The sequence below is a fragment of the Frateuria edaphi genome, from assembly GCF_021117405.1.
Taxonomy (GTDB): Bacteria; Pseudomonadota; Gammaproteobacteria; order Xanthomonadales; family Rhodanobacteraceae; genus Frateuria_A; species Frateuria_A edaphi.
In genome coordinates, this window is record NZ_CP088251.1 from 113,015 (window position 1) to 169,234 (window position 56,220).

The 56,220-nt window shown below is 68.4% G+C and carries 50 protein-coding genes (2 of these 50 only partly in view); 25 read left to right on the plus strand and 25 right to left on the minus strand.

The window, feature by feature from the left end:
- Positions 1–221, minus strand: partial view of an ABC transporter ATP-binding protein gene (locus LQ772_RS00565; RefSeq protein WP_231323012.1) — the 5' portion only. Its footprint begins 715 nt before the window's first position; the window shows 221 of its 936 coding nt (coding positions 1–221); it begins with the start codon at positions 219–221; its stop codon lies off the left edge, out of view.
- A 90-nt stretch (positions 222–311) separates the two neighbouring features.
- On the opposite strand from LQ772_RS00565, the gene LQ772_RS00570 reads away from it, so the two are divergent.
- The gene (locus LQ772_RS00570) at positions 312–1,058 is read left to right on the plus strand and encodes a ferredoxin--NADP reductase (protein ID WP_231323014.1); all 747 of its coding nucleotides are present in this window, start codon (positions 312–314) and stop codon (positions 1,056–1,058) included.
- A 336-nt stretch (positions 1,059–1,394) separates the two neighbouring features.
- Positions 1,395–1,745: a hypothetical protein gene (locus tag LQ772_RS00575; protein ID WP_231323015.1), complete on the plus strand. Its 351-nt coding sequence runs from the start codon at positions 1,395–1,397 to the stop codon at positions 1,743–1,745.
- A 161-nt stretch (positions 1,746–1,906) separates the two neighbouring features.
- On the opposite strand, the gene LQ772_RS00580 is transcribed toward LQ772_RS00575, so the two are convergent.
- From LQ772_RS00580 to LQ772_RS00595, 4 genes are all read right to left on the minus strand, one after another.
- Complete coding sequence (locus tag LQ772_RS00580; protein ID WP_231323017.1) at positions 1,907–3,061, minus strand: fimbrial protein; 1,155 nt, start codon at positions 3,059–3,061, stop codon at positions 1,907–1,909.
- A 141-nt stretch (positions 3,062–3,202) separates the two neighbouring features.
- Complete coding sequence (locus tag LQ772_RS00585; RefSeq protein ID WP_231323019.1) at positions 3,203–6,010, minus strand: fimbria/pilus outer membrane usher protein; 2,808 nt, start codon at positions 6,008–6,010, stop codon at positions 3,203–3,205.
- Entirely contained in the window at positions 6,007–6,750 is a 744-nt protein-coding gene (locus LQ772_RS00590) for a fimbrial biogenesis chaperone (RefSeq protein WP_231323021.1), read from the minus strand. The genes LQ772_RS00585 and LQ772_RS00590 overlap by 4 nt, the downstream gene beginning before the upstream one ends.
- A gap of 79 nt (positions 6,751–6,829) precedes the next feature.
- Positions 6,830–7,378, minus strand: coding sequence for a fimbrial protein (locus tag LQ772_RS00595; protein ID WP_231323023.1), 549 nt, complete (start codon positions 7,376–7,378; stop codon positions 6,830–6,832).
- A 456-nt stretch (positions 7,379–7,834) separates the two neighbouring features.
- On the opposite strand from LQ772_RS00595, the gene LQ772_RS00600 reads away from it, so the two are divergent.
- The 6 genes from LQ772_RS00600 to LQ772_RS00625 all read left to right on the plus strand — a co-directional run bounded on the left by LQ772_RS00600 (position 7,835) and on the right by LQ772_RS00625 (position 12,673).
- On the plus strand, positions 7,835–8,434 hold the full coding sequence (locus LQ772_RS00600) for a hypothetical protein (protein ID WP_231323025.1): 600 nt from the start codon (positions 7,835–7,837) through the stop codon (positions 8,432–8,434).
- Positions 8,435–8,443: 9 nt separating this feature from the next.
- Entirely contained in the window at positions 8,444–8,845 is a 402-nt protein-coding gene (locus tag LQ772_RS00605) for a hypothetical protein (RefSeq protein ID WP_231325828.1), read from the plus strand.
- Positions 8,842–9,033 (plus strand): helix-turn-helix transcriptional regulator, encoded by a 192-nt coding sequence (locus tag LQ772_RS00610; RefSeq protein WP_231323027.1) that lies wholly within the window; start codon positions 8,842–8,844, stop codon positions 9,031–9,033. The genes LQ772_RS00605 and LQ772_RS00610 overlap by 4 nt, the downstream gene beginning before the upstream one ends.
- Before the next feature lie 129 nt (positions 9,034–9,162).
- Complete coding sequence (locus LQ772_RS00615) at positions 9,163–10,737, plus strand: alpha/beta hydrolase (protein ID WP_231323029.1); 1,575 nt, start codon at positions 9,163–9,165, stop codon at positions 10,735–10,737.
- The gene (locus LQ772_RS00620; RefSeq protein WP_231323031.1) at positions 10,734–11,468 is read left to right on the plus strand and encodes an ABC transporter ATP-binding protein; all 735 of its coding nucleotides are present in this window, start codon (positions 10,734–10,736) and stop codon (positions 11,466–11,468) included. Before LQ772_RS00615 ends, LQ772_RS00620 begins: the two co-directional genes overlap by 4 nt.
- A complete protein-coding gene (locus tag LQ772_RS00625; RefSeq protein WP_425600815.1) occupies positions 11,465–12,673 on the plus strand; it encodes an ABC transporter permease in 1,209 nt (402 codons plus the stop codon). The genes LQ772_RS00620 and LQ772_RS00625 overlap by 4 nt, the downstream gene beginning before the upstream one ends.
- Before the next feature lie 185 nt (positions 12,674–12,858).
- Here LQ772_RS00625 and LQ772_RS00630 read toward each other — a convergent pair whose 3' ends face one another.
- The 3 genes from LQ772_RS00630 to LQ772_RS00640 form a co-directional block, all read right to left on the minus strand.
- Complete coding sequence (locus LQ772_RS00630; RefSeq protein WP_231323033.1) at positions 12,859–14,853, minus strand: LTA synthase family protein; 1,995 nt, start codon at positions 14,851–14,853, stop codon at positions 12,859–12,861.
- A 259-nt stretch (positions 14,854–15,112) separates the two neighbouring features.
- Positions 15,113–16,345, minus strand: a complete 1,233-nt coding sequence (locus LQ772_RS00635) for a multifunctional CCA addition/repair protein (protein WP_231323035.1) — start codon at positions 16,343–16,345, stop codon at positions 15,113–15,115.
- Position 16,346: 1 nt separating this feature from the next.
- Positions 16,347–18,392, minus strand: a complete 2,046-nt coding sequence (locus tag LQ772_RS00640) for a transglycosylase SLT domain-containing protein (protein ID WP_231323037.1) — start codon at positions 18,390–18,392, stop codon at positions 16,347–16,349.
- A 149-nt stretch (positions 18,393–18,541) separates the two neighbouring features.
- Between LQ772_RS00640 and LQ772_RS00645 the strand changes: the two genes are divergently transcribed.
- Positions 18,542–20,086 carry a glycoside hydrolase family 17 protein gene (locus LQ772_RS00645; protein ID WP_231323039.1) on the plus strand — a complete coding sequence of 515 codons (1,545 nt, stop codon included), beginning with the start codon at positions 18,542–18,544 and terminating at the stop codon, positions 20,084–20,086.
- Here the strand turns inward: LQ772_RS00645 and LQ772_RS00650 are convergent.
- From LQ772_RS00650 to LQ772_RS00675, 6 genes are all read right to left on the minus strand, one after another.
- Positions 20,000–20,413, minus strand: a complete 414-nt coding sequence (locus LQ772_RS00650; protein WP_231323041.1) for a hypothetical protein — start codon at positions 20,411–20,413, stop codon at positions 20,000–20,002. The genes LQ772_RS00645 and LQ772_RS00650 overlap by 87 nt on opposite strands.
- Positions 20,410–21,225, minus strand: a complete 816-nt coding sequence (locus tag LQ772_RS00655; RefSeq protein WP_231323043.1) for an endonuclease/exonuclease/phosphatase family protein — start codon at positions 21,223–21,225, stop codon at positions 20,410–20,412. The genes LQ772_RS00650 and LQ772_RS00655 overlap by 4 nt, the downstream gene beginning before the upstream one ends.
- Before the next feature lie 80 nt (positions 21,226–21,305).
- Positions 21,306–21,956, minus strand: coding sequence for a thiol:disulfide interchange protein DsbA/DsbL (locus LQ772_RS00660; RefSeq protein ID WP_231323045.1), 651 nt, complete (start codon positions 21,954–21,956; stop codon positions 21,306–21,308).
- Positions 21,953–22,477: a GNAT family N-acetyltransferase gene (locus LQ772_RS00665; protein ID WP_231323047.1), complete on the minus strand. Its 525-nt coding sequence runs from the start codon at positions 22,475–22,477 to the stop codon at positions 21,953–21,955. Before LQ772_RS00665 ends, LQ772_RS00660 begins: the two co-directional genes overlap by 4 nt.
- A gap of 21 nt (positions 22,478–22,498) precedes the next feature.
- Positions 22,499–23,380 carry a thiol:disulfide interchange protein DsbA/DsbL gene (locus LQ772_RS00670; RefSeq protein ID WP_231323049.1) on the minus strand — a complete coding sequence of 294 codons (882 nt, stop codon included), beginning with the start codon at positions 23,378–23,380 and terminating at the stop codon, positions 22,499–22,501.
- A gap of 90 nt (positions 23,381–23,470) precedes the next feature.
- Complete coding sequence (locus LQ772_RS00675; protein ID WP_231323050.1) at positions 23,471–24,298, minus strand: c-type cytochrome; 828 nt, start codon at positions 24,296–24,298, stop codon at positions 23,471–23,473.
- A gap of 116 nt (positions 24,299–24,414) precedes the next feature.
- Here LQ772_RS00675 and yihA point away from each other — a divergent pair, with 116 nt between their 5' ends.
- Positions 24,415–25,047, plus strand: coding sequence for a ribosome biogenesis GTP-binding protein YihA/YsxC (gene yihA / locus LQ772_RS00680; protein WP_231323052.1), 633 nt, complete (start codon positions 24,415–24,417; stop codon positions 25,045–25,047).
- Positions 25,048–25,078: 31 nt separating this feature from the next.
- Here yihA and LQ772_RS00685 read toward each other — a convergent pair whose 3' ends face one another.
- Positions 25,079–25,570 (minus strand): GAF domain-containing protein, encoded by a 492-nt coding sequence (locus LQ772_RS00685; RefSeq protein ID WP_231323054.1) that lies wholly within the window; start codon positions 25,568–25,570, stop codon positions 25,079–25,081.
- A 292-nt stretch (positions 25,571–25,862) separates the two neighbouring features.
- Between LQ772_RS00685 and bioD the strand changes: the two genes are divergently transcribed.
- From bioD to dcp, 3 genes are all read left to right on the plus strand, one after another.
- Positions 25,863–26,570: a dethiobiotin synthase gene (gene bioD / locus LQ772_RS00690; RefSeq protein ID WP_231323056.1), complete on the plus strand. Its 708-nt coding sequence runs from the start codon at positions 25,863–25,865 to the stop codon at positions 26,568–26,570.
- Positions 26,571–26,730: 160 nt separating this feature from the next.
- Entirely contained in the window at positions 26,731–27,081 is a 351-nt protein-coding gene (locus LQ772_RS00695; RefSeq protein WP_231323058.1) for a hypothetical protein, read from the plus strand.
- A 117-nt stretch (positions 27,082–27,198) separates the two neighbouring features.
- Positions 27,199–29,388: a peptidyl-dipeptidase Dcp gene (gene dcp, locus LQ772_RS00700; RefSeq protein ID WP_231323060.1), complete on the plus strand. Its 2,190-nt coding sequence runs from the start codon at positions 27,199–27,201 to the stop codon at positions 29,386–29,388.
- A gap of 76 nt (positions 29,389–29,464) precedes the next feature.
- Here the strand turns inward: dcp and LQ772_RS00705 are convergent, their stop codons facing one another.
- From LQ772_RS00705 to trxA, 3 genes are all read right to left on the minus strand, one after another.
- Entirely contained in the window at positions 29,465–30,832 is a 1,368-nt protein-coding gene (locus LQ772_RS00705; protein WP_231323062.1) for a glutamate--cysteine ligase, read from the minus strand.
- A gap of 265 nt (positions 30,833–31,097) precedes the next feature.
- A complete protein-coding gene (gene rho / locus LQ772_RS00710) occupies positions 31,098–32,915 on the minus strand; it encodes a transcription termination factor Rho (protein ID WP_231323064.1) in 1,818 nt (605 codons plus the stop codon).
- Positions 32,916–33,075: 160 nt separating this feature from the next.
- A complete protein-coding gene (gene trxA, locus LQ772_RS00715; RefSeq protein WP_231323066.1) occupies positions 33,076–33,402 on the minus strand; it encodes a thioredoxin TrxA in 327 nt (108 codons plus the stop codon).
- Between the two features lie 420 nt (positions 33,403–33,822).
- Between trxA and LQ772_RS00720 the strand changes: the two genes are divergently transcribed.
- From LQ772_RS00720 to rpoH, 7 genes are all read left to right on the plus strand, one after another.
- Positions 33,823–35,532, plus strand: a complete 1,710-nt coding sequence (locus LQ772_RS00720) for a DEAD/DEAH box helicase (RefSeq protein WP_231323068.1) — start codon at positions 33,823–33,825, stop codon at positions 35,530–35,532.
- A 151-nt stretch (positions 35,533–35,683) separates the two neighbouring features.
- Positions 35,684–36,361, plus strand: coding sequence for a cell division ATP-binding protein FtsE (gene ftsE, locus LQ772_RS00725; RefSeq protein WP_231323070.1), 678 nt, complete (start codon positions 35,684–35,686; stop codon positions 36,359–36,361).
- Complete coding sequence (gene ftsX / locus LQ772_RS00730) at positions 36,358–37,329, plus strand: permease-like cell division protein FtsX (RefSeq protein ID WP_231323072.1); 972 nt, start codon at positions 36,358–36,360, stop codon at positions 37,327–37,329. Before ftsE ends, ftsX begins: the two co-directional genes overlap by 4 nt.
- Positions 37,330–37,434: 105 nt before the next feature.
- The gene (locus LQ772_RS00735; RefSeq protein ID WP_231323074.1) at positions 37,435–38,271 is read left to right on the plus strand and encodes a response regulator; all 837 of its coding nucleotides are present in this window, start codon (positions 37,435–37,437) and stop codon (positions 38,269–38,271) included.
- On the plus strand, positions 38,268–38,984 hold the full coding sequence (gene ung, locus LQ772_RS00740) for a uracil-DNA glycosylase (RefSeq protein ID WP_231323076.1): 717 nt from the start codon (positions 38,268–38,270) through the stop codon (positions 38,982–38,984). Before LQ772_RS00735 ends, ung begins: the two co-directional genes overlap by 4 nt.
- Positions 38,985–39,039: 55 nt before the next feature.
- Positions 39,040–39,417, plus strand: a complete 378-nt coding sequence (locus LQ772_RS00745; protein WP_231323078.1) for an EF-hand domain-containing protein — start codon at positions 39,040–39,042, stop codon at positions 39,415–39,417.
- Positions 39,418–39,581: 164 nt separating this feature from the next.
- Positions 39,582–40,433, plus strand: coding sequence for an RNA polymerase sigma factor RpoH (gene rpoH, locus LQ772_RS00750; protein WP_231323080.1), 852 nt, complete (start codon positions 39,582–39,584; stop codon positions 40,431–40,433).
- A gap of 283 nt (positions 40,434–40,716) precedes the next feature.
- On the opposite strand, the gene tal is transcribed toward rpoH, so the two are convergent.
- The 4 genes from tal to LQ772_RS00770 all read right to left on the minus strand — a co-directional run bounded on the left by tal (position 40,717) and on the right by LQ772_RS00770 (position 46,781).
- Positions 40,717–41,670, minus strand: coding sequence for a transaldolase (gene tal / locus LQ772_RS00755; protein ID WP_231323082.1), 954 nt, complete (start codon positions 41,668–41,670; stop codon positions 40,717–40,719).
- Between the two features lie 15 nt (positions 41,671–41,685).
- Positions 41,686–42,987, minus strand: coding sequence for an NAD(P)/FAD-dependent oxidoreductase (locus tag LQ772_RS00760; RefSeq protein WP_231323084.1), 1,302 nt, complete (start codon positions 42,985–42,987; stop codon positions 41,686–41,688).
- Positions 42,988–43,116: 129 nt separating this feature from the next.
- Entirely contained in the window at positions 43,117–45,282 is a 2,166-nt protein-coding gene (locus tag LQ772_RS00765; RefSeq protein ID WP_231323086.1) for a primosomal protein N', read from the minus strand.
- A 368-nt stretch (positions 45,283–45,650) separates the two neighbouring features.
- Positions 45,651–46,781 (minus strand): DUF3667 domain-containing protein, encoded by a 1,131-nt coding sequence (locus LQ772_RS00770; protein ID WP_231323088.1) that lies wholly within the window; start codon positions 46,779–46,781, stop codon positions 45,651–45,653.
- A gap of 105 nt (positions 46,782–46,886) precedes the next feature.
- Here LQ772_RS00770 and LQ772_RS00775 point away from each other — a divergent pair, with 105 nt between their 5' ends.
- Complete coding sequence (locus tag LQ772_RS00775) at positions 46,887–48,302, plus strand: MATE family efflux transporter (protein ID WP_231323090.1); 1,416 nt, start codon at positions 46,887–46,889, stop codon at positions 48,300–48,302.
- Between the two features lie 18 nt (positions 48,303–48,320).
- Positions 48,321–50,195 carry a signal peptide peptidase SppA gene (gene sppA, locus LQ772_RS00780; protein ID WP_231323092.1) on the plus strand — a complete coding sequence of 625 codons (1,875 nt, stop codon included), beginning with the start codon at positions 48,321–48,323 and terminating at the stop codon, positions 50,193–50,195.
- Positions 50,196–50,326: 131 nt separating this feature from the next.
- Here the strand turns inward: sppA and LQ772_RS00785 are convergent, their stop codons facing one another.
- On the minus strand, positions 50,327–50,536 hold the full coding sequence (locus tag LQ772_RS00785) for a hypothetical protein (protein WP_231323094.1): 210 nt from the start codon (positions 50,534–50,536) through the stop codon (positions 50,327–50,329).
- Between the two features lie 80 nt (positions 50,537–50,616).
- Between LQ772_RS00785 and LQ772_RS00790 the strand changes: the two genes are divergently transcribed.
- The gene (locus LQ772_RS00790; protein ID WP_231323096.1) at positions 50,617–51,399 is read left to right on the plus strand and encodes an SDR family oxidoreductase; all 783 of its coding nucleotides are present in this window, start codon (positions 50,617–50,619) and stop codon (positions 51,397–51,399) included.
- Positions 51,400–51,477: 78 nt separating this feature from the next.
- Here LQ772_RS00790 and LQ772_RS00795 read toward each other — a convergent pair whose 3' ends face one another.
- The gene (locus LQ772_RS00795; protein ID WP_231323098.1) at positions 51,478–52,140 is read right to left on the minus strand and encodes a DUF4124 domain-containing protein; all 663 of its coding nucleotides are present in this window, start codon (positions 52,138–52,140) and stop codon (positions 51,478–51,480) included.
- Between the two features lie 176 nt (positions 52,141–52,316).
- Positions 52,317–53,258, minus strand: coding sequence for a DegV family protein (locus LQ772_RS00800; protein WP_231323100.1), 942 nt, complete (start codon positions 53,256–53,258; stop codon positions 52,317–52,319).
- Between the two features lie 226 nt (positions 53,259–53,484).
- Here LQ772_RS00800 and LQ772_RS00805 point away from each other — a divergent pair, with 226 nt between their 5' ends.
- Positions 53,485–54,276 carry an AMP nucleosidase gene (locus tag LQ772_RS00805; RefSeq protein WP_231323102.1) on the plus strand — a complete coding sequence of 264 codons (792 nt, stop codon included), beginning with the start codon at positions 53,485–53,487 and terminating at the stop codon, positions 54,274–54,276.
- A gap of 272 nt (positions 54,277–54,548) precedes the next feature.
- Positions 54,549–56,220 carry the 5' portion of a thiamine pyrophosphate-requiring protein gene (locus tag LQ772_RS00810; RefSeq protein ID WP_231323104.1) on the plus strand. The gene runs 119 nt beyond the window's last position, so 1,672 of the gene's 1,791 nt are visible here — the first part of the coding sequence; the start codon lies at positions 54,549–54,551; the stop codon falls past the right edge of the window.

Sequence of the window (56,220 nt, forward strand, 5' to 3'; positions counted from 1 at the left end):
TGCTGGTTGACCGATACGCCGAAGATGCGCGCATCGCCGCCGGTGGAGTTGACCAGCGAGGAAAGGATGCCGATCAGCGTCGACTTGCCGGCGCCGTTGGGACCGAGCAACGCGAAGAAATCGCCCTGCTGTACGGTCAGCGAGACGCCCTTGAGGGCTTCGACGCCGTTGCCGTAGGTCTTGCGCAGGTTGTCGACGACGAGTGCGGGAACAGGGGACATGGGCTGCACCGTGGGGGCCAGCCCTTTATTATACGGGGTCGTTTACCTGCACCCCGCTCACGCCGGGCGTGCCTACCGCTCCGGAATCCCATGGCCGACCACTTCACCCTCCGTCTCGTCGACAGCTTCATGCTCGCGCCCAGCGTGCGCCACCTGGTGTTCGAGCGCGCCGACGGACAGCCGCTGGCCTTCCAGCCCGGGCAGTTCCTGCAGGTGCACTTCCACTACGAGGACGGCACGGCGACCAAGCGCAGCTATTCGGTGGCGACCGTGGGCGACGGCAGTTCGCCGACCATGCGCATCGAGATCGCGGTGAGCTACGTCGAGGGTGGCGCCGCCACCCGGCTGCTGGGCAATCTGCAGCCGGGCGAGACCATCGAGGCCAGCGGCCCCTACGGCCGCTTCTGCCTGCACCCGGGCGACGCCCACCCGCGCTACCTGCTGCTGGCCACCGGTACCGGCGTCACGCCCTACCGCGCCATGCTGCCGCAGATCCGGCAGTTGCTCGCCAGGGGCGATCGCGAGGTGGTGCTGCTCTACGGCGCCCGCAACGAGGAAGAACTGCTCTACGGCGAGGAATTCGAGGCCTTCGCCAAGGAAAACCCCGGTTTCACCTTCCACGGCTGCCTGAGCCGCCAGCCCCGCGCCGTGCCGCGCCCGCACGACCGCAGCGGCCACGTGCAGGGCGTCCTGGCCGAACTGGCGCCGCACGCGGACCGCGACATCGCCTACCTGTGCGGCAACCCCAACATGGTCGATGCCGCCTTCACCGCGTTGAAGGAATACGGCCTGCCCGTCGCGCAGATCCGCCGCGAGAAGTACATCTCGTCGCGCTGAGCCCGCTGCCGCACCCTCGTTAGGAGCCCACTGTGGGCGATGCTCTCTTTTTCCACCCTGTGACAAGAGCATCGCCCACAAGTGGGCTTCTACAAAAAGCTCGCCAGCCGCCCCCTTTTTCAAGTTTGTTGCGCCCGCGTCGATAACTACCCCGCCAGCGCAGGCGTCCTGCTCACCACCAGTCCGCTAAACCTTCCCCCGAGCCCGGGCCCGTCAATAATGTGACGGGGTTCGCGCTTTCGGAGGGAGGCCCCGTCGCGTGCCATAAAGGGCGGGAGGGTCATGCCGAAAGCGTCTTCAGGTACGCGTGTTCACGTGTGCCCGGAGGATTTGCTTATGTGTGGTCGAAACCGCTGGTTGGCATGCGTTCTGGGCACCTTCGCGGCTCTCGTGGCCACCGGCGCACACGCCGATGGTGGGCGGGTCAATTTCAGCGGACGTATCGTCGAGGACACGTGTCCGGTCGGCCCCGATATCCAGACTGGCGCGGGCAATGGCGGTGCGGGCGGCGGTGCGGGCGGCAGGGTCGCCTGCGGGACCCCGGGTAGCCATAACCGCAGTTATGACGTTACCCGAACGGTCCTCACGGGCAACGAGCCTGATCGCGTGCTCAGGTATTTCAGTGATTACGTCCACGCCAGCTACGCCGACGCGCAACCGACCCTGGTGGTCCGCGTCTACGAATAAGCCGGCCGCGCCGCAGTCTTACATGGTAAATCGAGCGTCAGAGCGTCGTCTGGCTCCGAGCGCCGTGAAGCTCCCATCGCAGGCCAGGCTGCCGATGGCTCGAGCCGTTCCGTGCTTGCTTACGTCACGCCCCCATCGTGGGCTGGCCGGGCTCATCGTCGCTACTGGTACGTCAACGTGTAGGTTGCCGCGGCTTGAACCTGGCCAGGCGTTATCGTCGCCGCGGTCTGGTAATACCGGGCATAGAGATTGATCGTGTAATTGGAGTTGGCGCCGTTCGTGGTTCCCGTCGGAAACGCGGTGTCGAACGTTACCGGCGTGGCGCCGTCGGGTCGAAGGATCTGGACCCCTACGCCACTGGCGTAGCCCGCGCCGGTGGTAGCGTCGATGACGCCACTGGCGGCGTTGGGACTGCTGGTACTCAGCGTCGCACTTACGTCCAGGTTGGTTGAGCAGCCGGTGAGGTTGATCGCGAAGCGCGTCGTGCCCGCCGTGGCGCCGACAGCACCAAAGGCATTTGCAGCCACGGACGGCAGGGTAACGGTTACGTTTTTGCTGCCCGTGGACACATTGCAGGTGGAGGCAGTGAACGTGACGCCGCCTGATTGAAAGATGATGACGGTTTTAACGGCTGCGTTCGTGTCGCAGCCGTTGTAGTCACCGTTCGACTTGACTCGGGGCTTAGTACAGATGTTGTCGAACTGCCATTCGCCAAGGACCGTCCCGGCTGGAATGTTGCTTCCATTGCTTGGCAGCACGCCGGTCGAAATCAACTGGAACGTCGTGGTGTTGGTGAAGCTTGTCGTAAGCCCGCCGCTCAATGAATCGCCTGGATATAACGGTATCGCGTTGCCCGAGCGCAAGATTTGAAATGCTACCCCCGGTGTGGGGCTGTAAATCGTGTTGTTGGCAGGGTTATAGGTGCCGTAAGACGGCTGCAGTCCGCCGTCGGTGCCACCATTTTGGCAGGCTATGTAGATGGTGCCACTGCTGGCTGTGGCAGCCCTCGGGGGGCCGATGGCGCTACCGCCGGGAGCGGGTGGATTGGAGAGCGGAATCGTGATGCTGTCGAAGGTGACGATTTGCACCGGCGGGGCATCTATCGCGTTGCTGTTGTTGCCGCTGCCGTCCCGGAAATAACATTGCGCTTGCGCTGCTTCCACAGTCGCCGGCCAGACAAGCAGGCCCGACAGAAATGCCAATAGGCACAACCCCGCCCAAACCGGGCGCGATGGGCTGATCCAGGCGCGATGTGCCTGGGCTCGTACAGTCGCAATGGGTGAATGGTGCATATCGGTCTCGACGGTTTCAGGCACGAAGTGCAGCGTTTGAGAGAAACGGAAAATACCTGGATGGAATGCCGCAATTTCGCGTCGAATTGTTCAGGGCATTTGATTCACCATGCGCTGAAGCGCGCTGATGCCAAAGTGCCCGGGTAGTGAGCTTGGCCTATTGCGTCAGGTGTTGCTGCTCGTGGGAGTTGGCGTACATGTCGCGCTAACTTCCTGGTATTTGTCCAGGCGGGCTTCGTTGCCGCGCGGCTCGATGTGATAGCTGAACGAGCACGATTTGGTCGCTCCGTGATCGTCCTGCCAGCGTGCGGTCAGTGTGCCGGCTTGATCGACACCGCGAACGAGGATCTGTCCCGCCTGTCCGACCACGCCGACCGGGATATCCGAGGTACCGAAGACCTGCGCACCGAAGGGGAGCGCTTGCCCGCTGGCGAGGCGCGCGCGCACGATGGCGGGGCGGCCGGTCTGCGTTTTGAATTTCAGCAACACCACCGCACCGGCGTGCGGCGCAACCTGGGCGCTGGTGGCATCGAGCTGGACATCCAGCGGCAGGCCCTTGGGATCGATCTCGATGGTGTTTAGGTTGTACGGGGTCAGGTAGGGCACCAGCGCATAGCCGAAGCGGTCGATGCGCGTGCCGGTGGCGCTGTTCAGGCGTGCGCCCGTGGCGCCCGGCACGTACACGATGCCGACCGTGTCGCCCATCGGCTGCCCGAATGTGACGCCGCCCGGATGCGCGACCACCGCCCCGCTCACGCCCAGCGAGGTCTGCGAATAACCGCTGCCGCTGCCGGCGCTGGCGTTGAACACCGCGTACGGGCTGCGGTAGCCGCCGTTGAGGCTGCCTGCGTTGCCGCTGTCGCCATGCGACACGGTTGCACCGTAGTTGAACTGGTTGTCCACGCCGGCCGAGCCGTTTAGCATGGCCTGCTCCTGCATGCTGCCCAGCTGATCGCGGGACAGGTTGAGGCTCAGGCTCGGCGCATGCCCGCTATCGCCCAGCGGCAAGCTGAAGCTCGCGAAATACTCGTTGTCGTAGTGGCCGGACGGATCGCGCGTGCGCGTGGCCGAAATGCCGTAGCTCAGCCGACCGAACGAATTGTTGTAGCCGAGCTGGAACTGGGTGTCGGTGCCGCCGCGGTCCCAGTAATCGCTCGCCGACACATTGGTATAGAACGAACCGCCCTGGTCGCCCAGGCGCTGGCTCAATGTCAGGTCGAAGCGGTTGCGCTGGCGCTGCAAGCGGGCCGTATTGACCGGGTCGATCGCGGTGCCGGACAGCGCGGCCTGTTGACCCGGCGTCAGCGCGGTCTGCAGCGGCACCCCGTCGATGAGGGTGACGGCCGCCGGCGGCACGTAGCCAAACGCATCAAGACCACGCCGGGCGTAGTCGCGCGCCAGCGCAGCGTCGGTCAGGTCGAGGTAGCCGCTGGTCGAATAGCGATAGGCGGCCACCGACAGCGAAGTGTTCGTTTCCGGCAGGATCTTGCTGTAGCTCACCCGCATGCTGCGACCCGAGCGGCTCGAGTCAGCCTCATCGGCGCCGCCCGGAATGCGCGCATGCGCCTCGGTCACGTCGAACGCCAGCGCGCCATAGCGCGTGTTGAGCGCCGCACCAAGCACAACAGCCGCGTACGCCTGCGCGCCCTCGACGCCGGCGTAGCCGGTGACCAGGTTGTTGAAGCCGTGCTGCACGGTGCCTTGCACCACGGTGGGCCGGTCCAGCAGCGACCGATTGCGCAGCTCGCCCGCTGCGAAACCGAAACGGGTGGTTCCGGGCCGCAGCAGTTGCGCCAGCGACGCATACGGCACCGCGAAGGTGCGCGTGCGGCCGTCCGCCTCGGTCACCGTTACATCGAGGTTGCCGCCGTAGCCGGTCGGGTAGAGGTCGCTGATGGTGAACGGGCCGGGCGCCACCGTGGCCTGGTAGATCTGCACCCCGTTCTGGCTTACGGTGACCTTGGCGTTGCTGTTGGCCACACCGCGAACCACAGGGGCATACCCGCGCAGCGAGTCCGGCAACATGCGGTCGTCGGTTGCCAATTGCACGCCGCGCAGGCCGAAACTGTCGAAGACACCGCCGTCGGTATAGCTGTCACCGATGGTCAGCTGGGCGCGCAGCGAGGGCAGGTCGCGGCGCAGGTAGCTGTCGATGGTCTGCCAGTGCTTTTGCGCCCGCGCGCCTGCGGTGGCCGACTGCCAGTTGACGGCGGAATCCTGCCGCAAATGCCAGGGCCCGATATTGAAACCCGCATTCAGGCCCAGGTACGAGCTGGTCTGACTCAGGCCACGGCTGCTGCTGTGATAGCTGTTGAAATTGTAGTTGAGCAGCGCCGCCGGTACGCCGGCATCCCAGTATTCAGGGCTGACGTAACCGCGCGGCATCTGCCCCAGGTAGGCTTGCGGCACGCTGGTGTCCAGCCGCAAGTCGGCCATGTCGACGCTCATCGTGGCGTCGGGGATCAGCTCGCCGACGCTTACGCAGGCGGCCGGATCCTGCAGCTGGTCCTGCAGCTCTACGGAGTGTTTGGCCGGATGCAGGCCCAACTGATCGAGCAGCTTGCGATCCACGCACGGGGTCGCGCTGTCCTGCATCGATGCGGCCTCGAAACGCACGTCGCGGCGTCCGACCCAGACCGTATTGAGATAGATGTCCAGGTTGTAGTTGCCCGGCAACACCGGGTTGCCGTGTTCGAAGCGCGACAGGTCGGTCGTGTTGCTGCCGGCGCCTGATAGCAGGTTGCGATCGAAGCTGGCGTCCGCGCGGCTCGCATCGATCCCGCTGGCATCGGCCGCGGCAAAGCCCCCGGTTGCGACCGGCGCGGCAGCCATGGCGTCGGCAAGCGCAGCCGCCCGCGTGACGTCCACTGGTGCGCCCAATGCGATGGCAACGCACGAGCACAGCAACGCCCGACGGTACGCGCCATGCCGACGCGGGCGACCCGCGTGGCGCATGGCATGCCGCCGATTCATGGCGCTATGGAGCCTTGGTACGGTGCCGCGGCGCCGTAATCGTTGACGATGTCATACGCCACCGGCGTGCCCGTGGCCGGTGCCTTCGTCAGCCCCGTGACGGGCAACCGCAGCGTACCAAGGGGATCGACCATGCCCGTGTCGGCCGAATACGGTTTACCGGCGATATCCAGCGACGCCTTGATGACGGTGATGTGGTAGGCGGTCGGGTTGTGCACTTCCAGCGCATAGCCCGCGCCATCGGGCACAGCCTTCCAGGTCAGCTCGGCTGGCGCCTTGGCCAGGTCACCCGGCAAGTTGGCCGGACGATAGAAAAACTTGAGCCGCGAGCGAATCGCGAACTGCAGCAGGTTCTTGCCCGCAAACTCCGCGCCCTTGGGCTTGGGGGGAATTTCGAGCACGTTGAGCCAGAACAGCGACTCGCGATCCGCCGGCAAGTTGGCCTGGGTGGCGATGATGCGCAGGCTCTGGTCCTTGTGCGGCTCCATGCGGAAAAGCGGCGGCGTGATCAGGAACGGCACGTCGACCTTGTCCGGGGTCGAATGGGGATCGCCGCGATCGATCCACGCCTCGACCAGCGCCGGTTGGGCGCTGTCGTTGCTCAAGCGCACCGTCACCTCTCCATCCCGCGCGGGGAACACCACGCGCGTGCCGCCGATCACCACGCTGGCATGCGCAGGCAGCGCACATAGGCATAGCGCAGCCACTACCCCGCGAATGGCACGTACCAGGCTTTTCATCGAAGGCTTCCGCCGCAAAAAACAATTTCACGTGGAGCATGCGGCGGCCGGGACGTGCCGGCCGCACGCATGGTTACGCTTACTGGTAGATCACCGAGAACTGCACGCTGCTCGCGACTGCGCCCGAACCGGCGGCGCCGGTGGCGTAGTAGCGGGCGAAGTAGTTCAAGGTGGCGGTCTTGCTGGCGGAGATCGTGGCAACACCCGCACCGCTGGTCGGCGCGGCGGAACCGGCCGTGATCACGCTGTTGTCGCTGTTCACCAGCTGCACTTCGACGTTGCTGGCCGGGCTGACGGCAGTATTCACCAGACGGCCGCTGGCATTCACGTTGGGGCCGTTCTCGAAATACGTCGACGCTTTGGTCGCCGCGCCGCTGCAAGCGGACAGGTTGATCGCGAACGCGGTCTGACCGGCGGTGTTACCGGCCGCGCTCAGCGCAGCGGTGGAAACCGTCGGCAGGGTGACCGTGGCCGGGCCGGCGGCGCCGTTGACCTGCACGGTGCAGGTCGAGCCGGAGATGGTGCCGCTGAAGTTGATGGTGCCATCGACGGCATGGGCGGCGTTAGGTGCAAAGGCGGCGACGCCCAGGGTGGCAATCAATGCGGCGGAAAGAAGAGTCTTGGGCATGCTGGTTCCCTTTAGAGGTGGTGTGGTGCGGCTGACTACAAAAGGTCGGTGCGGCGCAGGCACTGCAGAAAGCTTCCAGACTGCCGTCCGCGCATTTCCAACAAGCCTGGGCATTTCCAACGCTTGTTTGTGACCTACATCGCAAATCCTGTGCCAACAGGGGCGGGGGTGGCCAAACCATTGACGCGTATGGGTTGGGTCAAAACGCCGTCTCCCTTGCGGAAAGCGGGTCGTTAGCTCCTGAGTGGACGCCCCTGTACTGCACTGGCCCCTGTGCGTCACATCTTTCACATTGTGATCACAATCACAGTTTGATCAGTCAAGTCGCGCGAGGCAAGGCCGATATGCGGTTCGTGTAAAGGGTGCTTGACACGCTGGGCGGTGACCGCCTAGCCTGTGTGTCAAGTTTGCTTGACAGGCCGCCGAGGTGGCGCGCCGTCGGCAGGGGAGCCGGACATGCCGCGTTTCAACGAGAGCCGTTACCGCAGCCAGCTGTCGGTCGCGATGGTGGCGTACATGGCCGCCATGCTGCTGGTTTGGCCGCTCAGCCGTACCGCCGCCAGCGTGCCGCTGAAGGTGGTGCTGGCGGTGGTCCCGGTGCTGCCGATGCTTTTCGTGATCGGCCTGATGGCGCGGCGGATCGGCACCAGCGACGAGTTCGAGCAGCGCGTGCACCTGGTGGCGCTGGGCGCTTCGACCGCCTTGCTCGGCGCGCTCAGCCTCGTCGGGGGGTTCCTGGCGGCAGCCGGCGTGCTGCGGCTCGACGGCAGCATCCTGATCTGGGTGTTCCCGGTGACGATGATCGGTTACGGCATCGCCCGCTGGTGGCTGCTGGTTCGCCATTACGGTGGCAGCGCCACTTGCGAGGGGGGCTCGATGGGCTGGCGGCTCGTGTTGCTGGCCGTATTGGTGCTGATGGTGTTGGGCGTGGCCTGGTGGCGGGGGCGACTGGACGATTTCGAGGCGGGCCTGCTGGTCGGCCTGCTTCCCGGTGTGCTGATCGTGCTTGCGGTCCTGTTATGGCGCCGCCTGCGTCGTCGGCCCGGCGAGGATTGAGCCGTGGCCATGCGCTTGGTGCACAGGCGATACCTCGCGCGGTTCGTGCCCGCCATGGCCGGCTACTGTGCGCTGATCGGCCTGTACGGCTGGCTTGTGCCGCGTACCGGAAGCGTTGGCCTGCGCACGCTGCTGGCGTTGCTGCCCATGCTGCCGGTGTTGATGGCGATGCGTGCCGTGGCGCTGGTCATCCGCGAACAGGACGAGCTGGAGCGGCAGCTCGACCTGCAGGCGCTGGCCGCGGCAGCCGTGTTGACCTCGTGCGGCTTCCTGAGCTTCGGGCTGTTGCTCAGCGCCGGCGTGCTGCAAGGCGTGCCGGCCGCACTGGTCGCCCTGCTGGTGCTGCCTTGCTTCTTCTGGATCTTCGGGTTGGCCAAGCTGGTGCTGGTGGTAAGGCTGCGCCGCCGATGAAGAACCAGGTGCGCGACCTGCGCGGCGGGCAGGGATGGTCGCAGGCGGACCTGGCCGAGCGGCTGGACGTTTCGCGCCAGACCGTCAATGCCATCGAGACCGGCAAATACGACCCCAGCCTGCCGCTCGCCTTCAAGATCGCGCGTCTCTTCGGGCGACCGATCGAGAACATCTTCGAGCCGGATTGAACGGAACAAGCGTCACGACGAAAAGGCAATCGCGCGACGGACGCATCGGCCTGCACGTCGAATGGGAGCCCGCGCCGATCCAGTGGTGCGGCTGGGAATCATCTGTGGGATGGGAAGGGAGTTGAGGACATGGCTTTGAAATCGCGCACGGTGTTGCGCATCGTGGTGATCGCCGGCGGGCTCGGCCTGCTCGCGTGGAAGCAGTTCCATCCGCATGCACCGGCGACGGACGCCGCCGATGCGGTCGCCGAGACGGCGCCAGCCAAATCGCAGGCCGCGGCCAAGCCGGCGACCTGGAAGCGGGGTCGGCTCACGCTGACGGCCTGCGAACTGGGCCGCCCCGACAGCGGGCTGACCACGGCCGCGTGGTGCGCGTCGTTCGAGGTGCCGGAGAACCGCGACGATCCGCACAGCCGCAAGATCAAGTTGAACCTGGCGGTGATCCGCTCCGACGCGCAGGTGCCGGCCAAGGACATGCTGGTGTTCCTCGCCGGCGGCCCCGGCCAGGCAGCGACCGAAACCTGGCCGATGATCGCGCCGGCATTCGAGCCGCTGCTGGCGCACCGCGACGTGCTGCTGATCGATCAACGCGGCACCGGCCAGTCCAACCCGCTGGACTGCAAGGCGGCTGACAAGAACGACAAGACCGGTGCGGTCGCCGGGTTCGACGCCGAGCGCCTGCGCGCCCAGGTCGTCACCTGCCTGAAGGAAGTACAGGCCAAGGCCGACCCGCGCTTCTACACCACCACCGCCGCGGTGGCCGACCTGGAGGACGCCCGCCAGGCGCTGGGCGCGCCGAGCTTCGACCTGGTCGGCGTGTCCTATGGCACGCGCGTGGCGCAGCAGTACGCCATGCATCACCCTGACACCGTGCGCAGCATCCTGCTCGACGGCGTGGTGCCCAACCAGCTGGTACTGGGCGAGGACTTCGCACGCAACCTGGAGGACGCGCTCAAGGCGCAGTTTGCCCGCTGCACCGCCGAACCTTCGTGCAAGGCACGCTTCGGCGACTCGTACCAGACGCTCTACCAGCTGCGCGATGCGTTGCGCGCCAACCCGCACAAGGTCAGCTTCCGCGACCCGCAGAACTACCAGACGGTCGAGCGCACGCTGAGCGACGACGCGCTCGCCAGCGTGGTGCGCCTGTTCGCCTATTCGCCGGTCACCACGGCGCTGCTGCCGCTGTCGATCGATGCGGCCGCCCACGGCGACGTCGGTCCGCTGCTGGGCCAGGCCAAGCTGATCAGCGGCGACATGGCCGACAGCATGAACGGCGGCATGCAGTCATCGGTGATCTGCAGCGAGGATGCCGACCTGCTCAAGCCGCGCCCGCAGGACGCCAACACGATCCTGGGTACGCGCATGATCGACACCTTGCAGGCGGTCTGCTCGGTGTGGCCGCGCGGCACGCGCCCGGCCGACTTCCACCAGCCGCTGAAGACCGCGATCCCCACGCTGCTCCTGTCGGGCCAGTTCGACCCGGTGACGCCGCCGCGCTACGGCGAGGAGGTGCTCGAGGGCCTCTCCAACGGTCGCCACCTGGTACTCAACGGCCAGGGCCATAACGTGATCGCCGCTGGCTGCATGCCCACGCTGGTGAAGAACTTCGTCGAGAAGCTCGATCCGAAGAAGCTCGATGCGAGCTGCCTGGACCGCCTGCAACCGACCCCGCTGTTCATCGATTTCAACGGAGCGACCCCATGATCGAGGTCAAGGACCTGCACAAGGCGTTCGGCTCGGTGAAAGCCGTCGACGGCGTCAGCTTCACCGCCCGCGACGGCGAGATCACCGGCCTGCTCGGCCCCAACGGCGCCGGCAAGACCACCACGCTGCGCATGCTCTACACGCTGATGAAGCCCGACCGCGGCCAGGTGCTGGTCGACGGCGCGGACGCGGCCACCGACGCGCTCACCGTGCGCCGCCACCTGGGCGTGCTGCCCGATGCACGCGGCCTGTACAAGCGCCTGACCGCGCGCGAGAACATCGACTACTTCGCGCATCTGCAGGGCTTGCCGGACGAGGAGGTGCGCAGCCGCCGCGAAGCATTGATCGAGGCGCTGGACATGGCCGACATCGCCGACCGCCGCACCGAGGGCTTCTCGCAGGGCCAGCGGGTGAAGACCGCGATCGCGCGCGCGCTGGTGCACGACCCGCGCAACGTGATCCTGGACGAACCGACCAACGGCCTGGACGTGATGGCCACCCGCGCACTGCGCCAGTTCATGCTGAAGCTCAAGGCCGAGGGGCGTTGCGTGCTGTTTTCCAGCCACATCATGCAGGAGGTGGCCGCGCTCTGCGATCGCATCGTGGTGATCGCGCACGGCCGCGTGGTGGCGGACGAGACCCCCGACGCGCTGCGCGCGCAGACCGGCGAGGCGAACCTGGAAGAAGCCTTCGTGAAACTGATCGGCACCGATGAGGGACTGGCCGCATGAACAAGATGGAGACCCACCCGCTGCGCCGCAGCCGCGCGTTCGTCACGGTGTTCCTCAAAGAAGTGCGCGAGAACCTGCGCGACCGGCGCACGCTCACCAGCGCCTTCCTCACCGGTCCGCTGCTGACGCCCCTGCTGTTCACGATGCTGATCAGCTTCACGGTCAACCGCGAACTGGACAAGGCCGAACAGCCGCTCAACGTGCCGGTGATCGGCGCGCAGTACGCACCCAACCTGGTCGGCGCGCTGAAGGCCGGCGGCGTGCTGCCGCAACCGGCGCTGGCCAACCCCGAGCAGGCCGTGCGCGACCAGCAGGCCGACCTGGTGCTGCGCATCTCGCCGGACTATGCGAAAGCCTGGCGCAAGGGCGAACCGGTGCAGGTGGAGGTGATCTACGACTCCTCCCAGCGCGATGCCAACACGCCGGTCGAGCGCGTGACCAAGCTGGTGGAGGGCTATTCCCGGCAACAGGGCGCCATGCGCCTGGTGGCGCGGGGCCTCTCGCCGGCGCTGGCCTCGCCGGTCATCGTGGCCAAGCGCGACCAGGCCACGGCGCAGTCGCGCGCGGTGCTGATGTTCAACATGCTGCCGTACCTGTTCGTGCTGACCATCTTCATCGGCGGCATGTATCTGGCGATCGACCTCACCGCCGGCGAGCGTGAGCGGCAGTCGCTGGAGCCGCTGTTTGCCAACCCGGTGCCGCGCTGGAAGGTGTTCCTGGGCAAGCTGGCGGCGATCTGCGCGTTCTCCACCGCAAGCCTGGTGATCTGCCTGATCGCGTTCTCGGTCGTCGGGCGCTTCATTCCGACCGAGAAGCTCGGCATGGAAGTCCATCTGGGAGCGTCCTTTGCCCTGCACGTGCTGCTGCTGCAGCTGCCGCTGATCGTGCTGCTGGGCGCGCTGCAATCGCTGGTCGCCGCGTTTGCCAAGAGCTACCGCGAGGCGCAGACCTACCTGTCGCTGCTGATGATGGTGCCGATCCTGCCGAGCATCTTCCTGATGGTGATGCCGCTCAAGCCGCAGGACTGGATGTACGCCGTGCCGCTGCTCGGCCAGCACCTGGGCATCATCGACCTGGTGCGCGGCGACGGCGTCGGCGCCCTGCCGCTGGTGCTGTGCCTGGCGGGCACCTCGCTGGCCGCGCTGATCGCCGCGCTGGTGACCATGCAGCTCTATCGCTCCGAGCGGCTGGCGATCTCGGGCTGACGCGAACCGGCTCCCTCTCCCGTCGGGGAGAGGGAGCCAGGGCTTGCGTGATGTTGGGACTGGAACGCGACAGGCGGTGTCAGGGGCATTGATGGAGCATCGGCCACGACGGGACTCCTGCGAAAGCCGCGCCGTGCTTGCCGCGCCGACATCGCTCCCCTTCCAGCGGGAAGAGGAAGCGAGGCTCAGGGCGATGCGCTGCTGCTCGCCGCCGCTGGCAGCGGTTGCACCGGCGTGCTGTCCTCGGGGCGGCGCACCAGCTTGCCCTGTTTGAACAGCTCGGCGGCGATCTGGTAGTACGCGGTCGCGTCGTCGCTGTCTTCCGGGTTGCGCGGATGCGCCGGCGCCGCGTCGCCGGTCTCGAAATCGGGGCGGAACTGTTCGATCTTCTTCTGCGGCTCCAGGATCGTCAGCAACCCCTGGCGCAGGTAGCCCAGCTTCTCGTAGGTGGCCGGGAACGCCCGCTCGCGCCCGGGCGGCAACTGGAAGATGTCGTAGCCGAAGAAGCGGCTGCGGTAGCTGAAGTGCAGCAGTCCGAGCAGCGTCGGCGCGATGTCGATCTGGCTCATGAACCGATCCACCCGTCGCGGCGCGATGTGTCCTGGCGCGTAGATCCACAACGGGATGTGGTAGCGGTTGACCGGCAGGCTGGTCTTGCCGGCGCTGGACGAATCGTGGTCGGCGGTGATGACGAACACGGTGTCGTCGAAGTAGGGCTTCTTGCGCGCGCGTTCGATGAAGTCCGCGATCGACCAGTCGGTATAGGCCACCGCGCCCTCGCGCGTGCCGTTGCGCTCCTTCACCCGTCCCTCCGGGAAGGTGAACGGGCGGTGGTTGGAGGTGGTCATGACGTGCAGGAAGAACGGCTTGCCCTGGCCATGGATCTTGTCCATCTGGCCCAACGCCAGCGTGTACAGATCCTCGTCGGCCACGCCCCAGACATTCTCGCTGTGGATGACGGCGTCCTTGGGAATGTCCTTGCGGTCCACCGGAATGTATCCGTTGTGGCCGAAGAAGTAGTTCATGTTGTCGAAGTAGCCGTAGCCACCGTAGAGGAACTCCGACACGTAGCCGCGATCGTTGAAGATGTCGGCCAGCGAGAACAGGTTCTCGTTGTGGTGCATCTTCAGCACCGAGTCGCCTGGTGTCGGCGGGATCGACAGCGACAGCGCCTCCAGCCCGCGCACCGTGCGCGTGCCGTTGGCGTAGACGTTGTCGAAGAACAGGCTGTTGCCGGCCAGCGCGTCCAGGTGCGGGGTGATCTCGCCGTGGCTGGCGCCGAAGGTCTTGAGGAAATCGGCCGACAGGCTTTCCACGCTGATCAGCACCACGTTCAGGTGCTGCTCCGGGCCCGGGTTGCGGATCGCGCGGGTGAGGTCGTGCGGGTCGTTGCTGACGTAGGTGGCGTCGGGCGTCTGCAGGCCCTTGCGCACGCGTTCGAACGCCGCCTGATCGGGCAACGTGCGGTAGAAGCGCGAGTAGTCCAGGTGGCTGCTGCGGAAGGCGTTGAAGAACTGGTAGATGCCATTGCCGGCCAGCTCGTTGACGTAAGTGTTGTCGCTGCGGTCCTTCATGGTGCCGTTGACCGCCAGCACCGAAACGATGGTGAGCACCAGCCAGCCCAGCACCACCTTGCCACGGCCCAGGAAGCGGCTGCCCGCGTCGGCCGTACGCAGCCAGCGGCGGCTCAGCCAGACGATCGCGAGCGCCAGCAGACCGATCAGGCTCATCCAGAGGCCGATCGGATAGGACTCGCGGATGTTGCCGATCACCTCGGTGGTGTAGACCAGGTAATCGACCGCGATGAAGTTGAAGCGCACGCCGAACTCGCCCCAGAAGACGAATTCCGAGGCGGCTACGAACAGCAGCCAGTACACCAGCAGCAACGCGAGCAGATAGAGCGCCCACTGCCCCGCGCGCGACACATACGTCCGCCGCGGCACCAGCCACAGGAACAGCAGCAGCGGCCAGGCCACGTAGAGCAGCGTGACCAGGTCGTAGCAGGCGCCGATGCCGAAGGCGTAGAGCCAGTACAAGGGATTGTGCGGAACGCCGGGGCCGGTCATCGCCAGCAGCACGATGCGGGTGACGGCACCGATCAACAGGTAAGTGACGCCGAGCCACCACAGCGGACGAAAGCGCTGGCGGAGCGGGCGGTCGGGCATGGCGGTCAAGGACATGGCTTGGTCGGGTCCGGAATGCAACGGGTCTTTATACAGCGTCGGGCTTGGCCGGCGCTTAGCAGGCCGCTGGCGCGCGGAAACTCCCGGCCCCTTCTTCCCTCCCGGGAGAGAGTTGGAGCAGGGGCGGGGCACGTCCGAACCGCCGTGGCGCGACAGTTCTTTTTTCGCCGGAAGCAGGCGCACGCCGGGCTTCGTCTGCACTGCTCCGCATGCCTCGACTCCTCACCCCGGCCCTCCCCGGGCAGCGGAGAGGCGCTCAACCGGCGGCGGGCTTGGGGACGGCGGCGATCGCCACTATGCGCGCCTTCTCCATCGCTTCGCCGATCGCCGGACCGGTGAGGCCGCGTTCCACGAATTCGTTCGCGCCCACGGCGCCCGCCGCCTCCCGCGCCGCACGCAGGAATCCCGCTTGTGGGTACGCCGCTTCCGCCTGCCCCAGTCGTCCGCGCTTGTCGGCCTCGCAGACGGTGAGGAACGCCTCCAGCCGCTGCGGTCGGCGCAGGGCGTCGAGCCTGGTCAGCAGCCGCAGCACGGTGGCCGGTTTCAACTCCAGCGCGCGATGCGCGTTGAGGTGTTCGCGGCAGACCAGTTCGGCCAGCGCGGCATGCTCTGCAGGCACCTTCAGTCGCGCGGCCAGCGCGCGCAGCGGCGCCACGCCGGCGTGTTCATGGCCGATGTGGCCGGGCAGGACGTCCGCCGGCGTGCATGCCTTGCCCAGGTCGTGGCACAACGCGCAGAAACCGACCAGGTCGTCACCGGGCGCCAGGCGCGCGGCCATGTCCAGCACCAGTTCGAGGTGCGCGCCGGTATCGACCTCCGGATGGTATTCGGCCCGTTGCGGCACGCCATAGAGCGCATCGACTTCCGGAAACAGCACCGCCAGCGCGCCCGCTTCGCGGAGCACGCGCACGAATGCCGACGGTTGCGCTTCGGCAAGCGCGCGACGGGTTTCGGCCCACACGCGCTCGGGCACCAGATGGTCGACCTCGCCGTCGGCGACCATTGCGCGCATCAGCGCCATGGTCTCCCCGGCCACGTGGAACCCCAGCGGCGCGAAGCGCGCGGCGAAACGCGCCACGCGCAGCAGGCGCACCGGATCCTCCACGAACGCCGGCGAGACGTGCCGCAGCACGCGCTGCCCGATGTCGCGCTGGCCGTGGAAGGGATCGACCAGCTTGCCGTCCTCGTCCTGCGCGATGGCGTTGATGGTGAGGTCGCGCCGGGCCAGGTCCTCTTCCAGTGTCACGCCCGGATCGGCGTGGAAGGCGAAGCCGTGGTAGCCGCGTCCGGTCTTGCGCTCGGTGCGCGCCAGCGCGTACTCCTCGCCCGTGTCCGGGTGCAGGAAGACCGGGAAATCCTTGCCTACCGGCCTGAAGCCCCGGGCCAGCATGTCGTCGGGGGTGGCGCCCACGACCACGTGGTCGTGGTCGACGACCGGGCGACCCAGCAGCCGGTCGCGCACCGCACCGCCGACCAGGTAGCGGCGCATGTCAGTGCGTCGCGCCGGTGGCAGCATCCGGGGCGGCCGATGCCATTGCGGGGCAGATCACATCCTTGCGCGGCGCATGGACGTCTGGAAGGTTGTACGGCTGGCCGATCGCCGGCATCCGCGAGGCCAGCGGCAGGGCCTTACCGGACAGGCGCCAGTCGTAGATCACGGCAAAGGCCATCACGCGGGCCACGTAGTCGCGGGTCTCATGGTAGGGAATGGTCGCCACGAACAGGTCCGGCGGCAAGCTGCCGCGTTCGCCCAGCCACTGGTCGACCTTGTTGGGACCGGCGTTGTAGGCGGCGCTGGCCAGCCACGGCGCGCCGTTGAAACGCGCGGCCATCTGCGCCAGGTAACGTGTGCCGAGCATGATGTTGACGGCCGGGTCGTACAGCGACTCGCCGCCGCCCCAGGCCAGCCCGTTCTTCCTGGCGACCTGCGCCGCGGTGGCCGGCACGAGCTGCATCAGGCCGCGCGCGTCGGCGCCCGAGTGCGCGTCGCTCATCCAGGCACTTTCGGCGCGGGCGATCGCGTAGGCCCACGACGGGTCGATGCCGGCCTGCTGCGCTTGTGGCACCACGCCGTCCTGGCTGGCCAGCGGGAAGCGTTGGTCGTAGTAACGCAGGGCGTCGCCGCTGGAATAGGTGAACACGGCGCGGTCATACCAGCCGCGTTCGTAAGCCAGCCGCGCGGCGACCCGCAGCGTGGTGGCATCGGCGTCGGCGAGCGCGCGCGACCACTCGCGCCGCGCCAGCTGCGGCAGGTCCACGGCGAACAGTTCGAAGGCCCGTTGCAGGCCGGGCCTGGCCAGCAGGGCCTGCTCGCGCTGCCCGTCGTCGGGCGGATCGAGCGGGCAGATCGCGTAGTCGTCCTGCACGCGGTCGGCGGCGAGAAAGCCGTAGTACGTCGGCTCCTGCGCCAGCTTTGCGTAAAGCGCGTTGGCCTGGTCGGCCTGGCCGCTCGCCGCCAGCGCGCGGGCCCGGAAATAGCGCCACTCGTCCTCGTCCTGCTGGCCAGCGGGCATCGCGTCGATGGCGGCCAGCACGGCGGGCCAGTCCTGCCGCGCCAGCGCCACGCGAGCGCGCCATTCGCGGCTGGTGTCGGTCTGGACGTCGGCGGGAAGGCTGGCCAGGCGGACCAGCGCGTGCTCGTCGAAGTCGGTGGCGTGGAACAGCGCCAGCGCGTAGAGCACGCCACCGCGCTGGGTGGGGGTGAAGCTGAAGCGCGGCGCGAGGCGCTGCCAGCCGGCATCGGCGGCGTCGGTGTCGCGGCGGGCCAGACGCTTCAGCGCCAGCGCGGCAGCCTGGCGGTGGCGCGGCGTGTCGGGCCAGTTCAGCGCATCGGCGACGGCGGCGGCGGGGTCGCGCAGCGCCTGGGCCAGGCGCGCGGCGGCCTTTCCTTCGTCGCCCGACAGCCAGGCCGCCAGCGCGGCGACGGTACCGCCCTGGCCGGCGTCGAGCGCGCGGTCGAGGCGCGTCCACAGGCGTGCGTCGGTGAGCAGGCCGCCATCGTGCGCGGCGTCTAGCACCGGGTCGCAGGCGTTGGGCAGGCTGGGCTTGCTCCACAGCGCGGCGAGGTCGCGTTCGAAGTCCAGCGTGCCGCCCAGCGCCAGCTTTGCCTGCAGCGCATCGCAGGTCAGCGTGTCGCCGAGGCCGGGCTGGTACAGCGCCAGGAAATCATCCCAGTGCTGCGCGCGCGCCTGGCTGCGCAGCCACGCGCGGCGCAGGTCGGCGGCCGGCAGCAGGTCGGGGTAGCGATCGAGGAAGCCGGCGACGGTGGCACGGTCGAGCGTGTCCACATCATGTTCCAGCGCCGCTTCCTCCAGATAGGGGTAAAGCGGGTAATCGGTCAGTCCCTTGGCCCAGCTGCGCCAGCCATCGCCACCCTGTTGCGCCACGGCCCAGGCCTGCCGGAAGGCGATGCGCTGCTCGGCCAGCGAGGGCGTGGCATGCGCCGTCGCCGCGAGGAGACACCAGGCGGTCAGGGCGAACAGGAGGTACGACAAGGGGCGCCGCGCGCGCGCGGCCAGGGAGGCGTTCGGGATCATCGTCACAAGTGTAGTAAGGGCCGGTAAGCGCAGCGTTAATGGCATCGCCCGTGCCCTGCAGGGCTCCTGCCAGTAAGCTCGTCGTTTTGGTTGGACCGCGCACACCCATGGCCGTAGCTTCTGCGTCCCGCTCCCGCCCGCACTGGCCCGTGTGGGTCGCGCTCGCGCTGGCGGCCCTGGCCGGCGTGATCGGCTGGTGGTGGATGGGGCGCCCGGTGGCGCTGCCGGATGCGCCGTCCTCGCGCATCGCCTGCGTGTCGTATGCGCCGTATCGCCGGCCGGGCGAGACACCCTACGACCCGGCCACCTTCATCACCCCCGAGCGCATCGACGCCGACCTGCGCGCGCTGTCGCAACGCTTCGACTGCGTGCGTACCTACTCGCAGGGCCAAGGCCTGGCGGCGGTGCCGTCGATTGCCCGGCGCTACGGCATGCAGGTGCTGATGGGCATCTGGCTGGGCCGCGACCCGACCGCCAACGCGCAGGAAATCGCCAAGGGCATCGCCACGGCCAACGCCAATGCCGATGTGCTGCGCGGGGTCATCGTCGGCAACGAAGTGCTGCTGCGCGGCGAGCTCGCGCCGGAAACACTGGCCGGCTACGTGCGACAGGTGCGCGCCGCGGTCCCGGCGTCGGTGCCGGTGACCTATGCCGACGTGTGGGAGTTCTGGTTGCGCTACCCGCGGATGGCCGAGGCGGTCGACTACCTGACCATCCATATCCTGCCGTACTGGGAAGACGAGCCGGTGCCGCCCGAGCATGCCGTGCGCCACGTGGCGCAGGTCTACGCGCAGATGCAGCGCGCGTTTCCCGGCAAACGGGTGATGATCGGCGAGACCGGCTGGCCCAGCGCGGGTCGCCCGCGCCGCGCGGCCCGCGCCACGCTGGTCAACGAGGCGCGCTACCTGCGCGAGTTCCTCGGCTACGCGGCGAAGGTGCACATGCCCTACAACGTGATCGAGGCGTTCGACCAGCCGTGGAAGCGCGTGCAGGAAGGCACCGTCGGCGGCTACTGGGGCATCTTCGACGTGGATGCACGGCCGAAGTTCGCGATGACCGGGCCGGTGGTGGAGGAGCCGCGCTGGTGGTGGGGCTGGATCGCCGGGGCGCTCGGGGCGCTGCTGTTCGGCTTGGCCGGCGGGATGCGCTCGTGGCGCGGTGCCGGCGGCCTGGTGCTGGCCGGTTTCGCCAGTGGCGCCGCGCTGGCGTGGCAGGGTCGGCAGATGGTCTACGCCTGCCGCGACCTGCTCGAATCGGGCGTATCCGTCGCCGCCTGCGTGGCGGCACTGGCGACGACGCTCTGGCTCGCGCGTGGGCTGGCGCGTCCTCTGAGCGGCCGGGGGCCAGGCTCGGCACCACCGGCGTGGCTATCGCTGGGCTGGCTGTTCGCCCTGGCCTGGTACGACCTGCTGCTGGTGTTCGACGGCCGCTACCGCGACTTCCCGCTCGGCCTGTTCGCGCTGCCCTGCGTGGGCTACGCGCTCGTTGCCTGGCTCGATCCGCAGCCGGCGCGCCCGCCGCTGGAGCACCGCCTGCTGGCCGGGCTGCTGCCGGCGCTCGGGACGCTGGTGGTGGTGCAAGAGGTAGGACTGAACCTCACGGCCTGGCTATGGCTGGGGCTGAACCTTGCGCTCGCCATCCCGGTACTGGCTGCGTGGGGGCAGCGCATCCGCCTGCACCCGCAGCAGCCGTAGCGCCCCGACCAGCAGCGCGAACGCGCCAGCCTCGAAGCAATACAGGACCAGCGCGGCCACGCCCAGCGCAGCCGCCAGCCACGCGGCGAGCGGGTGGCGCCAGAACAGCGCGATGAAGGCGGCGGTGAGCGCCGCATAGCCGTAGGCGTAGCCCAGGAAGCCGAGCACGGCCCACTCCCGCCAGGCGCACCAGCCCGGACCACCGCCGGCGGTGCAGAGGTTGGCCACCGCGGGCGGCTCGATCACGCCGTAGCGCAATGCCGAGGCGGCGAGCGCCACCAGCGCGAGGGTGAACCAGGGCACGACTAGGCGCAGCGTGCGGGTCATCGGCGCAACCGTTGGGCGCGTGGCGCCAGTGGGGCGGGCAGGCGGATTTCCGCCGCCAGCGGCAGGTGATCGGAGAACGCCTGGGGCAGCGCCCACACGCGTTCCAGGGTGAGCGACTCGGAGAGCAGGATGTGATCCAGCGCCCGCCGCGGCTTCCAGCTCGGGAAGGTGGGCGTCGGTTGCTCCGGCGGCTGCAGGCTGCAGCGCGCGAACAGGTGGCGCATCTCGGCGCTATGCGCCTCGGTGTTGAGATCGCCCATCAGCACCACGTTGGGATAGCCGTGCAGCACCTCGGCGATGAAGGCGAGCTGGCGCGCGCGCGCCTGCGCCGATAGCGAGAGGTGGGCGATCATCACGGTCAGCGCCTGCGCCTCGTCGCCGTAGCGCACCAGCAAGGCGCCGCGCCCGGGAATGCGGCTGGGCAGCGGGTAGTCGTAGACGCTGTGCGGCTCCATCCGGCTGATCAGGCCATTGGCCGAATGCGCCAGCCGCGCCATCGGCCGGTTCGGCTGGTGGCTCCAGAACGGCAGGCCCGAGGCCTCGGCCAGGTAGCGGGTCTGGTTGAGAAAGCCCGAGCGCAGGCTGCCGGCATCGGCCTCCTGTAGGCCGATCACGTCGAATTGCGGCAGTACCTCGGCCAATCGGTCGAGGTTGTCCAGCTTGCTGCGGCCGGGCAACACCGCGTTGATGCTGCGGGTCACGTATTCGTGATAACGCTGCACGCTGGCGCCGGCCAGGATGTTGCAGCTGAGCAGCCGCAGGCGGCGCTCGGCGGGAGCCTTGTCAGGGGAAGCTTTTGCGGCGCTGGTCATTGAGGGCGATAGGCAGTCGGGACGGGGCGAGCGGTCGCGACGAGGATCGCCTGCCGTGCGTGAACGCGAAGCGCGCCGCGTTACTTGCCGGCCAGCTCGCGGTCGACCAGCCAGCGGGTGAGCTTGACCAGTTCGTCCAGCGTCTTCACCTGCGCGCTACGGTACTTGCCGTCCACCACGATGGTCGGGGTGCCGTCGATCTGCCACTTCTGCAGCAGGTCGAAGTCCTTCTTCATCTGCGCCGTCGCCGCGTCGGAGTTGGCGATCCGCAGGAACTTCGCGCGGTCCACGCCCTGGCGCGCGTAGAAATCGGCCAGCTCGTCCAGGGTGCCGATCGGGTAGTGATCCTCGAACTTGGCCTTGAACAGGGCCAGGTGGGTGCGATCGACCACGCCCAGTTGCCTGGCCGCGTAGTAAGCACGGGCATAGGGCATCCAGGCATCGTTGAACGGCGCCGGCAGCAGCTTGAACACCACGCCCTTGGGCAGCGACTTGCGCAGTTCCTCGGCGGTCGGCGCGAAGTGCGCGCAATGGACGCAGCCGTAGGAGAACACCTCGACCACTTCGACCTTGCCCTCGGGACTCAGCCGCTGGTGCGGCCCCGGCAGCGTCACGTACTGCTCGCCCTCGGTGAACGGCGCCGGGGTTTCCGGCGAGGCACTGCAGGCGGTGGCCAACAGCAGGCCGCCGAGCAGGGTCAGCAAGCGCAGGCGGGCGAGGTGCTTGATCATGGAGTACTCCCTGGAACCGGATGCATGAAGAGCGGATGTGTTTCGCGAGCCAACCATTGAACCACCACTTCGCCATCCTCGGCGACGTGCTCGCCAAGGCGCACGAATCCGCAAGCCTGGACCGTGCGTTCGGACGCAATGTTCCCCGGCTGGATTTCCGCCAGGGCGCCCTGCGCGCCCTGGGCGAAAGCGCGCGCCACCAACTGCCTGACGGCAGCCGTGGCGATCCCCTGGCCGCGCTGCGCGGGCGCTACGCCGTAGAAGATGCCGGCGCGACCGTCCACCGGGTCGCCCTTGAAACCGCAGCCGCCCACGATGGTGCCGTCCGACGCCCTCGCGACGGCGAAGACCTCGCACCACGGCTGCGCGTGGCCGGCGTCCCAGCGAGCCAGCGCCCGGGACGCGACCCTGGCCGGTGGCAAGGCGCCGGCCAGGGCGCGTGCGGCCAGCCCGGCCGGGATGCGGCCTTGCGCAAGCTCACCCAGGTGCTCGCGCGACAGTGCTTCGAGAGCGACCCGCACGGATGTGGCGGGCAGGGCCGTTTATTTCCCGGCCGCTTCCTTCGCCACCAGCCATTTGGCCAGCTCGATGGTCTGCGGGTAGCCGCCGGCTTCGCTCACGTCGAAGCGGTACTTGCCGTTGACGATCACGGTCGGCGTGCCGGTGACGCCGTAGGCCTTGATCAGGTCGTCGGCGCGCTTCATCTGCGTGTTGATGCTGAAGGAGTTGGCGACCGCGACGAATTCCTTCGGATCGGCGCCGCACTTGGCATAGACCTTGGCGGCGTCGGCGATGGTCGGCAGCGCATCATGCGGCTTGAGGCCGTTGCCCGCCTGGTTCATGGCGGACAGCTCGCCGCTCTTCCACACCGCGTCGTACATCGCGTCGTTGCACTTCTCGGCCACGCCCAGCGCCTTGGCGGTGAAGTAGGCGCGCTGCAGCATCGGCCAGTTCTCCTGCGGGATGAACGAGGCCGGCAGGTAGGCCATCACGGCGTTGGACGGCAGGCTCGCGGCGAGCTGGCCGACCACCGGATGGAACTGGTTGCAGGCCGGGCAGCCGTAGGAGAACACCTCGGTCACCTCGATCTTGTCGGTGGAGGTGGCCTTGGACTGGGCCGGCTCGATGCGGAAATAGTTCTTGCCCTCGACCCACTTGCCGTCGTCGACGAACGGCTCGGCCGGCGGCGCAGTCGGCGCGCTGGCCGGGGTCGTGGCGGTAGTGGCCGCGCTGGCCGGTGCGCTGGCGGCGGAGCCCGGGGTGGCGCTCGTGCCGCTCGCGGCCGGCGCGGTGTTGGCGGCCGGGGCAGTCGCCGCGGTGGTGCTTGGGCTCGGTGTCGCGGGCGCGTTGCCGGTATCGCTGTCATGGCTGCACGCGGCGAGGGCGAGCAGGGCGGCACACAGGATCGGCAGGCGCTTGAGCATGGAAACCTCGGGGCTTGGGGCGGGGGATGCGCGTGGGCATCCCAAGGGCTGGAAACGGACACGCCGGCATGGGGCCGGCGTGTGGTTCGATCAGGGCGTGGCCGGCTTGTTCGGGCCCGCCGCGTCGTTCACGTGCAGGCCTTCGACATAGCTGGACAACGCCGCGATGTCCTTGTCGTCGAGCTTCTTGGCGATCGCCGGCATGATCTTGGCCTGCGCATCGTCGCCCCAGGTGGTGCCGTCGCGCCAGGACTTGAGGGTCTTCTCGATGTACTGCGCGTGCTGGCTGGTCAGCTGCGGATAGGCCGCACCGGGGTTGCCGCGGCCATCGATGCTGTGGCAGGCCATGCAGGCGGGGATGCCGCGTTCGAGGTCACCCTGGCGGAACAGTGTTTCGCCCTGCTGGACCAGCGCGGCATCGGCCACGCCAGGCAGCGACTGCTTGGTCGAGAAATAGGCGCCCAGGTCATGCATGTCCTGCTCGGACAGCGGCGCGGCCATGCCCATCATGATCGGGTTCTGGCGCTGGCCCGCCTTGAAGTGGGTCAGCTGGCGGACGATGTACGCCTCATGCTGGCCGGCCAGCTTCGGGTACTGCGCGTCGCTGGAGTTGCCATCCATGCCGTGGCAGGCGCCGCAGGCGGCGGCCTTGCCTTGGCCGGCGGTCGCGTCACCGGGCTTGGCCACGGCGGCGACTTCGGCCGGCGCGGCCGTCTGCGCGGCGGAAGCGGCGGCGGTCGGCGTGGCGGCGGCCTGCTGACCGTTGGCCGTCGGCGACGGCGCGGTGCTGGTGGCGGCCGGCGCGCTAGTCGCGGGCTTGGCGTCCTGCGCGACGACCGCGCTGGCGGACAGCGCGAACACCAGGGCGATCATGCCGCCGAGGGCAGTGGGCCGGAAACCGGCGGACCGAAAACTCATACACTTGTCTCCCGAAAGACGGCTTGATCCGCCGCGGACCGCTGCCAACATGGCTTGCGGCAGGCAGAAACCGCCGAATTATCCCCGCCCCACAGCATCCGGGTCAAACCGTTCCCATGCCCAATCCGCTCAACGGCGCGCAGTTCGTGCTGGCCGCCCACCGCATCAGCCAGTTGCCCGCCGACCAAGGCGCCGAAGTGGCGTTCGCCGGGCGTTCCAACGCCGGCAAGTCCAGCGCACTCAATGCGCTGACCGGGCACAAGGGGCTGGCGCGCACCTCCAAGACGCCCGGGCGCACGCAGCAGATGGTCGCCTTCTCGCTGCCGCCGCTCGCGCAGGGCGAGGGCGAGGCGCCGCTGGAGGCGCGCCTGATCGACCTCCCCGGCTACGGCTACGCCAAGGTGCCGGAGGAACTGCGCGAGCACTGGAAGCTGGAGATCGACGCCTACCTGCATCGCCGGCGCAGCCTTCGCGGCGTCGTGCTGATCGCCGACATCCGCCATCCGCTGAAGGAATTCGACCGGATGATGCTCGACTTCTGCTTCGAGACGAACCTGCCCTGCCACCTGCTGCTGACCAAGGCGGACAAGCTCTCGCGCAACCAGGCGATGCAGTCGCTGGCGGCGGTGCGCAAGGGATTCGCCGATGGGGTACAGGCCAGCGCGCAGGTGTTTTCCTCCGCCGACGGCACCGGTGTGGAGCCGGCGCGCGAGGCGGTGCTGGCGCTGCTGCGCACGCCGCGCGGCTAGTCCTGAGGACAAGCGTCCTCCCGCAGAGCGCTCAGCGACCCAGCGACGCCATGAACACCTCGCACAGCGCCGCCATGCCTTCGCGATCGTCTTCATCGAAACGGCCCACGTGCGGACTGTCCACGTCCCACACGCCCAGCAGCGAGCCATCGGGCTTGACCAGCGGCACCACGATCTCCGACTGCGAGGCCGCGTCGCAGGCGATGTGCCCCTCGAACGCGTTGACGTCGTGCACGAGCTGGATCTGGCGCGTGCGCGCGGCGGCGCCACAGACGCCGCGACCCAGCGCGATGCGCACGCAGGCGGGCTTGCCCTGGAACGGGCCGACCACCAGCTCGGTACCGTCGAACAGGTAGAAACCGGCCCAGTTGAGATCGGGCAGGCTGTTGAACACCAGCGCGCTGAAGTTGGCCGCGTTGGCGATCAGGTCGCGCTCGTCGGCGAGCAGGCCGCGCGCCTGGCTGGCGAGGTCCGCGTAGTGTTCGCGCTTGCTGGCGTAGGTGGTTTCGGCGAGGTGGAACATCGGCGCGTACCCGGCGGCAAAGCCCGTATTATGCGCCGACACCCAGGTGAGGAGACCCTCGAAGAGCCCGATCGGGCAGCGCGAGGGCATTCGAGGTGTGGATGGCGCGTTCGCCTTCACGCTCACCCTGCGGGCGATCGGCGGCGAGTGGTGTACGCGTTGATGTTCCTGATCGGACCGCTCACCACGCGCTTCCGTCGTCGCCATGGGCTCCCCCTAGACGCCAGGCGCTTGCCCGCGCCCGGCACGGCGGGGAACATGCCCGGTTCGCACGGCTCAATCAGGGACTGTAATGCAGAACGAACCGAAGGGGGGCCTCGCGCTGTTCGTCGCCGGCACCGACACCGGCATCGGCAAGACCCACGCCGCCGCTACGCTGATCCATGCGTTGCGCGCGCGCAGGCTCGCCACGTGCGGCATGAAACCGGTCGCCAGCGGATGCCTGGAGACGCTGGATGGGCGACGCAACGAGGATGCGCTGGTGCTGCAGGCGGCCGGCAGCGAGCCGCTCGCCTATGAATCGATCAATCCGATCGCGCTGCGCGAACCGCTTTCGCCGCACCTGGCCGCGCGGCTCGAACAAGTGACGGTGGCTATGGCGCCGCTGCGCGCCGCGTTCGACCGGCTGCGCGCCACGCACGAAGCGGTGGTGGTCGAGGGCGTGGGCGGCTGGATGGTGCCGCTCGCCCCCGGCCTGCTTGCCTCCGCGATCCCGCGGGACTGGGACCTCCCGGTAGTGCTGGTGGTCGGGTTGCGGCTGGGCTGTCTCAACCACGCGTTGCTGAGCGCACGGGCGATCCAGGCCGATGGCTGCCGCCTGGCCGGCTGGATCGGCAACTGCATCGATCCGGCGATGGCGGCGGTGGCGGACAACCTGGAAACCCTGCGCGAGATGTTGCCCGCGCCCTGCCTGGGCGTGCTGCCGCATGGCCTCGATCCGGTCCAGGCCGCCGAACGGCTGGACCTGGCGCCGTTGCTCGACCCGCGCGCCATGGATTAGCCAGCATTCGTGTAAGAGCGCACCTGTGCGCGACCGCCTGTCCGGCTGTCCGCACGGCGGTCGTGCACGGGTTCGCTCCGACCAAGGGTGCCGTTTCGCGTGGCAACCGCTTCACGCCCCGCATGCTTCGATTCATCCCAGCCCACACGCAGGAGCGCGCATGAGCAACCGCAATCACTTCTATCTCTCCGTCGACGACATCCGCCGCGCGCGCGGCGCCGATCCGGCGCTGTCGTGGCAGGGCTCCAGTCCGGACGACCTTGCCGCCGCATTGCAGGAATCGCTGCGCGGCGCCGGGCTGTTCGAGCGCTGGCGCGCCACGCAGCCGGATCCGGACGAGGTCGACACGAGCCTGGCCGCGACCGATCCGCAGGCCACCGCCAGCGCCAAGGTCGCCGACCTGCATGTGGACATCGATCTGGTCACCGACCTGCCGATGCGCGTGGTGCGCGCGCGGCTCGGCTGGCTGATCGGTTCGAGCTGGCAGCTGCGCGACATGCGCGCCGCCTGAGGCCGCAGGCGAGGCCCGAGGCACTTCCGGCCCTTGGAAGTCGTGCCCCAGTGTGGTTAGAGTCGAACGCTTGACCCGCCCGTTCCGCGTCGCGGACACCACCCCTGGGGAATACCGATGCCTCGTCTTCGCCTGCTCGTGATCGCTACCTCGATCGCCATGGCCGCCTGCTCGCAATCGTCCAACGACAACCCGTCCACGCCCGCGCCCACCGCGAGCGCGCCGGCGGCCAGCGCGAGCACGGCGCAGGCCAATCCGTTCTTCGCCGCCAGCACGCTGCCGTTCCAGGCGCCGCCGTTCGACAAGATCCACGAGGGTGACTATCAGCCTGCGATCGAAGAGGGCATGCGCCAGCACCTGGCCGAGATCGAGAAGATCGCCAACAACCCCGAGCCGGCGACCTTCGACAACACGTTCGTCGCGATGGAGAAGTCCGGCGCGCTGCTCGACCGCGCGATGCTGGCCTTCGACACGGTCACCGGCGCCAATACCTCCGACGCGTTGCAGAAGGTGCAGGAAACGGAGGCCCCCAAGCTCGCCGCGCACCGCGACGCGATCTACCTCAACGACAAGCTGTTCCAGCGCGTGGAGACGATCTACAACCAGCGCGACACACTGAAGCTGGATCCGGAGTCGCTGCGCCTGGTCGAGGTCACCTACAAGGACTTCGTGCACAACGGCGCCAAACTCTCGGCCGATGACAAGGCCAGGCTGAAGGAGCTCAACAAGGAAGAGTCCACCCTCAGCACGCAGTTCACCAACAAGTTGCTGGCCGCCACCAAGGCCGGCGCGCTCACCGTCGATGACGCCGCCAAGCTGAAGGGCCTGTCCGAGGGCGACCTCGCCGCCGCCGCGCAGGCGGCCAAGGACCGCAAGCTGGACGGCAAGTGGACGCTGTCGTTGCAGAACACCACCCAACAGCCGGCGCTGAAGGACCTGGACGACCGCGCCACCCGCGAAGCGCTGTTCAAGGCCTCGTGGGACCGTGCCGAGCACGGCGGCGACAACGACACCCGCGCCACCATCGAGCGTATCGCGCAGATCCGCGCCGAGCAGGCCAAGCTGCTGGGCTATCCTACCTTTGCCGCGTGGAAGCTCGAAGACCAGATGGCCAAGACGCCCGAGCGCGCCATCGACTTCATGCAGAACCTGGTGCCGGCGGCCACCGCCCGCGCCGGCAAGGAAGCGGCCGACATCCAGCAGGTGATCGACCAGCAGCACGGCGGCTTCAAGCTCGCCGCGTGGGACTGGCAGCACTACGCCGAGCAGGTGCGCAAGGCCAAGTACGACCTGGACGAGAACCAGATCAAGCCGTACTTCGAATTGGACAACGTGCTGCAGAACGGCGTGTTCTACGCCGCCAACCAGCTCTACGGCCTGACCTTCAAGGAGCGCCACGACATCCCGGTGTGGCAGCCAGACGTGCGCGTGTTCGAGGTGTTCGACAAGGACGGCACCTCGATGGCGCTGTTCTATTGCGACTACTTCAAGCGCGACAACAAGGGCGGCGGCGCCTGGATGAGCAACCTGGTCGAGCAGTCGACGCTGCTGGGCACCAAGCCGGTGGTCTACAACGTCGCCAACTTCACCAAGCCGGCGCCGGGGCAGCCCGCGTTGCTGTCGTTCGACGACGTGATCACCATGTTCCACGAGTTCGGCCACGCGCTGCACGGCATGTTCGCCGATACCAAGTACCCGTCGCTGTCCGGCGCCAACACCGCGCGCGACTTCGTCGAGTTCCCCTCGCAGTTCAACGAGCACTGGGCGACCAACCCGAAGGTGTTCGCGCACTACGCGATCAACTACAAGACCCACGAGCCGATGCCGCAGGCCCTGGTCGACAAGATCAAGCAGGCGCGCCACTTCAACAGCGGCTATGACATGACCGAGCTGGTCGCCGCGGCGTTGCTGGACATGGGCTGGCACACCCTGCCGGCCGATGCACCGAAGAAGGACGCCGACAAGTTCGAGATGGACGTGCTGACCAAGGACAAGATCAACCTGTCCTACGTGCCGCCGCGCTACCGCTCCAGCTACTTCCAGCACATCTGGGGCAATGGCTACGCCGCCGGTTACTACGCTTACCTGTGGACGCAGATGCTCGCCGACGACGGCTTCGAGTGGTTCAAGGAAAACGGCGGCATGACCCGCGCCAACGGCGATCGCTTCCGCAAGATGGTGCTCTCGCGCGGCAACACCGAAGACCTCGCCCAGATGTACAAGGCATGGCGCGGCAAGGAGCCCAGCGTGGAACCGATGCTGATCGACCGCGGGTTGAAGGATGCGCCCGAGGGCAACGAGAAGTAAGAAAAAGGGCCGGCGCAAGCCGGCCCTTCCGTTTCCGGCTCCCTGTTCCTACCGGAGAGAGGGAGTTGAGCTCGTCTCAGTAAGCGAACTCGCGGAACACCGGGTCCACGCTGCCGCCCCACGGTCCGTGGAACAGCTCGAGCTTTCGCTCGGCCGGCGTCTGGTTCGCCTCGACGATCTCGATCATCGGTTCGAGGAAGATGCTCTCGTCGGCGCCGTTGCGGTTCTTCCGCGCGCGGCGCTTGAGCCCGTGCGTGGCGATCTTCAGCGTTTCGGCGGCGAGGTCCCGCACGCTGCCGCCGCGGAACGGCAGCTTCAGTGCCTGCCTCGGCACGCCGTCGCGCAGGGCGTGGCGTTCTTCCATGGTGAAGTCCTTCACCAGCTCCCAGGCCGCGTCCAGCGCCTCGTCGTCGTAGAGCAGGCCAACCCATAGCGCGGGCAGCGCGCACAGGCGGTTCCATGGACCACCGTCGGCACCGCGCATTTCCAGGTACTGCTTCAGGCGCACTTCGGGGAAGGCGGTAGTGAGGTGGTCGGCCCAATCCTTCATCGTCGCGCGCGTGCCCGGAACCGCGTCCAGGCGACCATCGAGAAAGCGGCGGAAGTCCTGTCCGGCCAGGTCGATGTAGCGCCCGTCCTGATAGCTGAAGTACATCGGCACGCCGAGGATGTAGTCGACGTAGCGCTCGTAGCCGAAGCCGTCCTCGAACACGAAGTCGAGCATGCCGGTGCGGTTCGGATCGGTGTCGGTCCACACCTGCGAGCGGTAGGAGAGGAAGCCGTTGGGCTTGCCCTCGGTGAACGGCGAATCGGCGAACAGCGCGGTGGCGATCGGCTGCAACGCCAGGCTCGCGCGGAACTTCTTGACCATGTCCGCTTCGCTGGAAAAATCCAGGTTGACCTGCACCGTGCAGGTGCGCGTCATCATGTCCAGACCGAGGCTGCCGACCTTGGGCATGTACTCGCGCATGATCTTGTAGCGACCCTTGGGCATCCAGGGCATCTGGTCGCGGCGCCACTTGGGCTGGAAGCCCATCCCGAGGAAGCCCAGGCCCAGCCCGTCAGCGACCGAGCGGACTTCCTCCAGGTGCGCGTTCACCTCGCAACAGGTCTGGTGGATGTTCTCCACCGGAGCGCCGGAAAGCTCCAACTGCCCGGCCGGTTCCAGCGTGATGTTGGCCTTGCCCCGCGTGAGGGCCACCGGCGTTTCGCCCTCACGGGCGATGTCCCAGCCGTAGCGCGAGGCCAGTCCCTCCAGCAACGCGCGGATGCCGCGTTCGCCCTCGAAGGTCGGCGGCATCAAGTCGTCCGTGCGGAAGCCGAACTTCTCGTGCTCGGTGCCGATCCGCCAGTCCTCGCGGGGCTTCTCGCCAGCGGCGAGGTAGTCCGCCAGCTGCTGGCGGCTTTCGATCGGGGTGCTCTTTACGGCACTGGGGATGGACACGGGCGATGCCTTGCGGGGAGGAGCGGCCACTATGGGGTTTGCGCCCGGCCCCCAAAAGGGGTGGACGTCGAAATAGTGTACGCCCAGGTCTGGATAACCGCCGTGAAAGGTAGCGTCCGCTCGATTCTGCATGGAGAACCCGCGCCTCGCCGCACGGGAATGGGCCGTGGCGAAATCGTCGCAGCGGTCGTACCCGGGCAATGGTTCGCGCACGCCTGCAAAAAAAAGCCGGCCCTGAGGCCGGCCTTTGGGATGACGCGCTTTCTCAGCGCTTCATCGAATTGAAGAACTCGTCGTTGGTCTTGGTGTTCTTCATCTTGTCGAGCATGAACTCCATCGCCGCGAGCTCGTCCATCGGATGCAGGAGCTTGCGCAGGATCCAGATCTTGGCGAGCAGGTCCGGGTCGATCAGCAGGTCCTCGCGGCGGGTGCCGGAGCGGTTGATGTCGATGGCCGGATACACGCGCTTCTCGGAGATGCGGCGGGACAGGTGCACTTCCATGTTGCCGGTGCCCTTGAACTCCTCGTAGATCACCTCGTCCATCTTCGAGCCGGTATCGATCAGCGCGGTCGCGATGATGGTCAGCGAGCCGCCTTCCTCGACGTTGCGCGCGGCGCCGAAGAAGCGCTTCGGGCGCTGCAGCGCGTTGGCGTCGACACCGCCGGTGAGCACCTTGCCGGAGCTCGGCACCACGGTGTTGTAGGCGCGGGCCAGGCGGGTGATCGAGTCGAGCAGGATGATCACGTCCTTCTTGTGCTCGACCAGGCGCTTGGCGCGCTCGATCACCATCTCGGCGACCTGCACGTGGCGCGCGGCCGGCTCGTCGAAGGTCGAGCTGATCACTTCGGCGCGGACGGTGCGGGCGATCTCGGTCACTTCCTCCGGGCGCTCGTCGACCAGCAGGATGATCAGGTGCGATTCGGGGTGGTTGTACTGGATCGCCTGGGCGATGTTCTGCAGCATCATCGTCTTGCCCGACTTCGGCTGGGAGACGATCAGGCCGCGCTGGCCCTTGCCGATCGGTGCGATCAGGTCGAGGATGCGGCCGGTGATGTCCTCGCTGGAGCCGTTGCCGCGCTCGAGGTGGAACGCCTTGCGCGGGAACAGCGGCGTCAGGTTCTCGAACAGCATCTTGTTCTTCGACGCCTCCGGCGGATCGCCGTTGATGTCGTCGACCTTGAGCATCGCGAAGTAACGCTCGCCTTCCTTCGGATGGCGCACGCGCCCGGTGATGTAGTCGCCGGTGCGCAGGTTGAAGCGGCGGATCTGGCTCGGACTGACGTAGATGTCGTCCGGCCCGGCGAGATAGGACTCGTCGGCCGAGCGCAGGAAACCGAAGCCGTCCTGCAGGATTTCCAGCACGCCCTCGGCCCAGATGCCGCCGCCGGAGCGGGCGTGGGCCTTGAGGATGTTGAAGATGACGTCCTGCTTGCGCGCGCGCGCGACGCCTTCCTGGATGCCCAGCGACTCGGCGAATTCCAGCAGCTGGATCGCGTTCTTGCGCTTGAGCTCGGTGAGGTTGATCAGCCGGTCGTTGCTGCCGATGTCGGCGTTCTCGTCGTCCTCGGGGAGGCCGCGCGGGTTGTGACGGTTGGGCTGGCCCTGGTTGCCGCCCTGGCCACCGCCCTGGCCCCCGCTCTGCCCGCCACCTTGCGCACCCTGGGGGCGCTGGCCGCGCTCATGGCGGCGGCGGCGACCGCGGCCGTCGCGCTCGTTCCGGTCGTTGCGGCGCTCGTTGCTGCCATTGCCGCCGGCCTGGCCGTTGCCACCCTGGCCGCCTTCGCGCGCTTCCTGCGGCGGGCGCTGGGCATTGTCGCCAGCGTCCATCGGCAGGCTGGCCTGGGCGGGTGCGGGCGCCGGAGCGGGCGAAGGTGCCGGAGCGGGGGCAGGGGCAGGGGCAGAGGCAGGGGCAGGGGCAGGGGCAGAGGCAGGGGCCGCAGCCTGGGCCGGCGCCGGACTGGACGCCGGAGCGGCGGCCTTCTCGGCGGCGGATTTGCGCGGCGCACGGGTGCGCGGCGCGTCCGCGCTCTTGGGTTCGGCGCGCTTGGCGTCGGAAGGGTCTTGGGTTTCGATATCGGACACGGGCAAACCTCGTGGGGGCGCCGTTGGAAGAAACAGGAGGGAGGACGGGCGTCGCGCGGAGCGCGCGGGAGGGGCGAAGCGGACCGCCCCTTTCGGCCGTGAAAGCCAATCTAGCATCCGCCGCGCGGCGCCGTAAAGCGCGCGCGGCGGGAAAGGCGGATCAGAGCGCCTTGTCGATCATCTGCGACAGCTGGCCCTTGCTGACCGCGCCGATCTGGGTCGCCTCGACCTTTCCGTGCTTGAAGACCATCAGGGTCGGGATGCCGCGCACGCCATAGGTGCGGGGGGTCTTCTGGTTCTCGTCGATGTTGAGCTTGACGACGCGCAGCTTGCCTTCGTACTGCCTGGCCAGCTCGTCCAGCATCGGCGCGATGGCCTTGCATGGACCGCACCATTCGGCCCAGAAGTCGAGCAGCACCGGGGTGTCGGATTCCAGGACGTCCTTCTGGAAGGCATCGTCGTTGACGTGGGTAATCAGGTCGCTCACCAGGATCTCCATGGTTGCGTGGAAAAAGGGGTTTTAGGACCGCGCGGCCGGCATCGGCTACACTGGGGCGCCCATGTTGCGCGGGTTCCAACGGGAAGACTGCGGGATTGCCATTGCGGCAGGCCTCCATTCCAGCGTAACTCGGGTCGCGATTCAAGCGATTCAAGGGCGGCGACGGAGGGTTCCGTTGTCATAGGCGAGAGGGCTGTGAAGCCAGCCCGTTCGCCTATGCCAGCGGAGCCGTCGGTCATAAGCCCTCCACTGGCGGAGATCAGCGACGTTGCACGCCCACACCGGCCCCACAGAGGCGACCGGCAGGATGCACGCGAGGTCGCCCCGCCCCGCAACTTCAACCGCTCCGCGCCGCACGGCGGCGGAGCCGGGCGAGCCTCGCGCCGCCCGCATCCCACTCAGTGACCCATGTCCGAAACCGTACTGACCGACACCTTTTTCGCCAATTTCGACCTTCACCCGCTGCTGCAGCAGGGCCTCGCCGAGGCCGGTTTCACACGCTGCACGCCGATCCAGGCGCTGACCCTGCCGCTCGCGCTGACCGGCCGCGACGTCGCCGGCCAGGCCCAGACCGGCACCGGCAAGACCTGCGCCTTCCTGGTCGCGCTGATGAACCGCCTGCTGACCCGTCCGGCCGTGGCTGAGCGCAAGGATTCCGATCCGCGCGCGCTGATCATCGCGCCGACCCGCGAGCTCGCGATCCAGATCGACAAGGACGCGCGCAGCATCGGCCGCCACACGGGCCTCAAGACCGCGCTGATCTACGGCGGCGTCGACTACGACAAGCAGCGCCAGCAGCTCAAGGACGGCTGCGACATCATCATCGCCACGCCCGGCCGCCTGCTCGACTACTACAAGCAGCAGGTGTTCGGCTTCAACGGCGTCGAGGTGATGGTGATCGACGAGGCCGATCGCATGTTCGACCTCGGCTTCATCAAGGACGTGCGCTTCATCTTCCGCCGCCTGCCGGCGCGCGAGCAGCGCCAGGTGCTCCTGTACTCGGCCACCCTGAGCCACCGCGTGCTTGAACTGGCCTACGAGCACATGCACGAGGCGGAGAAGCTCGTGGTGGAGACCGACAACGTCACCGCCGACAAGGTGCGCCAGGTCGTCTACTTCCCGGCCAAGGAAGAGAAGATGCCGCTGCTGCTCAACCTGCTGGAGCGCGAGAAGCCCAGCCGCAGCATCGTCTTCGTCAACACCAAGGCCGCCGCCGAACGCATCACCGAGCGGGTCAAGCGCCAGGGCTACCGCGTCGGCGCGCTGTCCGGGGACGTGCCGCAGCTCAAGCGCCAGAAACTGCTGCAACGCTTCCAGGAAGGCCAGCTCGACATGCTGGTGTGCACCGACGTCGCTGCGCGCGGCCTGCACATCCCGGCGGTCAGCCACGTTTTCAACTACGACCTGCCCCAGGACGCCGAGGACTACGTGCACCGCATCGGCCGCACCGCGCGCCTGGGTGCCGAGGGCGACGCGGTCAGCTTCGCCTGCGACCTGTACGCGATGAGCCTGCCGGATATCGAGACCTACATCGGGCAGAAGATTCCGGTGGCGACGGTCGAGCCGGACATGCTGGTGATGCCCAGGCCGCGTGAGATCGACCCGCAATTCGCCGCCGAAGCAGCCGCCGACAGCGCGCAATTCGGCGACAAGGTCGAGCCGCGCGGCGATGAACGCAAGTCGTCCGGCGGTCGCTCGCGCCAGGGTGGTCGCGGTGGCGAGCGTGGTTCGCGCGACGGCCGTCCGCCGCGCGCGCCGCGTCCGCCGCGCGCCGAAGGTGAGGTCGCCCTCGCGACCGAGCCGCAACCGGGCGTGGTGGCAGCGGATCCGGTGGCACCGGACGTCGCGCCCGCCGTGGATGGGGAGGGCGCGCGCAAGCGTCGGCGTCGCCGCGGTGGACGCGGCCGCCGCCGCGAGGGCGGCGAGAATGCTGCGACCCAGCCGCAGGCTGCGGCGGAGAATCGCGCGCCGCACGGCGAGCGCAAACCGCCGCGCGAGCGTGGCGCGGGCCCGTCACGGCCGTCGCGCCAGGTGACGGTGCAGTCGGGCGTGGGCGATGCGGCCTCCAAGAAGCCGAGCTTCTTCCGCCGCCTGACGCGCCTATTCACCGGGCGCTGAGCGCACCGAACCTGCCGGGTCTGCAGGGCCCCTTGTGGGCGATGCTTTCAAAGGCATCGTCCACGATGGACCCGGGCATTTCGTGGGCCGCCTTTCCGGCCCGCGCATCCCGTATCCTTTGCCCCTGGTGCGGGACAAGGAACCACACGCGGTGATCCGCTTCGACCAGGTGAGCAAGCGCTACGAGGGCGGCCATGAGGCGCTCTCGCAACTGTCCTTCGAGGTGGCGGCCGGCGAGATGGCCTTCGTCACCGGCCATTCCGGCGCCGGCAAGAGCACGCTGCTCAAGCTGATCGCGCTGATCGAGCGGCCCTCTCACGGGCAGATCGTGGTCGACGGCCAGGCCCTGGCCAAGGTCGGTCGCGGTGGCATCCCGAAGTTGCGGCGCCGGCTGGGCATGGTGTTCCAGGACCATCGCCTGCTGATGGACCGCACGGTGTTCTCCAACGTGGAGCTGCCGCTGCTCATCGGCGGCATCGCGCCCGCCGAACGCACCCGCCGCGTGCGCGCCGCACTGGAAAAGGTCGGCCTGCTTTCCTACGAGCGGCAGCTGCCCGACTCGCTTTCCACCGGCGAACAGCAGCGCGTAGGCATCGCCCGCGCCATCGTGGCGCGCCCGGCGGTGCTGATCGCCGACGAACCGACCGGCAACCTCGACCCCCAACTGGCAGTGGAGATCATGGGCCTGTTCGCCGAATTCCAGGACATCGGCACCACCGTGCTGATCGCCAGCCACGACCTTCCCCTGATCAAGCGCATGCACAAGCGCGTGGTGGTGCTCGACCACGGCCGGCTGGTGGCCGACATCCCGGGCGAGGAGGTGCTGTGAACGCCCCTGCCGCTACGGAAAAGGCCGCGCCGCGCAGCGAACGCAGCCAGTCCCGCCGTTTCGCCGGCTGGCGCGAGCACCACGGCTGGAGCGCGGCGGCGAGCCTGCGCCGGCTCGGTGGCCGCCCGCTCGGCACGCTGATGACCGTGGCCGTCCTTGGCCTGGCGCTGGCGCTGCCGCTCGCGTTCTACCTGCTGCTGGCCAACGTGCAATCGATAGGCGGCGCGCTTGGCCAGAACCCGGCGATCAGCGTGTTCCTGAAGACCGACCAGGCCGGTGCGCAGGCCAATCTGCTGGCCGGCGAACTGCGCGGCCGCGCCGACGTGACGGCAGTGACCGTCAAGTCGCCGCAGCAGGGCCTGGATGAACTGGCCACCCTGCAGGGTTTTTCCGGTGCCGTGCACGCGCTCGACGAGGCCAATCCGCTGCCGTGGGTGCTGGTGGTGCAGCCCAGGGCCGGGCTCGACGCGGCCGCGGTGGGCGCGCTGGTCGAAGCGCTGCGCGGTGAACGCGCGGTCGACCTGGTGCAGGACAGCGGCCAGTGGCGGCAGCGGCTCGATGCGCTGCTGGACGTCGGCCATCGCGTGGTGCTCGTGCTGGCCGCCTTGCTCGCGCTGGCCGCGCTGCTGGTGGTCGGCAACACCGTCCGCACCGACATCGCCGGCCGGCGCGAGGAGATCGGCGTGCAGATGCTGCTGGGCGCCAGCCGCGCCTTCGTGCGCCGGCCGTATCTGTACGCGGGTATTTGGTATGGCCTGTTCGGCGGCGTGCTGGCCTCGTTGCTGGCGCTGGCGATCGAACTGGCGCTGGCTGGCCCGGCGGCGGAACTGGACCGCGCCTACGGGGGCAGCCTCAGCCTTGGCGCGCTGCCGTGGTGGCTGCTGCTGGCCGTACCGCTGGCGTCTGCCGTGCTGGGCTGGATCGGCGCACGGCTGGTCAGCGCGCGGCAGTTGCGCAAGGCCGCCTAGGTTCCCTTAGTGACCGCCTTCGCAACCCGTGCGAGGCGTGATGGTGCAAGATAGCCCCGGGTGCGCGCGGGGCGTACACGGGGTTCGGATGTGGATGGGTGGGGCATGAATGCAGACGTTGGCAGCCGCAGCGCCGGCACCGCTCCGCGGGTGCTGGTGGTGGACGGCTCCAAGGTGGTGCGCCAGCTGATCACGCGCGTGCTCAAGGCCGAATTGCCGGAAGCCGAACTGGTCGATTGCGGTAGCGGCGCCGACGCGCGCGAACTGATCGAGCGGGGCCCGTTCGACTTCATCACCATCGCATTGCGCCTGCCCGACATGGATGGCCTGGAACTGGCGCGCCACGTGCGCGAATCGGCCCAGGCCTATGTGCCGATCGTGGTGGTTTCCGGCGATGTCGACGCGCGCCTGCACAAGCGCGAGCTGGGCGACGTCACCGATTATTTCGACAAGTCGCTGGGCTTCCAGGCTCTGGCCGATTTCATCCGCGGCTACGTGCGGCCGGAAGCGACCGCCGAGGGCACCGTGCTGTACGTGGAGGACAGCCGCGTAGTGGCGCTGGCCACCCGCCGCATGCTCGAGAAGATCGGCCTGACCGTGCGCCACGTGGTCAGCGTGGAGGACGCCCTGGCCATGCTGGAGACCGATCGCGCGCAAGGCCGGATCGGCGCCGACGTGGTGCTCACCGACGTCAGCCTGAAGGGCGAGCTCACCGGCGGCGACCTGCTCGAACGCATCCGCAGCCAGTTCGGCTACGGCAAGGGCGCGCTGCCGGTGCTGGTCATGACCGGCGACGAGAACCCGGCCAACCAGGCCGCGTTGCTCAAGGCTGGCGCCAACGACCTGGTCGAGAAGCCGGTCGAGGAAAAGCTGCTGGTCACCAAGCTGTTGTTCCAGTTGCGGGTGGCCCGGCACCTGCGCCAGCGAACCCAAGGCGCGTGAGCGACACCGAAGAAGCCGAACGCGTCCGCCTGGAGCCTTCCTGGAAGGCGCGCCTGGGCGATTACCTGGAACGACCGGACATGCGCGCGCTGGCGGATTTCCTGCGCACCGAAAAGCGAGCCGGCAAGGTGCTCTATCCGCCCGGGCCGGAGATCTTCAACGCCTTCGCGCATACGCCCTTCGACAAGGTGCGCGTGGTGATCCTGGGCCAGGATCCCTACCACGGCCCCGGCCAGGCACATGGATTGTGTTTCTCGGTGCGGCCCGGCGTGCCGGTGCCGCCTTCGCTCAACAACATCTTTGCCGAGATTGCGCGCGACCTTGGCATCCCGCGCCCCGACCACGGCTGCCTTACGCCGTGGGCCGACCAGGGCGTGCTGCTGCTCAACAGCGTGATGACGGTCGAGCAGGGCCGCGCCGGCGCGCACCAGAACAAGGGCTGGGAAGGCTTCACCGATGCCGCCATCGCGGCGCTCGACCGCGAACGCGAGGGGCTGGTGTTCATGCTCTGGGGTGCCTATGCCCAGCGCAAGGGCCGACTGGTCGACCCGAGTCGCCACCTGGTGCTGAGCTCGGTGCATCCCTCGCCGCTGTCGGCCCATCGTGGCTTCATCGGCAACGGCCATTTCTCGGCCGCCAACCGTTACCTGGAAAGCCGCGGCCAGGCTCCGGTCGATTGGTCGCTGCCGCCGCGTTCACGGCTCGCTGCTTGACGCTGTAGGACTGGCGTGGAAGTGTCGATCGAAGTGACACGACAAGGAGTACGTCATGTGCAAGCCGATCGGTTTCCTGGTGATTTTCGCGGCCGCTGCGATGCCGGTGGCCAGTGCGGCAGCCGATGAGGTCGGCTCTCGCCTGCAACTTCCGTCGTTCGAGCAGGTCGATGCCAACCACGACGGCGTGCTCAGCCGTTCGGAGCTTCCCGACGGCCTGCAGGACATGCGAATGCATTTCAGCCAGTACGCGTACGCGGACAACCGGATCTCGCGGCAGACGTATGCGCGGTACGCGTCTTCCGGGGAGCGGCGGCTGACCTCCGCGCCGAGGACATTCCTGGAACCCCGCGGTCGAATGGCGCCGCCACAGTCCTACCGCCGGGCGGATACCCCTGGCGCCACGCCGACGCCGCCGGTTCACAAGCGTTAGATCGCCCATGTGAACAATGGCCCGATGGCCGGACGACGAGGGCTGGCGATGCCGCCCGCATTGCTGTACGATTCGGTACATTAAATCTCGCAGCGAACTTTTCAGCCTTTTAGCACTCTCAATACCGGAGTGCTAAGCTGCGATTTACTTGCCGGAGGTTCCACATGTCCCAAGCCTTGGTGACCGCCAACCTGCCGATCCCCAGCGTCGTTGGCAGTCTGGACGCCTATATTTCCGCCGTGCACCGCATCCCGGTGCTCAGCCATGACGAGGAGCAGGCGCTGGCGCGCCGCTTCAACGAAGAAGACGACCTGGGTTCGGCCAGGAAGCTGGTGATGTCGCACCTGCGTTTCGTGGTGCACGTGGCCCGTGGCTACTCGGGCTACGGCCTGCAGCTGGGCGACCTGATCCAGGAAGGCAACATCGGCCTGATGAAGGCGGTCAAGCGCTTCGACCCGGACCAGGGCGTGCGCCTTGTCAGCTTCGCGGTGCACTGGATTCGCGCCGAGATGCACGAGTTCATCCTGCGCAACTGGCGCATCGTCAAGGTCGCCACCACCAAGGCGCAGCGCAAGCTGTTCTTCAACCTGCGCAAGAGCAAGAAGCGCCTGGGCTGGATGAACGCCGAGGAAGTGCGCGTCGTGGCCCGTGACCTGGGCGTGCCGGAGGCGACCGTGCGCGAGATGGAATCGCGCCTGTCCGGCCGCGACATCGGCTTCGAAGCGCCTGCCGACGCGGACGACGATGCCAAGCCGGCACCGGCGGCCTTCCTGGTCGACGACGGCGCCGATCCGTACGACAACGTGTCCGACGCCGACCAGGCCGACAACCAGCTGGAGACGCTCTCCAGCGCACTGGCCAAGCTGGACGAACGCTCGCGCGACATCATCCAGCGCCGCTGGCTCAACGAGGACAAGGCCACGCTGCAGGATCTGGCCGACGAGTACGGTGTTTCGGCCGAACGCATCCGTCAGGTCGAGGCGAATGCGATGAAGAAGATGCGCGCCCTGTTCTGACAAATGCCGTCACGGCAAACGAAAAAGCGGCCCTCGTGGCCGCTTTTTTTTTGCGTTCCTGCACAGCCGGCCATCAGCGATGGGGCTGGGAACGACTGACCAAGCAAGGCCAAGCCGTTTCTTAAGGTGCCCGAGCGCCGGCCGGCGATCGGAAGCCCGCACCCGAGCCAGGTCGCGGCGGGCTCCCGCAATGGCGACAGCAGGATGGCGTTCTTGCCGGGATCCCTGCGAGTCCCGGCCCCTTGCCCGGCCCTCTCCCTGGCGGGAGGGGGAGCAAGGCGCGTCAGAGCCGCTCGGCCAACAGCTTTTCCAGCTGCCGCTGGTCGGCCGCGAACTTGCGGATGCCTTCGGCCAGTTTGTCGCTGGCCATCGCATCCTCGTTCATGCCCCAGCGGAAGCGCGCCTCGTCGACGGCCGGGGGACGTTCCGTGCGGGTGCCATCGTCGGCCATGCGGCGCGGCAGCGGCTCATCCGATCCATCGAGTTCCGCCATCAGGTCGGGACTGATGGTCAGGCGGTCGCAGCCGGCCAGGGCCTGGATCTGGCCGACGTTGCGGAAGCTCGCGCCCATCACCACGGTCTCGTAGCCGTGGGTCTTGTAGTAGTGGTAGATGCGCCGCACCGACTGCACGCCCGGGTCTTCGTCCGGCGCGTACTGCTTGACCCCGGTGTTGGCCACGTACCAGTCCATGATGCGGCCCACGAACGGCGAGATCAGGAACACGCCCACCTCGGCACTGGCCACCGCCTGTTCGAACGCGAACAGCAGGGTCATGTTGCACTGGATGCCGCGCCGCTCCAGTTCGCGCGCGGCGCGCACGCCCTCCCAGGTCGAGGCCAGCTTGATCAGCACGCGGTCGCGCTTGATGCCGGCGTCCTCGTACAGCCCGATCAGCCGCTCGGCCTTGGCGATGCTGGCGTCGGAGTCGAACGACAGCCGCGCATCCACTTCAGTGGAGACACGGCCGGGGACCAGCTCCAGGATCTTGCGCCCGACCGCCACCGCGAGGTGGTCGCCGGCATCGACCAGCTGCTGTTCGCGCGAATGGCTTTTGGCCCGCGCCCATGCCAGCGACTCCTCCAGCAGTGGGGCGAAACTGCTCTGCGTGACCACCTTGAGCAGCAGCGACGGGTTGGTGGTGGCGTCGACCGGACGCCACCGGGCGATCGCATCGACGTCGCCGGTGTCGGCGACGACGGTGGTGTATTGGCGCAGTTGTTCGAGTTGGGAGGGCACGATGGGGTCCGGGTGTCAGGGGATGTCGGAGGGGCGTTCGTCCGCGGTGGGCACGTCGTCCGCGTCGGCACCGGTGACGATGCGGGCGTGGCGCTCGTAGGTCCAGTAGGCCCAGGCCCAGTCCAGCAGCACCACCAGCCGGTTGCGGAAGCCGATCAGGAAGTAGATGTGGGCGACGAGCCAGACCCACCACGCCGGCGGGCCGGAGAGCCGCAGCCGCCCGAATTGTGCCACCGCGGCCATGCGCCCGATGGTGGCGAGCGCACCCTGGTCGCGGTAGTGAAACGGAGCGGGCGTCGACTCGGCGTCGACGCGCGCGCGGATGCACCGCGCGACGTGGTGGCCCATCTGCTTCGCTGCCGGTGCCACGCCCGGCACCAGCGAACCGTCCGCGCGCTCGACGCAGGCCAGGTCGCCGATCACGAATACGTCCGGATGGGAGGGCAGGCTGAGGTCGGCCGCGACGCGTACGCGGCCGGCGCGATCGACGGGGGTGCCAAGGCGGCGGCCCAGCGGCGAGGCGGCCACGCCGGCCGCCCACAGCACGGTACGGGCGGCCAGCGGCGTATCCTGCAGGCACACGCCGGCGCCGTCGATGGCGGTCACCGCGGTGCCGGTGCGCACTTCCACGCCAAGGCGCTCGAGCTGGTGGTGCGCCTTGGCCGACAGTGCCGGATCGAACGCCGCCAGCAACCGCGGACCGGCCTCGACCAGCACAACGCGCGCACTGTGCGGCGTGCTGCGGCGGAACTCGCGCGGCAGCGTGTGGCGGGCGATCTCGGCCAGCGTGCCGGCCAGCTCCACGCCGGTCGGGCCGCCGCCGACCACGACGAAGTTCAGCCAGGCGCGGCGCTCGGCCAGGTCGTCCTCGCGCTCGGCCCGCTCGAAGGCGAGCAACACGCGGCGGCGGATCGCGAAGGCATCGTCCAGCGTCTTCAGGCCGGGTGCCCAGCGCGCCCACGCGTCGTGGCCGAAATAGGCGTGGGTGGCGCCGGTGGCGACGACCAGGAAGTCGTAGTCCAGCGTCTCGTGGACGAAGCGCACGCGGCGCGCCGTGAGGTCCACGTCCAGCGCCTCGTCCAGCAGTACGGTCACGTTGTCCTGCTTGCGCAGGATCTGCCGCAAGGGCGCCGCGATCGAGGGCGCAGAGAGCCCCGCGGTGGCGACCTGGTAGAGCAGCGGCTGGAACAGATGGTGGTTGCGCCGATCGATCAGGGTGACGCGCACGGGCGCACCGGCGAGGCCGCGGGCGGTGGCCAGGCCGCCGAAGCCGCCGCCGAGGATCACGACGTGGGGAAGCGTCGGGCCATCGTCCATGGGCTTTGCCTCATGCAAGGATGCGTCCGCCCATTGTCCCACCTCGAGGTGCGGAAGCCGAATGCCCCGCCATGCGCGATCCACCGCGCGGTCGCGCACAGGTGCGCTCGCGCTCGGATCAGGGCACCGTCAGTAAAGGTCGATCGGATCGACGTCGATCGACCAACGCACCTTGCGCGCCGATGGCAGCGCCGCCAGCGCGTGCTGCCATGGCCGCAGCGCGGCATGCAGCGGACCGCGGGTGTCGGCCTCGACCAGCAGCTGCCCGCGATGGCGCCCGGCGCGCAGCGGCATCGGCGCGGGCATGGGTCCGGCGATGCGCAGCGCCGGATCGTCCGGCAGCGCCGCGTGCGCCTCGGCGAGAAAAGCATCGACCGCCGCGCGCTGGTGCGCCTCTACGCGCAGCAGGGCCTGGTGGCTGTAAGGCGGCAGCAGCGCATCGCGACGTTCGGCCAGCAGTTCGCGCGCGGCCGCGGCGTAGCCGTGCGCGAGCAGGCCGCGCAGCAGCGGGTGTTCGGGATGGTGGGTCTGCAGCAGCACGCGGCCAGGCTTGCGCGCGCGCCCGGCGCGGCCGGCCACCTGCACCACCAGTTGGGCGAGTCGCTCGCCCGCGCGGAAATCGATGCTGTGCAGACCCTCGTCCACGCCGACGATGGCGACCAGGGTGAGGTTGGGCAGGTCGTGCCCCTTGGCCAGCATCTGCGTGCCGACCAGGATCGCGGGCGCGTCGTCCTGCAGCCCGTCCAGCAACTGCTCGAACGCATCTCGGCGGCGCGTGGTCTCGCGGTCGATGCGCAGCACCGGCACGTCGGAAAAGCGCGCGGTGAGCGCTTCCTCCAGCCGCTCGGTGCCTTGGCCCTGGGGCTTGAGCTCGGCACCGCCGCAGGCAGGGCAGGCCGGTGGCACGCCCGCATGGCGGTCGCAGTGGTGGCAGACCAGCGTGCGGCGTTGCGCGTGCAGGGTCATCGGGCGCTCGCAGCGCGGGCAGTCGGCATGCCAACCGCAGGCGTGGCACAGCAGCACCGGCGCATAACCGCGACGGTTGCGGAACACCAGCGCCTGTTCGCCGCGGCCGACCGCCTCGGCCACCGCCGCCAGCAGCGCGGGCGACAGGCCGTGGTCCAGCCGCTGCGCGCGCATGTCCACGATCTGCACCTGCGGCGGGCGCACCGCGCCGGGCCGCGCGCGCAGGTGCAGGGAGCGGTAGCGGCCGACCTCGACGTTGGCGAGCGTCTCCAGCGACGGCGTGGCCGAGCCCAGCAGCACCGGAACGCCCAGCGCGCGGCCGCGCACCAGCGCCAGGTCGCGGGCGTGGTAGCGGAAGCCTTCCTGCTGTTTGTAGGCGCCGTCGTGTTCCTCATCGACCACGATCAGGCCGGCCTGCGGCAGTGGCGTGAACACCGCCGAGCGGGTGCCCAGCACCACGCGCGCCTCGCCGTTGCGAGCGCGCAGCCAGGCGCGCGCGCGTTCGCCCTCGGCCAGGTTGGAATGGATCACTTCCACCGGCACGCCCAGCCGCTCGCGCAGGCGCCGGACGGTCTGTGGTGCCAGGCCGATTTCCGGCACCAGCAGCAGGGCCTGCCTGCCCGCCGCCAATGCCTGGGCGATCAGCGCCAGGTAGACCTCGGTCTTGCCGCTGCCGGTGACGCCATCGAGCAGGAACGGCTGGAAGTGGCCGGCGGCGCCGGCGACCGCCGCCACGGCGGCCTCCTGTTCGGCGCTCAGCGGCGGGGCGGGTGAGGGCGCCGGCTCCGCCGCTTCGGGTTCACGCTGCTCGACCAATGCCGCCTCCAGTAGGCGTCGCGCGGCGGGTCGCCAGCCCGGCAGGGCGAGATCCAGCTCGGCGGCGCCCAGCGGCGCCGCGGCGAGCAGGTCGAGCAGCGCCCGGCTGGAGCCGCGCCGGCTGCCCGCATCGCGCGCGCTCTGCCCGGCCACGGTGAGCGCGTAGCAGGGCTCGGTGGTTTCCGGCAGCGGTCGCGGTTCGCGCAGCGCCAGCGGCAACGCGTTGGCGTAGGCCTCGCCCGGCGCCGCAAGCCAATAGTCGGCCGCCCAGGCAAGGGTGTGCATCAGTTCGGCATCGAGCAACGGGCCCCCGTCCAGCACCGCCAGCACGGACTTGAGCCGCACCCCGTCCACGGCCGCCTCGACGTCGGCGGCCACGACCACGCCCACCATCTTCTTGCGTCCGAACGGCACCAGCACGCGGCTACCGACCGCCACGCCGCCGGCGGGCGGCAGATAGTCGAACAGGCGGGCGAGCGGAACCGGCAGGGCAACGCGGACGACGGCGGGCATGGACACCTCGTGGGCAGCCCAGTGTAGCGGCTCGCCCGCGGTCTCCTGCGGCCGGCCGGGGGAGTGCTGCCCGGTCATCTAGGAATCTTTCCTAAGTGACTCTCCCCCGACGGAAATTTCCCTTATCCACAAAGGCTGTGGATAAGTCTGTGGACGGGCCGGGGAGAGTGCTGTCAAAGCCCTGTCACAGTGGCCCTCGGGCACGTGCTGGGCAAAAAATAACCAGCAAATTTAGCTTTTTGAAATCAACGACTTGCGGTATGGCGTGTGATGGTGTTCACGTTCTGCTCATGGTCCCCTAAGCGGCCTTGACAGTTCCACGACGCTGTGCAAAACCGCCTCGACAGGCATTTCCGGACGCCGGTCGCTCAGTGGCCCGCGCCCATGACCGCAGCCACCAGCAGGACGCCCCCCAAGAGCCAGAAGTAGCACCAGCCCACGCACCAGTACTTGAGCAGGGTCATCGGCCAGCCCTGGCGGTAGACACGCTTCTGCATCATCAGCAGATAGGCGGGCATCCACAGCAGGATCGCGGTCTGCAGGTAGTCCACACCACGGCCGGCCCAACCCGCGTGCGGTCGAAGCCAGCCGGCGAACATGCCCAGAAGGGTGGCCAGCAGGAGTGCGAGGAACAGGAAGGCGTGGCTGTGCAGGGCGACAATGAGATGCTCCATGTAAAGCCGTCGCCTGAAGACATAGAACAGCTTCAGCAGCAGCGCGAACAGCGGCACCATCACCACCATTGCCTGGGGCAGTACCGCGAAAACGCCGGTGATCAACCGCTCCCGGGCCAGTTGGCGGGCGTCGGGGTCCTCGCTGCCGAAGGCCTCTTTGAAGTTCGCCTTCGTGCGGTGCAGATACACGTCCACGCGGTCGTTCATGAACTGCGGCAACCAGCCGACATGGAAGGTCTGCCCGTCCAACTTGCTGCTCAGGTGTACCGGGCGCGCCGGCGGGGCGCCCAGTTCGGCCTCGCGCTTTCTGGCGGCTTCGCGCAACCGATTCTCGGCCACATCGATCCCGGCGCCGGCAACCGCCGGGGCGCTCTTGCGGGCCGCTTCCAGCCCACCGATCTGCTTGGCCAAAGCGGCCTGCACTTCCTGTGGGGTACGCGCGTCGGCGAACGGGTTGCTGGCGGTGGAGTCGGTCTGTACCGCTGTGGCGAGACTCTTGTTCACCACGGCATTGACCGCCAAGTGCACGGCGAAAAAAGCCAGCAGGCACAGCACGAACATCAGCCGGAACGGCGCCACGTAGCGCTGCCGCCGGCCGGAGAAGTACTCCATGGTGAGGAAGCCGGGCCTGGTGAGCAGCGGCGGCACCGTGTGCAGGATGCGTCCGTCCACGTGCAGGAACATGTCCATGCCGTCTTCGAGCATGTGATGCACCGGCTTGAGCACGCTGTGCATGGACTGGCCGCAGTGGTGGCAGAACTCGCCCTCCAGTGGCGTGGCGCAGTTGGCGCAGTGCAGTTTGCCGGCTTCGATCAGCTCGTTCATCGGGAGGCCGCCCCTGGGAAAGCGTGCGATCTTGGCACAGCGCGCCTGCCGGGGCAGCCCCGGCGACTGGGCTAGAATGGCGCGCCATCCCTGGATGCCGAACCCATGAAGACCATCGACCGCGCGCGCGTCGTGCACGAGGTCGGCGCCACCGTGCGCCTGGCCCTGCCGCTGGTGCTCGCGCAGCTCGCCGCGGTGGGCACCAACGTGGTCGATGCGCTGCTGTCCGGGCATTTCAGTGCGCATGTGCTGGGCGCGGTGGCAGTGGGCACCAGCGTGTGGACGCTGGCGATCGTCAGTGGCATCGGCGTGATGATGGCGGTGCCGCCGTCGGTCGCGCAGCTCGATGGAGCCAACCGGCGATCGGAGGTCGGCGCGGTGTTCCGCCAGGCGCTGTGGCTGGCGGTGATCCTGGGCGTGCTGCTGTGGTTCGGCGTGCGCCATGCCGAACCGCTGGTCAACCTGATCGGCGTCACGCCGGGCCTGCGCCACGACGTCAACGAATTCCTGCACGCGATCAGCTGGGGCGCGCCGGCGCTGGCCTGTTACTTCACCCTGCGCGGGCTGTCCGAGGGGCTGTCGCTGACGCGCCCGTCGATGATGTTCAGCCTCGGCGGCCTGGCCGTCCTGGCGCCGCTGGGCTACGTGTTCATGTTCGGCAAGCTCGGGCTGCCGCCGCAGGGCGCGCGCGGCTGCGGCATCGCCACGGCCCTGGTGTTGTGGCTGGAGATGCTGGGCTTCCTCGTCTACGTGCTGTGCCATCGCAACTACCGCGGGCTCAACCTGTTCGAGCATTTCGAATGGCCGCACTGGAAGCGCATCGGCGCGCTGCTGCACATCGGCCTGCCGATGGCGGTGACGTTGCTGGCCGAGGCGGGGTTGTTCGTGGCGACCGCGCTCCTGATCGGCACCATGGGCGAGAACGTGGTGGCCAGCCACCAGGTGGCGATCAACGTCGCCTCGGTGTTCTTCATGATCCCGTTGGGGCTGGCCATGGCGATCACCGTGCGGGTCGGCAACGCGGTGGGTCGCGACGACGCGCGCGGGGTGCGCTATGCCGGCTTCTGCGGCATCGGCCTGGCCCTGCTCACCCAGCTGCTCTCTGCCGCGGTGATGCTGGGCCTGCCGCATGCGATCGCCTCGCTGTATACGCGCAGCGCGACGGTGATCGACCTGGCCGCACAGTTGCTGGTGCTGGCGGGACTGTTCCAGTTTTCCGACGGCATCCAGGTCGCTTCCAACGGTGCGCTCAGGGGCCTGAAGGACACCCGCGTGCCGATGGCGATCACCCTGTTCGCGTACTGGGGCGTGGGCATGCCGGTGGGCTGGTGGCTGGCGTTCCGGCATGGGCTGGGCGCGCGCGGCATGTGGATGGGGCTGATCGCGGGCCTCAGCGTGGCGGCGGTGCTGCTGTTCGCGCGCTTCTGGCGCAGCGCCTGGCGGCACCGCTGGCTGGCGACCCCCCCGGAAGACACCATGACGGTGCGTTCCCAAGCGGTTACGCTCAACGATCATCTCTAGCATCAGCGACAACGACCCATGAGCACCCCGCCGCCCCTGCGCCGCCCGAACGGATTCTGGGCCTTCCTCTGCGTGATCGGCCGCGGCTTCAACGTGGTGCGGCTGGTGATCCTCAATCTGGTGTTCTTCGTGCTGCTGTTCGTCGTGCTGCTGCTCCTCGGCGGCGTGGCGGGCAGCCGCATGGCGCACACCATCAAGGACTCAAGCGTGCTGGTGCTCCAGCCCAGGGGCGAGTTGGTCGAGCAGTACAGCATCGAGCCCCTGCAGCGCGCGCTGGAGAGTCTCTCCGGCGAGCCGCCCAAGCAGTTGCAGATGCGCGACCTGGTCGGCGCCATCGACGCGGCGGCCACGGACAAGCGGATCAGCCGCATCCTGCTGCTGCCGGACGAACTCAAGGGCGGCGGCTTCGCCGCGCTGCGCGAGGTGGGCGCGGCGCTGGACCGTTTCCGCGCCGCCGGCAAGCCGGTGATCGTGTGGGGCGTGAATCTCGACCAGGGCCAGTACTACCTGGCTGCGCACGCCGACCGCATCCTGCTCGACCCGCAGGGCGGAGTGATGATCACCGGCCTGGCGAGCTACCGGCTGTTCTACAAGGACCTGCTCGACAAGCTCGGCGTGGACGTGCACCTGTTCCGCGTCGGCCGCTACAAGAGCGCCGCGGAGCCCTACATCCTCGACCACGCCTCGGACGATTCCAAGGCGGCCGACCGCTTCTGGATGAGCGGGCTCTGGGACGAATACATCGACGAGGTGGCCAGGCTGCGCCGGCTCGATCCGGCCACCTTCCGCGCCGACATCGACAACCTGCCCCAGGCGATCGAGCGCACCGGCGGCGACCTCGCCCAGCTGGCGCAGGACGAGCATCTGGTCGATGGCACCGCCACCCGCGCGCAACTCGACGCGATGATGCGCAAGGCCGGCGTGCCGGCCGGCGACAAGCCGCAGGAGGGCTTCCGCCAGGTGAGCCTGGCGCGCTACGTCGCCAACCTCGAACATGACAGCCCGTTCGCCTCGGGCGTGGCCGTGGTGGTGGCCGAAGGCGAGATCGTCGGCGGCCGGCAACCGCAAGGCAGCGTCGGCGGCGAGTCCACCGCCGCGCTGATCCGCGCGGCGCGGCAGGACCGGCGCACCAAGGCGCTGGTGCTCCGGATCAATTCCCCCGGCGGCGAGGTCTATGCCGCCGAGCAGATCCGCCGCGAGGTCGAGCTGACCCGCAAGGCCGGCATCCCGGTGGTGGTCTCGATGGGCAACGTGGCCGCCAGCGGCGGCTACTGGATCGCGATGAACGCCGATCGCATCTATGCCGACCCGAACACCATCACCGGTTCGATCGGCATCTTCGGCATGTACTACGCGGTGCCGGGCACGCTGGAAAAGATCGGCATCCACAGCGACGGCGTGGGTACCGGCCCGATGGCCGGCGCGTTCGACATCACCCGGCCGCTCGATCCGCAGGCGGGCCAGGTGATCCAGGCGATCATCAACAAGGGTTATCGCGACTTCGTGGGCAAGGTCGCCCAGGCACGCGGCAAGAACTTCGAGGCGATCGATGCGATCGCGCAGGGTCGCGTGTGGACCGGCCGCCAAGCACTCGAGCGCGGGTTGGTCGACCAGCTCGGCGGCCTCGATGCCGCGCTCGACCAGGCCGCGGCGCTGGCGAAGCTGGGCAAGGGTTACCACGTGCACTACGTCGAGGCGCCGCTTGGCGGCTTCGAGCAGTTCCTGGTCGGCATGAACCAGAGCGCGATGGTGCAGATGGCGCAGGGCTATGGCCTGCGGCTGCCGTCATGGCTGGCCGAACTGCCGCAACTGGCCCCCGAGCTCAAGCTGCTGCGCCACGCGCAGGCCGGCCGACCGAACGTCTACGCCTATTGCTTCTGCGCAGCGCGCTGACGCCGCCCTGATCCTTCCCGGTTACGGGGAAGGGCGCCCAGAGGCGGAAATGGGGAAGGCCTTGCGGAAGGCCCATCCTGGCCAGCTGGAGCGCGTAGGGTGGGCTTCAGCCCATGGTGCACCCTGCGCGGTCACTGCTCCGCGTCGTCCAGCGCCTTCTGCTGCTCCTTGGCGCGATCGTCGACCAGCTTCTGCACGTCCTTTGCCTTCTGCTCGTCCTTCTTCATGTCGTCCCACGGCGCGGCCACGCGCTTGGATGCAGCGGTGGCCTGCGGTTCGGGCGCCTTGTTCGAGCAGCCGGCCAACGCAAGCAGGCAGGCGAGTGGCAGCAATAGCTTCATGGTGGTTCCCCTTGTCGACCGGACTTCAGTGTCCCGCCGCCGCGCGATGGCGGCAAGCGCATCGGCTAAGCTCTGCGCCCATGAACCTGCGCACCGACGCCTGGCAGCTCACCGGCCACACCGCCCTGATCACCGGCGCCAGCAAGGGCATCGGCCTGGCCGTCGCGCGCGAGCTCGGTGGGCTGGGCGCGGACCTGCTGCTGGTGGCCCGCGACGACGTCCACCTGGAGCAGGTACGCGCCGAACTGGCCGAGGACCTGCCCGGGCGCGAGGTGCTGGCCTTCGGCGCCGACCTGACCGAGGAAGAGGAACGGCTGGCGGTGTTCGACTGGATCGCCGACCTGGACGCGCCGGTCTCGCTTCTGGTCAACAACGCCGGCGGCAATGCGCCCGACGCTACGCTCGCCTACGACAGCGCCGACTACCGCGCGATCTTCGAGCAGAACCTGTTCAGCGCCTTCGAGATGTGCCGGTTGGCGCATCCGCACCTGGCCGAGCACGGCAACGCGGCGATCGTGAACGTCGGTTCCGTTTCCGGCGTGGTGCATGTACGCACCGGCTCGCCCTACGGCATGGCCAAGGCCGCGCTGCACCAGCTCACCCGCAACCTGGCGGTGGAATGGGCGGTGGACGGCATCCGCGTAAACGCGGTGGCACCCTGGTACATCCGCACGCAACGCTCGGAGCCGGCGCTGGCCGACGCGGATTACCTGGAGGAAGTGCTCGATCGCACGCCACTCAAGCGCATCGGCGAGCCGGAGGAAGTGGCCGCCGCGGTGGCCTTCCTGTGCCTGCCCGCGGCCGGCTACATCACCGGCCAGGTGCTGGCGGTGGATGGCGGGTTCCTGAGCTTCGGCTTCTGACTTCCGCATGGTGGGCTTCGGCCCGCCAGGCGCGCAGCCGCGAGGAGCGGTCGGCTGAAGCCAATCCTGCAAAGGCCGTCAGTCGCCGCAGTTGGTCAGTTGCGCCTGCAGCTGCGCCTCGCGTTTCTCCAGCGGCGGGCGCTGGCTCTTGAAGGCGTTGCCGAGCTTGTGCTCGTTCTGGTCGTAGGCGTCCTGCAGGGCCTGGCAGGTCTCCTCGACGTCCATCTCGCGGCACTGGTCCTGCACCCAGACGTAGTCGTTGGCGACCATGCCGGAGGTGACGCGCCCGCGGTTGGCTTCCGGCGCGGAGATGCCCGCCGCGCCACGGTCGGGGCCGTACACCTCCGACAGTGGCAATTGTTCGGCCCCGAGCACGCCGTAGGGCGCCTGGTAGGGCGGCGGGTTGCCGTTGTCGCTCAGGTAGGTCTTGCCGTCGGTGGCGCGCACGCAGGTGTACATCAGCGGCAGGGGCGCGGAAGGGGCGCGAGCCGGTGGCGGAGCGGCGGGTTCCGGCGGCGCCCCGGAGGTCGGCGGGGCGGCCGGCCGCGGCGCCGCGGGGGCATCGGCGACCTGCATCGTGCGTTGCTGCTGGCCGGCGCCGCAGGGGGTGTCCTGGTAGATCACCCGGCCGTCGGCGGTGGTGCACTCGTAGATCGTGGTGGCCGCTGCATTGCCGCACCACGCCAGTCCGGCGAAGAGCAGGCCGAGGCCCAGCAAAATGGAAAGAGGCGGGCAGCGCATGGGGCGATTGTAGGACCGGGACGAGTGAACCGGGCGGCTGAAAATCCCCTGCGCGGTCGCGCCGGAGGGAGGCGGCCGCCGATCGCCTTGTCCCGTCGTCTCCCGCGAGCCCGACCTCCCGCGCCAGCCTCCCATTTGATAAAGGATGCGGGAGCAGGCGCGGGCGCAGTCTGAGGCTAGAAATCGGGCTCGTGTTCCTCGGCGGCGAAGCCCAGCGTCACCGCGCCCTCGCCCACGTTGACCATGCCGGTGATGCTCATCGGCGCTTCGAGCAGTGACACGCCGGTCTCATCGCACGCCTGGCGCAGGGCGTCGTAGCCGGGCAGCTTGGCCAGTTCGGCCAGGTTGCCGCCGTAGCTGACGCAGACCACCGGCACCATCAGGCCGGCGCGCACGCGCCTGGTGGCATAGCCGAACAGCATTTCGGCGCCGTGCTCGAAACCGCGCACCTTGCCGACCGGGCCCGTCTCGCCGCGGAAGCAGCGCAGCAGCGGCTTGATGTCCAGCGCCGTGCCGACCACCGCGCTGAACAGGCTGACGCTGCGGTCGCCACGCTTGCGGGTGCGGCTGCGCAGGTGGTGCAGGTCGCGCGGCAGCATGTAACCGTAGGTATGGTTGGCGACCACGCCCAGGCGCTCGCGGATCGCCGGCGGCGCTTCGCCGGCCTGGATCAGCCGCGTCGCCTCGAACACCGCGGGGCCCTCACCGGCGAACACGTTGCGCGTGTCGACCACGCGCATCAGGAACGGGCCCGGCACGCCGGCGCGCTCGCGCACCTCGCGGTAGTTCTTGAGGATCGCGAAACTGGCCTTGAGCACGTGCTCGTGGATCGGGCTGCGCGTGGCGGTGATGGTCAGGCAGAACACGCAGTCCTGCTCCAGCACCAGCTTGTCCAGGAACATCCGTTGTACGTCCTCGACCGAGCACGGTTCGGTCTCGGCCGCGTGGGTGCCGGCCAGCTTCATGTACAGGAAGCGGTCGATCTCCTCCTGGTTGCGGTCGTCCTTGAACACGCTTCCGTCGAGCTTCACGATGATCGGCATCACCGCGATGCCGTGTTGCTCGAGGAACGCCTGCGGAAGGTCGCAGGACGCGTCGATAGCCAGCCCCATCCGCATGTGTCATTCCCCCTGGTCAATGACGCGTCGAACATAACACGCACGTCAATATTGCGACTTGGGTCATGGTGCGCGGTTTCCACTTGGGTTATCGGCTGCTTGCGCGAGCGCTTGAGTGACGATCCGGTGCACGCACCGTAGAATGCCCGCACTCGAATGGCTCCTGCCGGCGTGGCGTCGCCGGCGCGCGCATCGCGATCGCGGTGCGTTTCCCTTCGGATACACCATGAAAGACAAGCAAGCGATCGTCTCCAACTGGCTGCCGCGGTATACCGGCACGCCGCTGGAACAGTTCGGCCAGCACATCCTGCTGACCAATTTCGGCCTGTACGTGGACCTGTTCGCGCAGTGGCATGGCGTGGAAGTGCAGGGCCGTGACCGGCCGATGCCCAACGCCACCGCCGACGGCATCACCCTGATCAACTTCGGCATGGGCAGTCCCAACGCCGCCACGGTGATGGACCTGCTCAGCGCGGTGCAGCCGCACGCGGCGCTGTTCCTGGGCAAGTGCGGCGGCCTCAAGAAGAAGAACCAGCTTGGCGACCTGGTGTTGCCGATCGCCGCGATCCGCGGTGAAGGCACCTCCGGTGACTACCTCCTGCCCGAGGTGCCGGCCCTGCCGGCGTTCCAGCTGCAGCGCGCGGTTTCCACCATGATCCGCGACCTCGGCCACGACTACTGGACCGGGACCGTCTACACCACCAACCGGCGCGTGTGGGAACACGACGAGGCGTTCAAGGACTACCTGCGCCGCACCCGCTGCATGGCGGTGGACATGGAGACGGCGACCATCTTCGCGGCGGGCTTCGCCAACAAGATTCCCTGCGGCGCGCTGCTGCTGGTGTCCGACCAGCCGATGGTCCCCGAGGGCGTCAAGACCGAAGCCAGCGACCGCAGCGTGACCGAGAAGTACGTCGAGGCGCACATCCGCATCGGCATCGAGGCGCTCAAGCTGGTCCGCCGCAACGGGCGCAGCGTCAAGCACCTGCGCTTCGAGGACGAGATGGAAGGCGACTGATGCCTTGAAGCCCTCCCCTTCGGGGGAGAGGCCAGGGCGCGCAAGAATCTGCGCCGCGGATTGCGTCCGCATCGCGCCGCTTTCACCCGCAGATGACCGCCTGCGCGGCAAGGTGGGGGAGTCCGATCCCCAGCGCGTGTCGGCGTCGACGTTCGTCCGTTCCGCCGATCCTTGCCAGACCCCCACCGCTCTGACAGGCACGCGCTCCCCGCGCGAGGCGAACCCTTGCGCCCGTCCCGCGGCGCCCCGCGCCCGCAAGGAGCCAGCAACCCATGAGCGAAACCGTCGGCGATTTCATCCTGCAGCGCCTCACCGACTGGGGCATCCGGCGCATCTTCGGTTTCCCGGGTGATGGCATCAACGGGATCATGGGCGCGATGGGCCGCGCGGCGGAGCGTTTCGACTACGTGCGCGTGCGCCACGAGGAAATGGCCGCCTTCATGGCCGGCGCGCATGCCAAGTTCACCGGCGAGATCGGCGTGTGCATGGCCACCTCCGGCCCCGGCGCGATCCATCTGCTGAATGGTCTGTACGACGCACAGATGGACCACATGCCGGTGCTGGCGATCGTCGGCCAGTCCGCGCGCAGCGCGATCGGCAGCGACTACCAGCAGGAAGTCGACCTGCAGGTGCTGTTCCAGGACGTCTGCGGCTACGTCGAAACCGTGCTGTCGCCGGTGCAGGTGCGCCAGGTGATGGATCGGGCGATCCGCATCGCCGCCGCGCGGCGAACGGTCACCTGCGTGATCGTGCCCAACGACATCCAGGAACTGCCGGCGGTCAGGCATCCGCCGCGCAAGCACAACGACGTCTACACCGGCGTGGGCTACGCCAACCCTTGCCCCGTGCCGGGCGACGAAGACATCAAGCGCGCCGCCGACATCCTCAACGACGGCCGCAAGGTGGCGATCCTGATCGGCGCCGGCGCCATGCATGCGGGCGACCAGGTGGTCGCGGTGGCCAACCGGCTCGATGCCGGCATCGCCAAGGCACTGCTCGGCAAGGCCGCGCTGCCGGACGACCTGCCCTTCGTCACCGGCTCGATCGGCCTGCTCGGCACCAAGCCGAGCTGGGACATGATGAACGATTGCGACACCCTGCTGATGGTCGGCACCACCTTCCCGTACTCCGAGTTCCTGCCCGAGGAAGGCCAGGCACGCGCGGTGCAGATCGACCTCGACCCGCGCAACGTGTCGATGCGCTATCCGACCGAAGTGAACCTCATCGGCGACAGCGCGCAGGTGCTCGAACGCCTGCTGCCGCTGCTGCGCCCGAAGGAAAACCCGGACTGGCGCGAGCGCATCGAACTCAACGTGCGCAAGTGGTGGCGCGACCTCGAAGCCAAGGCGATGCAGCCGGCCAACCCGATCAATCCGCAGCGCATCTTCTGGGAGCTCTCGCCGCGCCTGCCCGACAACACCATCATCTGCGGCGACTGCGGCTCGCACACCAACTGGTACGCGCGCGACGTGAAGATCCGCAAGGGCATGATGGCCTCGCTCTCGGGCAAGCTGGCCACCATGGGCAGCGGCATGCCCTATGCGATCGCGGCCAAGTTCGCCTACCCGGAACGCCCGGTGCTGGCGATCGTCGGCGACGGCGCCATGCAAATGAACGGCAACGCCGAGCTGATCACCGTCAAGCAGTACTGGAAGAAGTGGTCCAACCCCTGCTTCGTGGTGATGGTGCTGCACAACGACGACCTCAACCAGGTGACCTGGGAGCAGCGAGCGCTGGGTGGTGACCCGAAGTTCTCCGAATCGCAGGACGTGGAGGAGTTCTCCTACGCCAAATACGCCGAGCTGCTCGGCTTCAAGGCGATCCGCGTCGACCGGCCCGAGGACCTGGCCACCGCGTGGGAGCAGGCCTTCGCCGCCGACCGGCCGGTGCTGCTGGACATCATCAGCGACCCGGACGTGCCGCCGCTGCCGCCGCACATCACCT

What these genes read in the sequence shown, in the direction of transcription:
- LQ772_RS00720 (WP_231323068.1), top strand. Translation starts at nt 33,823, where the DNA reads ATGTCCGAAACCGTACTGACCGACACCTTTTTCGCCAATTTCGACCTT.
- LQ772_RS00605 (WP_231325828.1), top strand. Translation starts at nt 8,444, where the DNA reads ATGCGCTTGGTGCACAGGCGATACCTCGCGCGGTTCGTGCCCGCCATG.
- LQ772_RS00575 (WP_231323015.1), top strand. Translation starts at nt 1,395, where the DNA reads ATGTGTGGTCGAAACCGCTGGTTGGCATGCGTTCTGGGCACCTTCGCG.
- LQ772_RS00660 (WP_231323045.1), bottom strand. Translation starts at nt 21,956, where the DNA reads ATGATCAAGCACCTCGCCCGCCTGCGCTTGCTGACCCTGCTCGGCGGC.
- LQ772_RS00620 (WP_231323031.1), top strand. Translation starts at nt 10,734, where the DNA reads ATGATCGAGGTCAAGGACCTGCACAAGGCGTTCGGCTCGGTGAAAGCC.
- LQ772_RS00655 (WP_231323043.1), bottom strand. Translation starts at nt 21,225, where the DNA reads ATGACCAGCGCCGCAAAAGCTTCCCCTGACAAGGCTCCCGCCGAGCGC.
- LQ772_RS00790 (WP_231323096.1), top strand. Translation starts at nt 50,617, where the DNA reads ATGAACCTGCGCACCGACGCCTGGCAGCTCACCGGCCACACCGCCCTG.
- LQ772_RS00775 (WP_231323090.1), top strand. Translation starts at nt 46,887, where the DNA reads ATGAAGACCATCGACCGCGCGCGCGTCGTGCACGAGGTCGGCGCCACC.
- dcp (WP_231323060.1), top strand. Translation starts at nt 27,199, where the DNA reads ATGCCTCGTCTTCGCCTGCTCGTGATCGCTACCTCGATCGCCATGGCC.
- LQ772_RS00795 (WP_231323098.1), bottom strand. Translation starts at nt 52,140, where the DNA reads ATGCGCTGCCCGCCTCTTTCCATTTTGCTGGGCCTCGGCCTGCTCTTC.
- LQ772_RS00765 (WP_231323086.1), bottom strand. Translation starts at nt 45,282, where the DNA reads ATGCCCGCCGTCGTCCGCGTTGCCCTGCCGGTTCCGCTCGCCCGCCTG.
- LQ772_RS00630 (WP_231323033.1), bottom strand. Translation starts at nt 14,853, where the DNA reads ATGTCCTTGACCGCCATGCCCGACCGCCCGCTCCGCCAGCGCTTTCGT.
- LQ772_RS00670 (WP_231323049.1), bottom strand. Translation starts at nt 23,380, where the DNA reads ATGCTCAAGCGCCTGCCGATCCTGTGTGCCGCCCTGCTCGCCCTCGCC.
- LQ772_RS00745 (WP_231323078.1), top strand. Translation starts at nt 39,040, where the DNA reads ATGTGCAAGCCGATCGGTTTCCTGGTGATTTTCGCGGCCGCTGCGATG.
- rpoH (WP_231323080.1), top strand. Translation starts at nt 39,582, where the DNA reads ATGTCCCAAGCCTTGGTGACCGCCAACCTGCCGATCCCCAGCGTCGTT.
- LQ772_RS00770 (WP_231323088.1), bottom strand. Translation starts at nt 46,781, where the DNA reads ATGAACGAGCTGATCGAAGCCGGCAAACTGCACTGCGCCAACTGCGCC.
- LQ772_RS00695 (WP_231323058.1), top strand. Translation starts at nt 26,731, where the DNA reads ATGAGCAACCGCAATCACTTCTATCTCTCCGTCGACGACATCCGCCGC.
- LQ772_RS00685 (WP_231323054.1), bottom strand. Translation starts at nt 25,570, where the DNA reads ATGTTCCACCTCGCCGAAACCACCTACGCCAGCAAGCGCGAACACTAC.
- LQ772_RS00570 (WP_231323014.1), top strand. Translation starts at nt 312, where the DNA reads ATGGCCGACCACTTCACCCTCCGTCTCGTCGACAGCTTCATGCTCGCG.
- LQ772_RS00675 (WP_231323050.1), bottom strand. Translation starts at nt 24,298, where the DNA reads ATGAGTTTTCGGTCCGCCGGTTTCCGGCCCACTGCCCTCGGCGGCATG.
- LQ772_RS00625 (WP_425600815.1), top strand. Translation starts at nt 11,465, where the DNA reads ATGAACAAGATGGAGACCCACCCGCTGCGCCGCAGCCGCGCGTTCGTC.
- LQ772_RS00615 (WP_231323029.1), top strand. Translation starts at nt 9,163, where the DNA reads ATGGCTTTGAAATCGCGCACGGTGTTGCGCATCGTGGTGATCGCCGGC.
- LQ772_RS00650 (WP_231323041.1), bottom strand. Translation starts at nt 20,413, where the DNA reads ATGACCCGCACGCTGCGCCTAGTCGTGCCCTGGTTCACCCTCGCGCTG.
- LQ772_RS00735 (WP_231323074.1), top strand. Translation starts at nt 37,435, where the DNA reads ATGAATGCAGACGTTGGCAGCCGCAGCGCCGGCACCGCTCCGCGGGTG.
- bioD (WP_231323056.1), top strand. Translation starts at nt 25,863, where the DNA reads ATGCAGAACGAACCGAAGGGGGGCCTCGCGCTGTTCGTCGCCGGCACC.
- LQ772_RS00585 (WP_231323019.1), bottom strand. Translation starts at nt 6,010, where the DNA reads ATGAATCGGCGGCATGCCATGCGCCACGCGGGTCGCCCGCGTCGGCAT.
- LQ772_RS00635 (WP_231323035.1), bottom strand. Translation starts at nt 16,345, where the DNA reads ATGCGCCGCTACCTGGTCGGCGGTGCGGTGCGCGACCGGCTGCTGGGT.
- LQ772_RS00610 (WP_231323027.1), top strand. Translation starts at nt 8,842, where the DNA reads ATGAAGAACCAGGTGCGCGACCTGCGCGGCGGGCAGGGATGGTCGCAG.
- yihA (WP_231323052.1), top strand. Translation starts at nt 24,415, where the DNA reads ATGCCCAATCCGCTCAACGGCGCGCAGTTCGTGCTGGCCGCCCACCGC.
- LQ772_RS00640 (WP_231323037.1), bottom strand. Translation starts at nt 18,392, where the DNA reads ATGATCCCGAACGCCTCCCTGGCCGCGCGCGCGCGGCGCCCCTTGTCG.
- LQ772_RS00805 (WP_231323102.1), top strand. Translation starts at nt 53,485, where the DNA reads ATGAAAGACAAGCAAGCGATCGTCTCCAACTGGCTGCCGCGGTATACC.
- LQ772_RS00590 (WP_231323021.1), bottom strand. Translation starts at nt 6,750, where the DNA reads ATGAAAAGCCTGGTACGTGCCATTCGCGGGGTAGTGGCTGCGCTATGC.
- LQ772_RS00785 (WP_231323094.1), bottom strand. Translation starts at nt 50,536, where the DNA reads ATGAAGCTATTGCTGCCACTCGCCTGCCTGCTTGCGTTGGCCGGCTGC.
- LQ772_RS00595 (WP_231323023.1), bottom strand. Translation starts at nt 7,378, where the DNA reads ATGCCCAAGACTCTTCTTTCCGCCGCATTGATTGCCACCCTGGGCGTC.
- LQ772_RS00600 (WP_231323025.1), top strand. Translation starts at nt 7,835, where the DNA reads ATGCCGCGTTTCAACGAGAGCCGTTACCGCAGCCAGCTGTCGGTCGCG.
- sppA (WP_231323092.1), top strand. Translation starts at nt 48,321, where the DNA reads ATGAGCACCCCGCCGCCCCTGCGCCGCCCGAACGGATTCTGGGCCTTC.
- LQ772_RS00760 (WP_231323084.1), bottom strand. Translation starts at nt 42,987, where the DNA reads ATGGACGATGGCCCGACGCTTCCCCACGTCGTGATCCTCGGCGGCGGC.
- LQ772_RS00800 (WP_231323100.1), bottom strand. Translation starts at nt 53,258, where the DNA reads ATGCGGATGGGGCTGGCTATCGACGCGTCCTGCGACCTTCCGCAGGCG.